General features: G+C 43.7%; 39 protein-coding genes and 1 pseudogene. 15 read left to right on the top strand and 25 right to left on the bottom strand.

Going from position 1 to position 55562, the window contains the following annotated elements:
- Positions 1-6291 (bottom strand): hypothetical protein (locus F6K64_RS03630; RefSeq protein ID WP_287247605.1); only part of this gene is annotated, 6291 nt, incomplete at its 3' end.
- A gap of 430 nt (positions 6292-6721) precedes the next feature.
- On the opposite strand from F6K64_RS03630, the gene F6K64_RS03625 reads away from it, so the two are divergent.
- Positions 6722-8011: a glucose-1-phosphate adenylyltransferase gene (locus F6K64_RS03625; protein ID WP_008186656.1), complete on the top strand. Its 1290-nt coding sequence runs from the start codon at positions 6722-6724 to the stop codon at positions 8009-8011.
- A 422-nt stretch (positions 8012-8433) separates the two neighbouring features.
- The gene (locus F6K64_RS03620; protein ID WP_008186657.1) at positions 8434-9459 is read left to right on the top strand and encodes a DnaJ C-terminal domain-containing protein; all 1026 of its coding nucleotides are present in this window, start codon (positions 8434-8436) and stop codon (positions 9457-9459) included.
- A 101-nt stretch (positions 9460-9560) separates the two neighbouring features.
- Here the strand turns inward: F6K64_RS03620 and F6K64_RS03615 are convergent, their stop codons facing one another.
- The 20 genes from F6K64_RS03615 to F6K64_RS03520 all read right to left on the bottom strand — a co-directional run bounded on the left by F6K64_RS03615 (position 9561) and on the right by F6K64_RS03520 (position 34470).
- Positions 9561-10106, bottom strand: a complete 546-nt coding sequence (locus F6K64_RS03615) for a peroxiredoxin family protein (RefSeq protein WP_008186659.1) — start codon at positions 10104-10106, stop codon at positions 9561-9563.
- A 485-nt stretch (positions 10107-10591) separates the two neighbouring features.
- Positions 10592-11548 carry an NAD-dependent epimerase/dehydratase family protein gene (locus tag F6K64_RS03610; RefSeq protein WP_008186661.1) on the bottom strand — a complete coding sequence of 319 codons (957 nt, stop codon included), beginning with the start codon at positions 11546-11548 and terminating at the stop codon, positions 10592-10594.
- A 142-nt stretch (positions 11549-11690) separates the two neighbouring features.
- Positions 11691-12635: a glycosyltransferase family 2 protein gene (locus F6K64_RS03605; RefSeq protein WP_008186663.1), complete on the bottom strand. Its 945-nt coding sequence runs from the start codon at positions 12633-12635 to the stop codon at positions 11691-11693.
- A gap of 74 nt (positions 12636-12709) precedes the next feature.
- A complete protein-coding gene (locus F6K64_RS03600) occupies positions 12710-13624 on the bottom strand; it encodes a glycosyltransferase family 2 protein (RefSeq protein WP_044493912.1) in 915 nt (304 codons plus the stop codon).
- Between the two features lie 2 nt (positions 13625-13626).
- Positions 13627-14661 (bottom strand): polysaccharide deacetylase family protein, encoded by a 1035-nt coding sequence (locus F6K64_RS03595; protein ID WP_008186668.1) that lies wholly within the window; start codon positions 14659-14661, stop codon positions 13627-13629.
- Positions 14658-15395, bottom strand: a complete 738-nt coding sequence (locus F6K64_RS03590) for a methyltransferase domain-containing protein (protein ID WP_131827040.1) — start codon at positions 15393-15395, stop codon at positions 14658-14660. The genes F6K64_RS03595 and F6K64_RS03590 overlap by 4 nt, the downstream gene beginning before the upstream one ends.
- Positions 15392-17035 carry a glycosyltransferase gene (locus tag F6K64_RS03585; protein ID WP_008186673.1) on the bottom strand — a complete coding sequence of 548 codons (1644 nt, stop codon included), beginning with the start codon at positions 17033-17035 and terminating at the stop codon, positions 15392-15394. The genes F6K64_RS03590 and F6K64_RS03585 overlap by 4 nt, the downstream gene beginning before the upstream one ends.
- Before the next feature lie 314 nt (positions 17036-17349).
- Positions 17350-19134: an ABC transporter ATP-binding protein gene (locus F6K64_RS03580; RefSeq protein ID WP_044493896.1), complete on the bottom strand. Its 1785-nt coding sequence runs from the start codon at positions 19132-19134 to the stop codon at positions 17350-17352.
- A 132-nt stretch (positions 19135-19266) separates the two neighbouring features.
- Positions 19267-20223, bottom strand: coding sequence for a glycosyltransferase family 2 protein (locus F6K64_RS03575; protein WP_008186679.1), 957 nt, complete (start codon positions 20221-20223; stop codon positions 19267-19269).
- 163 nt (positions 20224-20386) lie between these two features.
- Positions 20387-21571 carry a glycosyltransferase gene (locus F6K64_RS03570; protein WP_008186682.1) on the bottom strand — a complete coding sequence of 395 codons (1185 nt, stop codon included), beginning with the start codon at positions 21569-21571 and terminating at the stop codon, positions 20387-20389.
- Positions 21572-21633: 62 nt separating this feature from the next.
- The gene (locus tag F6K64_RS03565; RefSeq protein WP_287249832.1) at positions 21634-22701 is read right to left on the bottom strand and encodes an acyltransferase family protein; all 1068 of its coding nucleotides are present in this window, start codon (positions 22699-22701) and stop codon (positions 21634-21636) included.
- 253 nt (positions 22702-22954) lie between these two features.
- Positions 22955-24196 (bottom strand): lipopolysaccharide biosynthesis protein, encoded by a 1242-nt coding sequence (locus F6K64_RS03560; RefSeq protein ID WP_287249830.1) that lies wholly within the window; start codon positions 24194-24196, stop codon positions 22955-22957.
- Between the two features lie 153 nt (positions 24197-24349).
- A complete protein-coding gene (locus F6K64_RS03555; protein WP_287249828.1) occupies positions 24350-24790 on the bottom strand; it encodes a hypothetical protein in 441 nt (146 codons plus the stop codon).
- Positions 24783-25907: a hypothetical protein gene (locus F6K64_RS03550; RefSeq protein WP_287249827.1), complete on the bottom strand. Its 1125-nt coding sequence runs from the start codon at positions 25905-25907 to the stop codon at positions 24783-24785. Before F6K64_RS03550 ends, F6K64_RS03555 begins: the two co-directional genes overlap by 8 nt.
- 402 nt (positions 25908-26309) lie before the next feature.
- Positions 26310-26846 carry a serine acetyltransferase gene (locus F6K64_RS03545; RefSeq protein WP_008186691.1) on the bottom strand — a complete coding sequence of 179 codons (537 nt, stop codon included), beginning with the start codon at positions 26844-26846 and terminating at the stop codon, positions 26310-26312.
- A gap of 181 nt (positions 26847-27027) precedes the next feature.
- On the bottom strand, positions 27028-28023 hold the full coding sequence (locus F6K64_RS03540; protein ID WP_287249824.1) for a class I SAM-dependent methyltransferase: 996 nt from the start codon (positions 28021-28023) through the stop codon (positions 27028-27030).
- Positions 28024-28110: 87 nt separating this feature from the next.
- Positions 28111-29577, bottom strand: coding sequence for an O-antigen ligase family protein (locus F6K64_RS03535; protein WP_287249822.1), 1467 nt, complete (start codon positions 29575-29577; stop codon positions 28111-28113).
- Positions 29564-31759 (bottom strand): GumC family protein, encoded by a 2196-nt coding sequence (locus F6K64_RS03530; RefSeq protein ID WP_287264859.1) that lies wholly within the window; start codon positions 31757-31759, stop codon positions 29564-29566. Before F6K64_RS03530 ends, F6K64_RS03535 begins: the two co-directional genes overlap by 14 nt.
- Before the next feature lie 23 nt (positions 31760-31782).
- Positions 31783-32955 (bottom strand): glycosyltransferase family 4 protein, encoded by a 1173-nt coding sequence (locus F6K64_RS03525; protein WP_287264857.1) that lies wholly within the window; start codon positions 32953-32955, stop codon positions 31783-31785.
- A 312-nt stretch (positions 32956-33267) separates the two neighbouring features.
- Positions 33268-34470 carry a glycosyltransferase family 4 protein gene (locus tag F6K64_RS03520; RefSeq protein WP_287264856.1) on the bottom strand — a complete coding sequence of 401 codons (1203 nt, stop codon included), beginning with the start codon at positions 34468-34470 and terminating at the stop codon, positions 33268-33270.
- Positions 34471-36562: 2092 nt separating this feature from the next.
- Here F6K64_RS03520 and F6K64_RS03515 point away from each other — a divergent pair.
- The 5 genes from F6K64_RS03515 (at position 36563) to F6K64_RS03495 (ending at position 41775) form a co-directional block, all read left to right on the top strand.
- Entirely contained in the window at positions 36563-37846 is a 1284-nt protein-coding gene (locus tag F6K64_RS03515; RefSeq protein ID WP_287264855.1) for an AAA-like domain-containing protein, read from the top strand.
- A 107-nt stretch (positions 37847-37953) separates the two neighbouring features.
- Entirely contained in the window at positions 37954-38637 is a 684-nt protein-coding gene (gene tmk / locus F6K64_RS03510) for a dTMP kinase (RefSeq protein ID WP_287247664.1), read from the top strand.
- Positions 38607-39566 carry a DNA polymerase III subunit delta' gene (holB, locus tag F6K64_RS03505; RefSeq protein ID WP_287247662.1) on the top strand — a complete coding sequence of 320 codons (960 nt, stop codon included), beginning with the start codon at positions 38607-38609 and terminating at the stop codon, positions 39564-39566. Before tmk ends, holB begins: the two co-directional genes overlap by 31 nt.
- 445 nt (positions 39567-40011) lie before the next feature.
- Complete coding sequence (locus F6K64_RS03500; RefSeq protein WP_008186710.1) at positions 40012-40614, top strand: peroxiredoxin; 603 nt, start codon at positions 40012-40014, stop codon at positions 40612-40614.
- A gap of 396 nt (positions 40615-41010) precedes the next feature.
- On the top strand, positions 41011-41775 hold the full coding sequence (locus F6K64_RS03495) for a hypothetical protein (protein ID WP_071104782.1): 765 nt from the start codon (positions 41011-41013) through the stop codon (positions 41773-41775).
- Between the two features lie 107 nt (positions 41776-41882).
- On the opposite strand, the gene F6K64_RS03490 is transcribed toward F6K64_RS03495, so the two are convergent.
- Positions 41883-42998 carry a geranylgeranyl reductase family protein gene (locus F6K64_RS03490; RefSeq protein ID WP_008186716.1) on the bottom strand — a complete coding sequence of 372 codons (1116 nt, stop codon included), beginning with the start codon at positions 42996-42998 and terminating at the stop codon, positions 41883-41885.
- Positions 42999-44382: 1384 nt separating this feature from the next.
- Between F6K64_RS03490 and pipX the strand changes: the two genes are divergently transcribed.
- From pipX to rd, 8 genes are all read left to right on the top strand, one after another.
- On the top strand, positions 44383-44652 hold the full coding sequence (gene pipX / locus F6K64_RS03485) for a transcriptional coactivator PipX (protein ID WP_008186718.1): 270 nt from the start codon (positions 44383-44385) through the stop codon (positions 44650-44652).
- A gap of 437 nt (positions 44653-45089) precedes the next feature.
- On the top strand, positions 45090-45677 hold the full coding sequence (locus F6K64_RS03480; protein WP_287248583.1) for a cell division protein SepF: 588 nt from the start codon (positions 45090-45092) through the stop codon (positions 45675-45677).
- A 67-nt stretch (positions 45678-45744) separates the two neighbouring features.
- Positions 45745-46569 carry a pyrroline-5-carboxylate reductase gene (gene proC, locus F6K64_RS03475; RefSeq protein WP_071986918.1) on the top strand — a complete coding sequence of 275 codons (825 nt, stop codon included), beginning with the start codon at positions 45745-45747 and terminating at the stop codon, positions 46567-46569.
- A 551-nt stretch (positions 46570-47120) separates the two neighbouring features.
- Positions 47121-48500, top strand: a complete 1380-nt coding sequence (locus F6K64_RS03470) for an RNA-guided endonuclease InsQ/TnpB family protein (RefSeq protein WP_008187714.1) — start codon at positions 47121-47123, stop codon at positions 48498-48500.
- Positions 48501-48613: 113 nt separating this feature from the next.
- Positions 48614-50068: a GumC family protein gene (locus F6K64_RS03465; protein ID WP_008187713.1), complete on the top strand. Its 1455-nt coding sequence runs from the start codon at positions 48614-48616 to the stop codon at positions 50066-50068.
- 122 nt (positions 50069-50190) lie between these two features.
- Positions 50191-51537, top strand: coding sequence for a murein biosynthesis integral membrane protein MurJ (gene murJ, locus F6K64_RS03460; protein ID WP_287264853.1), 1347 nt, complete (start codon positions 50191-50193; stop codon positions 51535-51537).
- Between the two features lie 15 nt (positions 51538-51552).
- Entirely contained in the window at positions 51553-52497 is a 945-nt protein-coding gene (locus F6K64_RS03455) for a sulfotransferase domain-containing protein (RefSeq protein ID WP_008187711.1), read from the top strand.
- A 95-nt stretch (positions 52498-52592) separates the two neighbouring features.
- A complete protein-coding gene (gene rd, locus F6K64_RS03450; protein ID WP_008187710.1) occupies positions 52593-52754 on the top strand; it encodes a rubredoxin in 162 nt (53 codons plus the stop codon).
- Positions 52755-52953: 199 nt separating this feature from the next.
- Here rd and F6K64_RS03445 read toward each other — a convergent pair.
- The 3 genes and pseudogenes from F6K64_RS03445 to F6K64_RS03435 all read right to left on the bottom strand — a co-directional run.
- Positions 52954-53350 (bottom strand): annotated as a pseudogene (locus F6K64_RS03445) (IS701 family transposase); the annotation flags it as partial.
- A gap of 279 nt (positions 53351-53629) precedes the next feature.
- Positions 53630-54259 (bottom strand): class I SAM-dependent methyltransferase, encoded by a 630-nt coding sequence (locus F6K64_RS03440; protein ID WP_008187707.1) that lies wholly within the window; start codon positions 54257-54259, stop codon positions 53630-53632.
- Between the two features lie 49 nt (positions 54260-54308).
- Complete coding sequence (locus F6K64_RS03435; RefSeq protein WP_008187706.1) at positions 54309-55427, bottom strand: hypothetical protein; 1119 nt, start codon at positions 55425-55427, stop codon at positions 54309-54311.
- Between the last annotated feature and the right edge of the window lie 135 nt (positions 55428-55562).

Raw genomic sequence — 55562 nt, 5'->3', positions numbered from 1 at the left:
TGGGATAATCAGAGTATCAGGATATTTGACCTCATCCCCGGTGTTGGTAATGGCGTAGCTGATGGTAGTGTTATGGTCACCTTCCACACTCTCGTCATCCACCGCCTGTACCGTAATGGTTGTGGGGGTGGTATCCGTTAGGCTGACCACTACTTCGTTGTCGTAGCTCTCCCCATCGAGACTGATTTCACTGTTGTCATCGGCAGTAATAGTGATTTCTACTGCCCCAGCTGGAGCAGTATCAAGAGCAATGGTATAAGTGCCAGGCTCTCCTGCTTCTGCGATCGGGGAAATTTCCGTGATCAGGACTTGACCAGGAACAACTGCGTCATTATCAGTAATGGTGATCTCGGTGACTGGGATAATCAGAGTATCAGGATATTTGACCTCATCCCCGGTGTTGGTAATGGCGTAGCTGATGGTAGTGTTATGGTCACCTTCCACACTCTCGTCATCCACCGCCTGTACCGTAATGGTTGTGGGGGTGGTATCCGTTAGGCTGACCACTACTTCGTTGTCGTAGCTCTCCCCATCGAGACTGATTTCACTGTTGTCATCGGCAGTAATAGTGATTTCTACTGCCCCAGCTGGAGCAGTATCAAGAGCAATGGTATAAGTGCCAGGCTCTCCTGCTTCTGCGATCGGGGAAATTTCCGTGATCAGGACTTGACCAGGAACAACTGCGTCATTATCAGTAATGGTGATCTCGGTGACTGGGATAATCAGAGTATCAGGATATTTGACCTCATCCCCGGTGTTGGTAATGGCGTAGCTGATGGTGGTGTTATGGTCACCTTCTATACTCTGGTCATCCAGCGCCTGTACCGTAATGGTTTTGGCGCTGGTATCACTCAGACTCACCACTACTTCGTTGTCGTAGCTCTCCCCATCAACACTGATTTCACTGTCTTGATCCGCAGTAATGGTGATTTCTACTGGTCCAGCTGGAACAGTGTCCAGAGCAATGGTATACTCCTGTGCCTCTCCTCCTTCCGTCAGAGGGGAAATCTCGCTGATCAGTATTTGACCAGCAGCATCTGCGTCATTATCAGTAATGGTGATCTCGGTGGCTGGGATATCGAGAGTATCAGGATATTTGTCTGAATCCCCGGTGTTGGTAATGGCGTAGCTGATGGTGGTGTTATGGTCACCTTCGACAATCGTGTCATCCAGAGCCTGTACTGTAATGGTTGTGGGGGTGGTATCCGTTAGGCTCACTACCACTTCGTTGTCGAAAGTCTCCCCATCGAGACTTATTTCACTGTCTTGATCCGCAGTAATGGTGATTTCTACTGGTCCAGCTGGCTCAGTGTCAAGAGCAATGGTATAAGTGCCAGACTCTCCCGCTTCCGCGATCGGGGAAATCTCCGTGATCAGCACTTGACCAGGAACAACTGCCTCATTATCAGTAATGGTGATCTCGGTGGCTGGGATATCGAGAGTATCAGGATATTTGTCTGAATCCTCGGTGTTGGTAATGGCGTAGCTGATGGTAGTGTTATGCTCACCTTCGACACTCTCGTCATCTACTGCCTGTACCGTAATGGTTGTGGGGGTAGTATCCGTTAGGCTCACTACCACTTCATTATCGAAGCTCTGCCCATCGAGACTTATTTCACTGTTGTCATCCGCAGTAATGGTGATTTCTACTGCCCCAGCTGGAACAGTGTCCAGAGCAATGGTATACTCCTGTGCCTCTCCTCCTTCCGTCAGAGGGGAAATCTCGCTGATCAACACTTGACCAGGAGCAATATCATTATCAGTAATATTGGCAGTGAATTCTGCAACTAAGCCAACAGCATAGCTTGGATCATCGGAAACCGTAATTTCGTGCCTGATTTGACTGCTGTGCTCTTCTTCAACTTGCTCATCATCTACCGGCTGCACCGTGATTTCTTTTTCCAGAGTCTCAGCGTTGAGAGTAATGACTTGCTCTTTGGCAAACTCTTCATCATCTACCTTGATTACACTCTGGTCATCAGCAGTGAGCTTAACTGTTACATCCCCAGTGGGTCGGGTACTTAAGGCAACTGTGTAAATTCCCTCTTGACCCTCTTGGACAGATACAAGATCATCGATGAACACGATTCCAGGGTCATCGTCTGCAATATTGGCAGTATATGATGGGCCTTGTCCGATAGGATAGTTCTCAGAATCTTCTGTATCGCTAACTCTGTGAGTGATGGTGCTAGTGTGAACACCTTCTACCAGAGCATCCTGAACTGCTCGTACCCTAATGGTTTCTTCGAGTTTTTCTGGGTTGAGGTTAATGATTCGCTGAGAGCCAAAGTTGATGCCATCGAGACTAATTGTACTCTGGTTATCAGCTTGGATAGTAATTTGTACTGCTCCAGTGGGAGGAGTATTCAAAGAAACTGTGTAAGTGCCTGAACCATTGTTTTCAGTGATCGTGATGGCCTGGCTGAAGATCAGCCCAGAGTCATTATCAGCAATATCGACAGTGACTTCTTCTGGTAGCTCGCCCAGGTCATAGTCTAGGTCTTCGGAAGCAATTTCATGGCTAATTTTGCTAGTGTGATCACCTTCGACCTGATCATCATCTAATCCCTGTACTGTAATTTCTTTTTCCAGGGTTTCAGCGTTGAGGATAATCTCTTGCTCAGGGGCAAACTCTCCGTCACCCACTTTGATTAGACTCTGGTCATCGGCTGTGATAGTGACTGTTACGTCACTAGTAGGCACAGTGCTTAAGCCAATTGTGTAAGTATCTTCTTGAGCTTCCTCAACAGACAAGGTGGTCTTACTGAAAACAATCCCAGGGTCATTATCTGTAATTGTGGCACTGAAGGAGCCGCTAGTTCCTAGAGGATAGTTAGTGGTATCTCCGGTTTCAGTCACTTTGTGGCTGATAGTGCTGGTATGAATTCCTTCAACCAGATCGTCATCAGCGGCTTGTACACTAATGGTTTCTTGGAGTTTTTCTGGGTTGAGAGTAATGACTTGCTCAGAGGCAAACTCCCCTTCACTTACCTTGATTAAACTATCGTCATCAGCGCTTAGAGTAACAGTTACCTCTCCGGTAGGCACAGTATTTAAAGCAACTGTGTAAGTTCCTTCCTCACCGCCTTCGATAATTGCGATCGCACCACCAAAAATTAGTCCAGGGTCATTGTCAGTAATGTCGATAGTAACATCCTTGATCTCCTGGCCTAGAGGATAATTGGTAGTATCACTTGAACCAGTAATTTCATGGCTGATAGTGCTGCTGTGGTCGCCTTCCACAGCGGTGTCATCAACCACCTGGACTGTGATAGTTTGTCGTGTAGTTCCTTGGAGCTGGATCGGAAGGCTAGGAGCAAAGTTTGTACCATCTGTGCTGATTCTAGTCTGTGGATCAGCGGTGATAGTGACTTCTACTGAACCACCTCCCACAGGAGGAGTGTTTAAACCAATTTCGTAAGTCCCGATATCCCCTTCAGTGAGATCGAGATTACTGATGATAACTACTCCAGGCTCATCATCAGTAATCTCAGCTATAACATCTGGAATTTCCAGATCCAGGGGATAGTTTGTGATGTCTTGGGATTCAGTAATCTCGTGGCTGATGGTGCTGTCGCGAAGACTCCTAAATTCAGCATCATCCTTACCGCGCACGGTAATGGTTTTAAGGGTCAGGTCACTGAATGTAACATCTTGAGTGGAAGCAAAGCTAGTACCATTATCAATACTGATTTCAGTCTCATCATCAGCTGTGATAGTAACTTTGACATCTCCAGTAGGCTGAGTGCTTAAACCAATTTCGTAGGTATCAGTACTGCCTTCAGTGACCTGAGGAGTACCAATGATAACTATTCCGATATCATTATCAGTAATTGTGGCAGTGACATCCTCAATGGGTGTGTTCTGATCGGAATAGTTTGTATCCTCTGAAGCAATGCTGTGGGTAATGATGCTGCTGTGAATCCCTTCCGGCGGCTGATCATCTACCGCCTGCACCTTGATTTCTTTTTCCAGTGTGCTTTGGTTGAGGGTAATCACCTGCTGTGATGCAAACTCTTCACCATCCACACTGATCAGACCTTGCTCATCCGCTGTAATAGTAACCGTTACATCCTGGGTAGGCTCGGTGGTTAAACTGATGCTGTAAGTACCCTCTTGACCCTCTGAGAGGGACAAAGACTTATTGGAGATAATCATTCCAGGGGTACCATCCTTAATCTCGATATCAGTAGACCATGTTCCCTGTCTTTCAGGATATTGCGGATCCACAGAATCGGTAATTTGGTGAGTGAGGGTACTGGTGTGAAGACTTTCTACCTTGTCGTCTGTTGTACCTCGCACCGTGACAGTGGTTGGTGTAGTGTCACTAAGTTGGATATTTCGACTGGTGCCAAAGTTTAAGTTGTTCTGATCCAGAGCAAGTTCACTTTCCCCATCTGTGGTGATAGTAACTCTTACGGGGTCAGTGGGGGTGGTACTTAAGGCAACTTGATAGGTTGTCAAGTCTCCACCTTCCTCAGTGGGCTCGGTTGCTGGAGTGATGATTAGACCTGGGTCATTGTCAGTAATAGTGACAATGACATCTCCAACCTTACTATTTATTTTAAAATCTGAGCCATCCGGAGCCTCAGTAATGGTGTGGGTGATGGTGCTGGTGTGAGCTCCTTCGACGGTTGAGTCATCCTTAGGCTTGACGGTGATAGTTTTTGCCGATGTGTCACTGAATCTAACCACTTGGCTGTCGGCAAATGTGGTACCTCCTTCAATACTGATCAGACTCTGGTCATCAGCCTGAATAGTAACTCTTACATCTCCACCGGGATTCTGTAGTAATCGAAGTGTGTATTTCCCTTCATTACCCTCTTCAACACTATCTTCAACACCAGTTTGACCAAGTGGGGAAGTATCAAAAAAGAAAAGGTCAGAGCTATCATCAATAATCTCAATGGTAGCGTTATCTATTGTGGTTGTAGGATAGTTGTCGGTATCGTCTGTAGCACTGATTGTGTGGGTGATTGTACTTTCGTGAGGAGTCCCTTCTGATGGGTCGTTATCTTCAGTAGCCTGCACCTTAATGGTTTGGGGTGTAGTATCGCTAAGTGTGATAGTTCCCTGGTCTACAAACCCAGTCCCATCCGGCAATTTGATCTGACTATCGTCATCAGAATCAAGGGTGATTGTTACGTCCCCAGTAGGATTGGTGCTTAAAGCAATGGTGTATTCATTTTCGTCACCTTCTTGAATCTGACCAGTAGCTTGGGTGATGATTACCCCAGGATCATTGTCAGCAATAGTGACAGTGACGTCTCCAACCTTGCTCTCTTCAAAGTTTGAACTGTTTGAATTAGTAATTTCGTGGCTAATGCTGACTTTTTGAGGTCCGGTGACATCTGAGTCTTCAGTAGCCTGCACCGTGATAGTTTTTTCGGATGTGGTGCTATTGAGGTTGATGACTTGCTCGGAAGCAAATTCTTGGTCATCTTCTACCTTGATTAGACTCGACCCATTGGCTTTGATGGTGACTTTTATGTCTCCTGCATCAAGCCCGTCTGCTTTAATGGTGTACGTACCCTCTTGACCCTCTTCAATAGACAAAGTTTGGTTATCGAAGGTGAGCAGATCTGGGTTATTGTCAGTAATCCTGGGAAAGACCTGTCTAGTTTGACCTGGAGAATATTGTGCTTGTGTTGCCTCGGATTCAGTAATAGTGTGGGTGATGGTGCTGTTGTGCTCACCTTCTAAGGTGTTGTCCTGAATCCCCTGCACCGTGATTTCGGTGGTGAAGTCGGTTTCGTTAAAGGTTATCTCTCCGGAAGAGACAAAGGTGTTGCCCCCATCTAAACTAAATTGACTCTGACCATCACTAGTTTCGATTTCGACTGTTACGTCTCCATCGGGTGCGGTACTCAACCCAAATTCATAGGTACTATTTTCACCCCCTTCAATCGGTGTGGGGGTGCCTTGGATATATAGCCCTGGGTCATTATCGGTAATTTCAAGGGTGACACCAGTAAGTTCAGTATTTACGGGATAGTTGGTTTCGTCCTCTGTGGCTGTAACAGTGTGAGTGATGGTGCCGGGGTGAATACCTTCAGGAGTAGCATCATCTATAACCCGCACCGTAACAGTTTTTTCTGAGGTGTCACTGATTACGACGGTGTGTTGGGTTCTGAACCCCTGACCATCCACATTGATTTGACTCTGCCCATCAGTTCTGAGGGTAACAGTCACGTCTCCAGTTGGCGGGGTGTCTAAGGCAATAGTATATGACTGGTCAGCACTAGTTTCAGTAAGCTCGATAGTTGTCTGTGAGAGAATAAAGTCTGCCATAGTGATTCAAAATGTTTAGTTAGTTACCTATAGCAATAGCTAGTACCAATTGCTAATTAGGGATAGCTGCATCAGAATTGGCTTGGGGTTTGGGTCAATAGGAATTGGCTAAAGCGATTTCGGACACCCACTGGTATAGGTGTCGATCTGAGTTATCCATCCTCTGGCAATACAAATGCCCGACCGGGTTTCAATTTGTCTTAAAACCTTTCCCCAATTAATTTGACCCAGCGATTTTATTGTCTTCCCCTTGACCGATTTCTGTTCACCGGGAAAGTACCGAACTTACTGTGGGGCTAACTAGGGATTTTACATAGACTTCTCGAAAACTTTGCGTTTATAATAAATTACTGGCTTACCCCCCTTGAAAACTGCCCCACACCCATCAGAGACTGGAGTTGTTCAGGCATGAGCATTTCAGAGGTGTTTTGTGAAAAAAGTTTTAGGAATCATTCTCGGTGGTGGCGCAGGAAGCCGCTTATATCCACTAACCAAGCCCCGTGCTAAACCAGCAGTGTCATTGGCAGGTAAATACCGCTTGATCGATATTCCTGTCAGTAACTGCATTAATTCTGAGATTTACAAAATCTATGTCCTAACCCAATTTAACTCAGCATCTCTCAATCGCCACATTACCCGTGCCTATAATTTCTCTGGCTTCACAGAAGGGTTTGTTGAAATTCTACCAGCCCAAAAAACTGCGGAAAACCCAAGCTGGTTTCAGGGAACAGCAGATGCAGTTCGTCAGTATCTATGGTTATTTAATGGCTGGGATGTTGATGAATACCTAATTCTATCAGGAGACCACCTCTACCGGATGGACTATCGCTTATTTGTCCAACGTCACCGGGACACTGGAGCGGATATTACTCTCTCGGTTGTACCTATTGATGAGACACGGGCATCTAGCTTTGGCTTGATGCAAATTAATGATCGGGGCAAAGTGATTGACTTTCGGGAGAAACCCACAGGGGAATTGCTCAAACAAATGCAAGTGGATACTACTGTGCTTGGACTTACACCAGAAGAAGCCAGAAATAGTCCTTACATTGCTTCTATGGGAATTTATGTTTTTAGTAAAGCAGTGATGAAAGAAGTGCTCGAAGCTAATTCTGAACACACAGACTTTGGTAACGAAGTTATCCCAGCCTCGATGCCAAAGTATAACATTCAAGCTTATTTATTTAATGATTATTGGCAAGATATCGGCACTATTGAGGCATTCTACAATGCTAACTTATCCCTGACTCGTCAACCATCACCATCGTTTAGCTTTTATCAGGAAGATGCTCCGATTTACACCCGCGCCCGTTATCTACCGCCCTCAAAGCTTTTAGACTGTCGGGTAACAGAGTCAATAATTGGGGAAGGGTGTATTCTCAAAGACTGCCGCATTAATAACTCGGTATTGGGATTGCGATCGCGAGTGGAAGCTGGAACAGTTATCGAGGACACTTTAATTATGGGGGCTGACTACTATCAATCTTTAACAGAACGTCTCTCAGCCCAAGAACAAGGCCAAGTGACTTTAGGGATTGGTAAGGATACCGTTATTCGTCGTGCAATTATCGATAAAAATGCTTGTATCGGTAACAATGTCAAAATCTTTAACAAGGATCGTGTAGAAGAGGCCAACTGCGAAAGTGAGGGATTTTATATTCGTAATGGCATTGTTGTAGTGCTCAAAAATGCAGTAATTCCCCATGGAGCCGTGATTTAGTCCTATGGGATGGAAAGGGTAAGTTAATCCATATCAAAATTAGGCGCGCTGTAAGCATATGCGCTACGCGCACGCTACGCGAACAGCCCTTAGCGGTCAGCCGTCAGCCCTTACACGCTTACTTTAGACAGGCTTACCCTAAGGATTAGGGATTAGACACCCTTAGGCTAGGCATTAACTACTAAAACCATTCACCATTAACCATTAGCCATTAGCCTAAGACCTTGCTACCTAAGACCTTGCCCTAACCCTCAAAACACCCTTGACAGAGTATTACCATGTACGGAAATTGCGATCGCACCAGTGAGGAAGAACCGAACTAAGTTTACTTGAAACCTTTGTTACCCTGGCGTTGAGGTAGATAAACCATAATCGGCAATAACTGACCCCTTACGATCTTAGACGATTAGGAGACACTCTTGATGGCTGCGACCGACTTCAAAGACTATTACTCCATCCTAGGAGTCAGCAAAACTGCTAGTGCTGATCACATTAAAAAGTCCTTCCGGCGTTTGGCCCGGAAGTACCACCCAGACCTGAATCCTGGTGACAAACAAGCCGAGGCTCGCTTTAAGGAAGTCAATGAAGCCTACGAAGTGTTATCTGACTCGGACAAACGGAAGAAATACGATCAATTTGGTCAGTACTGGAAGCAAGCGGGACAAGGATGGTCTGGTGGTAGTGGAGTCGGTGTTGATGTTGGTGGCTTTGATTTTAGCCAGTACGGCAGCTTTGACGAGTTCATTAATGAATTGCTGGGTCGCTTTAGCACTGGTGCGCCCGGTGGTGCTGGCAGAAGTAGTCATAGCTACTCCTACAGTACAAGTACTTCTAGCTCTAATGGGTTTAATGATTTTGGTGGTTTTGGTGGCTATAGCAGCACGTCAGGCTTTAACAACACTACGGGAGCAAGTGCTGACCGGGAAGCAACCATTAGCCTCAGTTGGTCTGAAGCCTTTAATGGTGTCCAAAAACGTTTCAGCCTAGGTAATGAAACTATAACTGTCAGGATTCCCCCTGGTGCCAAACCCGGTAGTCGTATTCGGGTGCGAGGCAAGGGTCAGGTCAACCCCCTGAATGGGCAAAAGGGAGATTTGTATTTGAAAGTAGAACTCAAATCTCACTCTTTCTTTGAGTTCGATGGTGAGAATCTAGTTTGCGAAGTGCCAATCACACCAGATGAAGCGGTTTTGGGTGGGTCAATCGAAGTACCAACTCCAGATGGCTCTGTGAGTATGAATATTCCTGCTGGTATTCGTTCTGGTCAATCTCTGCGACTACGGGGTAAAGGCTGGTCTTTACCTAAGGGTGGACGTAGTGATCAGTTAGTGCGAATTACGATAGTAACTCCGAAAAACCTCACCAATCAGGAGCGGGAGTACTATGAAAAAATCCGTGAAAGTCGCCGCTTCAATCCCCGCAGTCATTTGTCCCAAGTTCGACTGTGATTATATCTAGCAGTGCTCAATTGGGTGATAGACTTTCCTGCTGGGTTAATGGGAGTAGGGAGTAGGCAGTAGGCAGTAGGGGTAAGACAATTGAAGGTACCTCATAAGAGGGTGTCGATGGCATTTAGGAGTGTTTCTACTTCGGCATTTGAATTTAGGAAAGAAAATAGATGTTGAAAGCGGAGTTTTCCTAGCTGATCTAAAAGAAATTGGCCAGGTAGGGGAGCACCAAGTGCTTGACCAAGGTTATAGGCGCGAAAGGTTCTACAGTTGGGGTCGCTCAGCAGTGGCATTTGTAAACTGAGATCGTTAACAACTTGTTGGCTTTGCTTGATATCTGTACTCGTAATCATTAACACCTCAACCCCTTTCTCAGTGAAACGTTGGTAGTTCTCATTGATGTTTTTGATGTGAGGGAAGCACAGGGGACAGTAATGCTTTTCTGTGAAAATGCGGGTGAATGCCAAGATGACCGGTTGTTTGCCCTGATAATCCGATAATTTGGTCTGACGGTTATTGGTAATATCTGGTAGCTCAAAATCAGGAGTCCTTGCTCCGAGTTGTAGCGCGTTAGTTGCTGGTACAGGCACAAAATTGTGGAAGAAGCGCTGATTGATTAAGCCACTAAAGTTAAGGTCTGTGAGCATCAGGGGTTCAATTCTCCTGGACAGGGTTAGTAAACAGCTAGAGAAAATGTCGCAGAGTCTACCAAAAACTTTTATTATTTGTTAGACTTAAATTAGGGTAACACCGACAGGGATTATTATGTAACTTAAATTAAAGCCGAAAACCAAGGGTTTAATAGTTGCGCTCTCGACCTACCGTGGAACGAACGTTTTGACATTTTTATGGCGCTCGCGGGATATTCCTGAGAGCTTTGGGAGATACCCCCTGGATGCGCAAGCATCTTGCATTGGCGGGCCAAGGTCTATCTTGGTAGACTTTGGTAGCTAAAAAGTATCGGAATAGTTTATAGTCACTGTTATAGTTTACCGATAGGCACCCTCAACTGTAGTTAGTTCAGGGAAAGCATGAATTAAGTGACTAATTTGATTACACAGACCGGAAAAGGGGAAAGAGGGGGAAGCGATGGAGATCAACGCTGGTCACCCCTTGAGAATAAGAAATCACATCAGTGATTAACCGGACTTAATTTTAATGATTCGATTAAACGCTGTAAACCTGACTCTACTGACCACTGAGCTGTAAAATCTAAACAGGAAGATGCGATTGAAATATCCGCTTGGGAATGTTTAATATCTCCAGGACGGGGAGGGGCAAATTTAGTTTCTGATTTCCACTGAGGAAAGCAAGTTTTTAGACTATCAACTAGCTGAAGTAAAGAAGTAGATTTTCCGGTGCCTAAGTTACAAATTAAGCATGAGCCTGATTCTAGGGGTGTTGTTAAAGCTTTGGCAAAAGCCCTGGCAACATCTTTGACATAGATAAAGTCTCGTGTTTGAGTCCCATCTCCGTAAATAGTTATCGGTAAACTGTGCTGCATGGCATTAACAAAGATAGAAATTACACCGGAGTATGGGGAGTTAGGTACTTGTCGAGGACCAAATACATTAAAAAATCGTAATCCCACAAATGAAAAATCTATTTGTTTGGCAAATAAACTGGCATATTGCTCGCTCACCAGTTTTTGTAAGCCATAGGGAGAAATAGGAGAAGTCTGTTGATTTTCTGAAATGGGTACTTGTGTGGGATTGCCATATACAGCGGCTGAGCTGGCAAAGACTAGTTTAGGAATGTTTAAGGTTTTACAAAGTTCAATAACAGCAATCGTTGCCGAAAGATTATTGTGATGAGCCTCTAGAGGTTGCAGCCATGATGCTGTAACGGAGGGGGTGGCTGCTAAATGGGCAATGCCATCAATTTTATTTGTAAATTTAGTTATAAAATCTTCTGGTTTACAAGTGGATATGTCTTTTTGCAGGAATTTGAGATTAGGATGCTTAGGTAGGTTTTGTAGACTACCAGTGGCAAGGTTATCAACTACTGTGATCTGATGACCTTCTGATAGAAGTTGTTCGGTAAGATGAGAGCCAATAAAACCGGCTCCGCCAGTGACAATGAAATGCATGATTTTTTATTTTTTACTAAGTAATGGTTAACGATGTAATCGGTTACTAATTAAAGATTAAATAAGTTATTTTTATTTGCCTAATTAGTGTAGAATTTACTAATCAAAATGAGCTCCAATAAGTACTCTTGATCACCTTGTCTTAAATCTGAAACCAATGGCGAACTGTTACAGGTAATGTCCGCTGTGCTATTAATCTCACCAGAAGCTTAGGTCGTGAAAGATAGTATAAGATAGGATGCTTATAAGACCAGAGTCTCTTTTGGAGAGCATCCCAGAGTTCAGTATCTTTGACCCCTTGTTGAGATAAATATTTTGATAGCCAGTTCAAGAAGGTCAGATGTGCTGGATTCAGATGACCAGGAGTGTATTTTCCTGCTTGCTCTGCCATAGAACAGCAGTTATTAGAATGCTGTCTATACCAATCCCAACAGTCACTAGTGACAAATACAGCGGCTTTGAGATATACCTTCGCGAAAAAGGCTTGATCTTCGTACATTCCCTGGAAGCTTTCTTCAAACCCACCTGTAATATCAAATAGTGTTCGCCGGATCAAAACGCTACAAGTGGCGGGGGTTCTAGCTTGACTCTCCAGCAAGAGGGTGAGCAGCCTGGGGGAGTCAAACAAAGTATCGTAGTCAGGAGCAATTTCTCGCATCAAGTCCCGATCAATATCCTGAGGCTTCTCGGTCCAGCTATACCAAAATTTAGTTAGACCACAAACTACATCTGCTTCTGGTTGTGAACTAAAAATTGCTAGTTGCTTTTCCAGTTTCTGTGGTAACCAAATATCGTCAGCATCTAAGAAGGCAATGTAGTCCCCTTTGGCATTGTGGATGCCTAGATTGCGTGTGGCACTCATGCCGCGATTCTGGTGACCCTTGTGTTCTAGATAGCTTACCTTTTCCGGGTATTGTTGGGCATACCGTTGGGCAATTGCTGTGCTGTTGTCGGTGGAGCCATCGTCTACCAGCAGCAATTCCCAGTTGTTATAGGTCTGGGCAAATACGCTCTGAATGGCTTCTTCAATGAACTTCTCAGCATTTAAGAAGATCATAATACCAGAAACCAGTGGTTTGTGACTCATTTGATCTTACTTATATTCAAGTTTATTTACTTTCCGTTAATGGACAAGATTGATGACCTGAGTTCCAAAAATTTTTAAACCGTTTTCAATATACTGAATAGTCTTTGTTTGAGCTTCCACCCGAAATACCTCCTAGACTTGGACGACAAAGAATACACAGTGGGATTCATAGCTAGTAATAGTTCCTTGATGAATACGCACCAGACTTTGATATCTTTGATTTTATGTTCAGATAAGTACTGTCCTACCCAATTCAAATAAAATAGACGTGCAACATACTCTTTGCCGGTTTTTTCTGCAATAGAACAGCAGTTGTTCGGGTGCTGTCGATACTTGTACCAACAATTGGTAACTGGAAAAACCGGTGCATGGAGACAGATCTTGCTGCAAAAGACCTGATCTTCATAAAGACCTCGGAAGTTTTCCTCAAAACCACCAACATCTTCTACAATCTGACGTCGCAACAACATCCCCGATATGCTAATCCGGCGTTTTAATAAAAGACGAAACAGCCTTGGTGGATTGATCAGGGTATCGGTCGGCACACGAACCTTTTCCACGTGATCCCGTTCTTGGTCTTCAGGATTTCCAGTCCAGCTATACCACCATTGAATTGGTCCGTAGACCATGGCAGCGTCGGGATGAGCATTCAAGAGAACAACTTGCTCTGCCAAGGTATTTGGTAACCAAATGTCATCAGCATCTAAAAAAGCAATATATTCACCTTTGGCATGGCGGATACCCAGATTGCGGGTGGCACTCATGCCGCGATTTTGGTGACCCTCGTGTTCCAGATAGCGCACCTTTTCCGGATATTTCCGAGCATACTGCAAGGCTATTTCTGTACTACCATCAGTGGAACCATCATCGACCAGGAGTAGTTCCCAGTTGTCGTAAGTTTGAGCAAAAACACTCTCAATGGTTTCTTGAATAAATGGTTCAGGGTTTAAGAAAATGATGATAGTGGAAACTAGTGGTTTGTTACTCATAATTAAAGCCATCTTGACAACCAACGATCAAAGGTTTTCCCGTCCCAATCCTGAACCTCAACACGAGGCAACAGAAAAGAGTTGCTATGTTCCTGAACCCGGTCAACAACACTACAACAGGCGCAGGTAAATCCAGCTTCTTGGATAATGGAGATAGTGTCAGCAGTGTAATCCCCATGGGGATAGGAAAAACTGGTAACTGGATGCCCTAGGATTTCCTCAATATAGTGTTTGCTTTGTTCGATTTCATCCTGCTGCAAAGCTACTGGAAGTTTAGAAAGAAATGGGTGGGTTACTGTGTGAGCCCCGACTTCAATCAGTCCCCCTTCTTCGAGATCCAACAGTTCCTCACGAGACATAGAGCGATGGGTCGAGCGACCAATTGGTTCAGCATTAGCCCACACCCTGATTGCCTCTAGCACCTTTTCTCGCTTGTGGCTAGATAAAGGATATAGCAGTTCATAAAGGGAGCGATAGAGGGTATGGCGAAGGCTGGGATCTTCTATACCTGAAGCACTCCAATGGCGATAAAAGTGATAATCAGCCTGACTGTAATAGGCGGCTTCGCCTAATTCCCATGTGTAGGTACTGCCGTTGATATTTAACTGAAGTATTTCCGGTAATATACCAGGTTGTAGTAATAGTCTATCTAGTTCATCCCACCAGAATTCACGCCTATGGCCAATTCCTCCAGTTGTTACAAAAACTGTTGCGGGAATGTCATAGCGTTTCAACAATGGTTTAGCATTGTAAAAATTATCAGCATAGCCGTCGTCAAAAGTGATAACAACTGACCGCTTTATAGTCTGGTGATCGCGAATTGTTTGTGTCAATTGCTGTAGACTCAGAGGGTAGTGATGTTTTCGTAAAACCTCTAGATGTTCAGCAAAATGCTCTGGGGTTACACATAGAGACCAAGGGTCTGAATCTACTTCAGCCACACGGTGGTACATTAAGATCAGCACACCTGGCAAAATTTTATTTTTGAGCCGCCAGGCTGTCTGTTCCAATTTCCTACTGACCTTGCCTATGCTCATGGTTTCAGCTCCTTGACGACTCTAGCCGTAATTAAGACCTGGTAGTTAGGGTCGTGATAGTTGAGTTGTGCCTGGGGCAATTCCTCAGTTACCAAGCCGTGCAGAAATGCGATCGCACTCAATACATTGCCTTGGGCTTCAACTTGCACTGGGGTTTCTCCAAAGGCTTCTTTAAAAAGCCGCTGAGTTGAGAGAGTAGTGAAACTCCAGTATTGACCCCAGCGATTCATATCATCACAGCTGATTTGGGTGATGCCTGGAACCGTGGCCAGTAGGACACCGCTGGGTTTGAGAATGCGGTGGAGGGTTTTGAGGGCGGCTGGCACATCGTAGATGAATGGGAGGGTTTGAGTTAGGATAATGCAGTCGAAGGTGTCGGATGGTAGATGGTCAGCCTTGGTTAAATCTGCCACAATCGTGGCTTGGGGATTACCCTCTTCCACATGAAGCACGTCACTCTGGGTGACGCGATCGCCACCGAATTTGTGAGTGTAGAGAGGTTCCTTAATCTCTAGTACGTGTCCTTTAATATCCTGAGCATGACGGCCAAGAAAATGCTCAATATAATATCGGTCCATAGGTAAACCCCGGTCTAGACCGAAGTCAGAGCTGATCGGCTTGACTCGTCCGAGGCTACCAAGGTTTACCCATCCTACTGGTGGGCGACCGTGGCATATTTCTCGTAGCCAGCGGTATAGAGAAATAGGCCATCTGCCAAGCTCCCTTATAGTCATGATGTCACCTCCCCTTTCACTGCCCTGACTGTAATTAAGACTTGATACTCGCGGTCTCGGTAATCAAGTTCTTTCTGGCTCAACTCCTCCATGGCTAGTCCCTGCAAAAATGCGATCGCTGCCAGTACATTGCCATGGGCTTCAACTTGAACGTTTGTTTTCGGAAATAGTTCTTCAAATAGCAAGCCTGCTGATTGAGAGGTCAAGGCCCAACACCAGTCATCACCCCAATCGCATTTAACGATTTGGCTAATTCCCGGAAAAGTGACCAGCAAAACTCCACCAGGCTTAAGGATTCGGTGGAGTGTGCCTAAAGCTGTCCGCATGTCGTAGATTAGGTGTAGGGTTTGTGTCAGGATGACGCAGTCGAAAGCCTCTGACGGGATGTGATCAGCGTTGGTTAAGTCTCCCACAAAGGTGGCTTGGGGATTGCCTTCCACGACGTGCAGTACATCGCTTTTTGTGACCTGGTCTCCTCCGAAACGACAGGTGTAGGTGTTTTCTCCAATTTCTAATACTCGTCCTTGGATGTCCTTACTGCGGTGACCAAGGAAATTTTCTATGTAGTAGCGATCTATGGGGAGACCACGGTCATAGCCAAACTCCCGACTGATAGGTGTAACCCGCCGCAGGCTGCCAAAATTTACCGATCCTACTGGTAGACGACCATGGAATATATCGTATAACCAACGGTATGTAGCGGCAGGCAATGTTAGCTTTGCTATTGGTTGCAATTGTGCTTTCAACTGTTTTTTCATAGGTTTTAAAGAATATCGAATACGATTTGTCAAATACTGCAAGGTTGGATGATTATATCCCCATAGCTCCTTTTGTAGAGCAGACCAAAGTTGAGGGTTTTTGAGGCTTCCTTTAGACAGATATTCCTTTAACCAATTCAAGAAAGTCTTACGAGCCGTATATTCTTTTTTTGTGTCTTGGGAGGTATAACAAATAGAATGTTTATGCTGACGATACTTTTCCCAACATCCACTTTCCACAAACACAGGGGTTTTCAGGAATATTTTGGATAAAAAGACCTGATCTTCATAAAGACCTCGGAATGTCTCTTCAAAGCCACCAACCTCTTCGACAATCTGCCGTTTTACCAGAAAGCTACAGATACAGGGGGCAGCGCCTCCACCTTGTATCAAGAATTTAAGTAGGGTTGGTGGCTGAATCAGAGTATTGAGTTGAACTCCCAGTTCTGGCATGTAGTCCCGCTGACTGTCTTCAGAATGGCCAGTCCAGCTGTGCCAATACAAAGTATTTCCATAAACCATAGCAGCCTCTGGATGAGACTCCAAAATTCCTATCTGTTTTTGCAGTTTCTGGGGTAGCCAGATATCATCAGCATCAAGGAAAGCAATGTACTTACCTTTAGCATTACGAATACCCAAATTACGGGAGGCACTCATGCCGCGATTTTCGTGATATTGGTGTTCTAGATAACGTATCTGGTCAGGATATTTTTCCACATACCGTTGGGCAATGGCAGTGCTGTTATCGGTGGACCCGTCGTCTACCAGCAGCAGTTCCCAATGGTCATAGGTTTGCGCAAGTACACTTTCTATGGCTTCTTCAATGAACTTTTCAGCGTTTAAGAAGATCGTAATTCCAGAAACTAATGGTTTGCTATTCATCTCATTAATTTATAAAATATTTATCGATTAATATAATATTTTTTACTAAAAAAACTCATTAATTCAGGACAGATATTATTCTTATCCATCTTAGTTTTATCCCAATCAAGTCAATGTCCCATTAATGATCTATAGCGGTGTTCACTTTGGTGAGGTACAGAGTACCTGGTTTTAGGGAACAGCGGATATGGGAACAGGGAACAGATAAGATGGAAGATGGAAGAGGGAATAGGAAACAGTGAACAGGGAAAAAAACTTGTGTACCTCATTAGGCTAGAAACCGCTATAGGAAATAGAGAGCTGACTTAGTTTTATCAAATGTGGACATGGCGATTTTGCAAGCGATAGAGTTCAGCAAAGAATCCATTGAGCTTCAATAAATCCTGAAACTTCCCATGTTCGATGACTTGTCCCTGCTTCAACACCAAGATCTGATCAGCTTGTTCAATGGTGGATAGGCGATGGGCAATAACAATCACCGTTCGATTTTGACTAAGATTATTTAGCGCCTCTTGGATTAAGTTCTCGGAAACACTATCGAGAGCATTAGTTGCCTCATCGAGAATCAGAATTTCTGGGTCGCGGACGATAGCACGAGCCAAGGCGATACGCTGTCGCTGACCTCCTGAGAGTCGAATTCCTCGGTCTCCTACCTTGGTATCATAACCTTCAGGTAATTCACTGATAAATTCATGGGCATGGGCAAGTTTGGCTGCTGTTCTAATTTCGTCTTCTGTAGCATCCAACCGACCATAGGCAATGTTTTCCCGTACTGTTGTACTAAACATATGAATCTCCTGACTAACCAGGGCAATTCGGCTGCGCCAGTCAGCTAGATTCAGCTGTTGCAAGGGATAACCATCTATATAAATCTCTCCCTCTGTAGGGTCATAAAAACGGTAAATTAAGCCAATAATTGTCGATTTACCCGCACCTGAAGAACCTACTAAGGCAATGGTTTTACCTTGTGGGATAGCAATTGAAATATTCTTAAGTGCAGGTTTTTCCGAGGGGTTGTAGTGAAAGGTAACAGATTGAAAAGAGATTTCTTGTCTGAGACCTTTAAAAGGAGTGTTACCAGAGTGAATATAAGGTTTATCAGAGGGATCCAAAAGATACATGACGTCCTCTACAGCACTTGTCAACGCAGCAAGTTCCACACGGGCACTATCTAACTGCTTCACGTGGGGTTGTAGACGATAGAGCATAAATAGAAACGTTAGTAAGCTCGGTAGGGTAGCTTGGTTCTGAAGCAGTGCAATAACTAGAATGCATAGAAGTAGAATTGTAGAGAGGACTTCAGAAAGGGGATTCACAACTTTAGCGAAAAGCTGAATCTTTAGCAAAGTATTACTTAAGTGCTTTGATGCCAGATCAAAACGCTTCTGCTCATAGGATTCATGGCCAAAAGCCCGAATCACCTTCATTCCAGAAAACCCTTCCAACATCAGGCAAGCAAGGGCAGAATTAGCCTGTAAAACTTGTTTACCTCTGTCATTTACCGAGCGTGTCACAAACTTTATACTCAGGGAAATGAGTACCAATCCAGCAGCAACTAAAAGGGTGAGTTGCCACGATATTAACAGTAACAGAATTACAAATACAGAAATGCTGCAAACATTAATTATCAGGTTAAAAAAGTGCGATAGAGCCTCACAACTCCGCCAGGTTTGATCACTAAGTGTGTCAAGTAACTTTCCCGATTGATTCCTTTCTAAAAAAGAATAGCTGACTTTCAGAAGCTGGTTAAAAACACTGGAACGCAACCGATGGTTAATCCTGAGGTAAAGCCAAGACACTAAACTACTATTTATATAAACAATGGAGTTCTTTATAAAAAGTATTATGAAGATAGAAAAAGCAATAAAAAAAATCCGAGCTTGGCTTGGAAAATTAATAACGAGTTGCTCAATATTATTTAAAATCAAGCTATTTTGGAAGGCTTGAGATCCTAGATTGCCAGAACTTTCCAGAAGAGGAATAAATAAACTAATACTAAATCCTTCTGCCAAAGAAGAGAATACGCCTAAGGTAATAATTAATGGAAAAACCCAAGGATAAAATTTAAGCAATGGCGATAATATTCTGATTTGATTCATGCTTTCTTGTTAATCCTAAGCGCTGTGCGCAGGGAATAGGGAATAGAGAATAGGGAATAGGGAACAGGGAATAATTTAGCGTGTTATTGTCTTATCAAGGTTTTAGCAATTCGTCTTCGATTACAGAAAAGATTAAGTTGAAATACCCAACGCTAGTTGACGCAGGGCTTGGGTAAGCGATCGCACGCCGTCGTAGCCATGAGGTCCAAACCAGCGGATTAACATAATTGCTAAACTCAGGCGGATATAGCTCTGTGAATAGCGCATTTGTGGATAGTGCAAAAAAGCTTGTCTACGGAAATGCATTGCTTCTTTGTAGTTTCCCTGATCTACTGAATTCCAAGCCTGGTAGAGATTTAAGTAGCTATAACTCCGGTTACGCAAGTACAACAAATCAGAGGGAACAGATTGGAAATTTTTTTCTATGGCCTGACGTGAATCCTGGATCATTTTCTCACGCCTTTTAGACATGCTACTGGCATGCTGTCGCCAAAGAGTTAAGGGTTCTTTGACCACCGCAAATAGATACTGAGCTGCAATCCGAATCCACATATCTCGATCAGCAGCGCTGGATAAGTTGGGGTCGAACATTCCGACAGTGTCAAAGCAACTCCGACGAACCATAGCTGAGCTGCCATTGCCAATCATGTTAACCACCAGAATTTGCTCCCAGACATTTCCTTGTTGATGGAAAGCTATAATGCTGTTTGTGGGTTTACCTTGTTGATCAACTAGAGCGGTCCAGGTATAGACTAGACCTGCCTCTGGATATTCTTCTAAACAGCTTACCTGTTTTTCAAGTTTAGTTGGCTTCCATAAATCATCTGCATCTAAGAAGGCTATATATTTTCCTTGAGCCTGGGCGATGCCTGTATTTCGTGCTACAGACACCCCCTGATTTTCCTGGGAAATCAGTTTGACTCGGGGGTCTGCTATTTGAGATGCCCATTCAACAATGTGGTCTGAACTACCATCGTTGATAATCAGTAACTCAAAGTCAGCAAGGGTTTGCGCTAAAACACTCTCCACTGTTTTCGGGAGGTATTCCATCCCATTATATGCTGGAATAACAACAGTAACTTTTGGCATAGTCAAGTTCATTAATCAAGTTATTTAATCAAACTATTTTGCTAAAGTTAATATTAACTCGAAACAATAATAGGACAGATTAATTGTGGTTAAATGCAACATTAAACTGGAAAATTATGCTCATAATATTTTGGAAAAAGTAGCAAATATTTAACTATTTAATCTAGTCAAGACTAGACTGACTAATCATTTGCATAATTAAATCACGATAGCGTAGAGCAACCATGTCCCAGCTAAAACGCATCCCATTCTTTCTAGCCTTAGTTTTCCAATCTTTGCTCAAAGCCTGTGCGATCGCTCCAGCATAAACATCTGGATTGGTGACATCACACACAATACCAGCATCGCCAATCATATAGCGACGAATCTCATCATCAGTAGTAACAACTCCTAAGCCGCTAGACATTGCTTGTAGGTAAGCATTGGCAAATGGTTCATCGATAGAAGGGAGGGTAAATAGATTCCCATACCGATAAACCTCAGGCATTTGATTGAAGGGAAAGGTCTGTATGGCAAAGCGATTAGCTCCCAACAATTCCTCACCTAATGCTTGAAAATATTCACGGTCAGGTCCATCGCCACAAATCAGAAGACTCCCATAGGGAAGCTTTGCGATCGCTCGAATTGTCAGTTCAACCCGTTTGTGATCGTTATGATTTAAAGAAGCAACACACAACACAATCGGCTTGTTCAAACCTAGGTCGATCTGATTTCCCTCTGGCTTGAATCGATCCATATCTACGCCGTTGGGAATAATTGTGACAGGCTGATTAGGACGCTGTTTATCAACAAAGTCAGCCATGGTCTCAGAGAAAACCACCAGATGATTGGGACAAAATCGCAGGCTTCGCGCCAGTGATTGTCCACCGCCAGTCAAACCAGTGTGTGCTTTAAACAGAATGGGTGTGCCAATCAGTGCTCTTACAAAAGCTGCCATGGCCAAACCGCCATAGTCATTGCAAGGAAAGATTAAGTCGGCTGGCTTCCTTAGCAGTCGCATTGCACAGGGAATAAAACTACTCAAGTGTTCAATGACCATATCAGGGTGAGTAGAGACGCTCCTGAACACTGAGTTAACCAGAGGATTACGTAAGATCTGACGAGCTTTTGTACGAGGGATGCCACCAGCAGGATAGTAAAAAGGACTACAGGGAGCCCCTGCTAACAATTCCACCTCGAAATACGGGCTTAGATGGTGAGTAAGCTCGATCGCAAAGTTTTCGGTGCCACCACTCCAGTTGACTCCTGCACTGGGATGGACTATGGCAACTTTGTAGGAGCGTTTAGTTTTCGTGGGCATTTGAGGCTCTAAAGGAGACCCAAATCGCTTTGGAGGCATAGTTTCCATAAAGTAAGGATAAAAACAGTTGATGTGGTCAAAATCAACCTCTTTAAAATTGGATAGTTTATTTAATTCTTCACTAGGAGTGGTCTCAACCTTGAAATAATGGGCTTTTCAATATAAAAATATACAATACACCCTACTGCTACAGCTATAACTGCATTAAAAATAGCAAATATACTTAAGGTTATTGAATTGGCAAGGAATATCTTTAGTCCAAGATTATTTACTAATATTTTCGTTGAATTATTCATGACAAAACCGTGTATTAAATAAATAGAATAAGATGCGTCTCCTAAAATCATAAGAAGGGGATTAACGTCAATATTTTTGCTTAATTCTAGAGATACTGAGCCAATTATAAGTATTGTTGAAGGTATACCGAAGGCAATAACATCTGAAACGCTCACAAGACCGTAATTGGTATTGATGGCAGATATAGTATATAAGAAACACCCTAAACAAATCAAGTATAAACCATGATTAATTTTATGTCTAGATAAAATATAAGCAGCTAAGCAGCCCAGAATAAATTCCAAATTAAGTTCATTAAAAACAAGCTGGATAGTAGCCTGATCTTCAGGAAAGCTTATGAAGCCAAAAAATGTTAATAATGTTGCTAATATCCAAACGGTAATTGATGGCACCAATAGTTTGGGTTTAACCCATATCAAAAAACTAAATAAAATATAAAAAAATACTTCAAAAGTTAATGTCCAACTAACTCCAATAAAACTTGAAGAAAGTATTTCCCTGTCTTGAGGAAAAAGAATAAAGGCTTTTATTATTTCACCAAAACTACCTTGATGCGTACTCGAATAATCAAACATAAATGATGCTATTAATTTGCCTGTTAATACTACCCAGTAAATTGGGTATATCCTAACAAGTCTTTTCAGAACAAAAGATTTAAGCCTGGAAGGGTTTTGAATATCTTTTTTATGAATATAAAAGATAATAAATCCACTCAAAACGAAAAAAAAATCTACTCCAGAACCCCCAAAAGCAAATATATCAAATAAAAAATCTCGATTTAGATTTTGATTAAATATGAGATCGCCATGAACAAGTACTACGAGTAATGCAGCTATTCCACGAAAAACTTGTATAAGCTTTAATTGTTTAGATTTTGACATTATAAAATTTTCCCTGAATTATTACTGGTTATCAATTGTGAATATGGTAAGTATTTTGATAGGCTATTATAGGATATTTGAAATATATAAATTAACGCTATATATAGCACTAAGCCTTCAAGTTATGACATTCATAAACTCCGAAACTTAATCATAGCTTACTTCTGACTTGCGCGTAGCGCTATATAACCTTAGTGGAGCTTCAACCTCTACCGGAGCAATATTTCAGATTAATCTTTAAGTTATATAGTTTTTATTTAAAGACATATCTAATAGCCCAAATAGTGAAAATAGGCGTCAGCAATTGACAAATGAGTACTGCACGAGCCACCCAAACAATTCCCCAGTTAACAGCTAGGAGTAAGCAACTAGAAAAGATTACAGTATAAATCAAATTCCAATAAAGATTTAGCTTAGTTTTACCGACAGCATTGAGGAGCTCAGTTGTAGTATTAGTAAGAGCAAGGGGCAGAGCCGAAAGACAAATAAGTATCAAAATTGGAATTGCCACTACCCACTTCTGTCCAAAAACAATTGGTACGTAGAGGGGAGCTAGACTTGCCTGGAGCAGAATGAGGGGCAATACAATGATAGCAGTGGTTTTCAGACTACTAAAATACCGATTCTTAAGTTGGGTTAAATTTTCTCTGACTGCACAAAGATAAGGAAATACAGAGGAAGTAAATAATTTGATGACATTTTGGCTAATTCCCAAGCCAGCATTGAAGGCAAAGAAATATAGTCCCAGTGCCTCAACACCTAGAAAGCCACCAACGAGTAAGTAGTCGAGATTTGACCTAAGCTTTTCGAGTAACTCAACCCCAAGAATTTTGCAGCTGAAACTAAGGACTGACTGCCAATTATGAAGCTTTAAGGATGTAGGTGCTCGCCAAGGATGATGTCGGTAATTAATCAAAATATGCACCGGAGTCGATAAAACCATTGCCCAAACTGCAGCCCATACTCCCATGCCTAATATAGCTAATATTACAGTTATGATATTGCCGATTATCGCCTGGCAGGCATTAGCAAAAGCTGTAACTTTTAGTCGATTATCTCGCCTAATCATTGCAGATTGAACTATAAACAATGGCATCATTAGGTAGATCAATGCGATAGTGATTATGGGCAAAATTATTTGGTTATTGCCATAAAATTTAGCAATGGGAAAGGCAGCAATACATTGGATAACAAACATCAAACCACCAAAAATCCAATTAAGCCAGTAGGATGTATTGCATACAGCTTCTAGCTCTTGTTCACTAGCCTGAATAATTTTGGATTCTGTACCAGCTCTGAGGATTAGAACATTGCCAAATTCAAAGGTGGTATAAATAGCAGATACCAGTCCGTAATCTTGAGGAGTAAACATACGAGCTAAAGTAACTGTTGTAGCTAGACGGGAGAGACGATTGACTAGCTCTGCTATTCCCATCCAACCAGCATTGCGAATAAATTCGCCCGATGATAGTTGCTTGAACTTATTAATTAGCATTGGGTGGTCTGTACTGTAAGTTTTATCTAGTCAAGGATAGTTTTATTCAAGATGGCAAAATTGACTTACTGGTCTAATCACTTCTTTGACCAAATATATCCAACTCCCTCTCAGGTAATTTAGAGCATCAAAGTAGCAGCCAAATCGGTCAGATCAGCTTACTTGAGCCTGGGATATGGCGCGGCAATACTCACTAAATATTTTCCATCTTGGAAACATAATCTTTTCTTGGTTTGCCGGGTACCACCATTGAGGGTACTCATAGTCATCATTCTCACCATTCTTGCTGTACACCTGCACTGATTGTTTCGGATGTCTGCTGTAAAACAACAGGTATTCAGGAATGTCATAGAACCGTCCCAACAGAGCTAGTATTGCTAGTAAAACTTCATCGGCATGACCGTAGTTGCCTAAAGACAAAGTCTTCTTTAGGAGACTGCTATGAATTAATCTGAAAACTGGGTAGCACCGACTCATATTGCAAACTAAACTACGGAAACGCACCCGTGGTTGGTGTGAGTCAGCATGGAACTTACCATCGCCTAAGATGGAAATCAATAGGCGTCTAACCGTACTAGCTAGTTTTTTAGTCACTGTTTGAGTCTGCGGTTTTAGCTAAGGTTGGAGCTAAAGGTTCTCTAAGTTGACCACCTCCCCCGACAGTGTCTGGTCCATTGTTAGTAACAATATGTAAGGCTTGAACAAGCTTCATAAAGTCTTGGTAAAAGGGATTATTAGTGGGCGCTCTAGCCGTTAAACCGTAACCGTAGGTGGCTTTAAATTCTTCTTCAACCCCCTGTTCTGCTGCTAAAGCATAAGCGTCTCTACCTGTGACATCTACTTGATAAGCACCGTAGTCTTGGAGAGCATGAAACAGCTTTTTCCCTGCTGGGGTAGTTAGACCTAGGCTCTTTTCACTTACCTCCGGCGGAATTGCTAACAGAGAACCCATTACCAGTTGAGGGTCTTCACCTTTATATATCTTTGGAGCAGCTGAATCTGCCCTATCTGCAGGCCAACGGTATCCTGGTGTAGAACTTTGGGGATTGTAATAGATATATTTTTCCCAAAGCTCTAGTTTTAAAACATGACGAATCGGTTCGCTACCAATTAATTCTCCCTTGCGTATTGCTCCTCCTAAAGAGGACAATCCAGAACCAAGATGACCTCCGGCAATACCTTGACTGTATAGATCCAAATCTTTTTTCGGCCAGTGATAGCCATATACCGGACCACCGTTTTGACAGCGAGCCATTGGTTCTAGCTGGATGATAGTACGACCGTCAGGCTGTAGCAAGGCGGCAGCATTATTGGGAGTGGAATACCTAACGAGAGTGTTAATGGCATCAGGAACAATTAAATCATCAGGAATGGGGATAGATAAGTTTTCATAGGTTGTAGTTCCGCTACAACGCTTAGTCCAACTATCAGGGTCATACAACGGTCGCAGTGGACTACTAGCAGGAATAATAAATAAAAGATCGACATCTATAGTGGAGCGAGCCGATCGCGGCAAATTAGCTGGTTTATACTCAGCATTACTGCCGATGGGCATGTTCCAGATTGAGTCCTGAGAAAAAGGCCATAACCAGGGGTCACGAGTGGTAGGAGTGTTGGCATTAGCGGCAGAAGTAGTGGTATTAGCAGTAATAGATTGCTTCGGTTTAAAATAGTTAGCTAAACCGATACTGATAGTTATCGTTACCAGCACCAGAACTATTACTACATACCATCTGAATTTCCGACTGAATTTCCTAGATTTGAATAGCATAATCAGGAGCAGGAGAAAGGGGAGATGGGTAGCTATCGAGCAACACTTGATAGACGCCGACGCAGACTGTAATCTACCTCTAGCAATCTGCTGTAGCTCTGAGATCGGAAGAACTGCCTCAGTGCGATCGCAAAACTCAAACGGATAAAGTCTAGAGAGAAGCGCAGCTTAGGATAGTGTAGAAGGGCTTGCTGACGATAATGATTTGTCTGTCGGTAATCACTATTAACCTTCTGCAGAGATTTCCAAGCTAAGTTGAGCTTGGCATAACCATAGCTATGGCTCTAGATATTATGCTTAAAAATTAGCGATACTTTAGTTATTTAATACTGATACTATTTTTTATAAATTAACTTTTTTTTTACAAAGTTTACGAATAACTCTTGCCGGGTTTCCTACAACTACAGAACTCTCAGGAACATCCTTTACAACTACAGAACCAGCACCAATTACAGCATTATCTCCAATGGTAATCGCACCAATAATCACCACATTGGAGCCGATATCTACATTATTGCCAATTTTTGGGCAACCGCTATAGGAACCATCTGGTAATTGTTTATTTCCAATAGTGGTTGAGTGTCTTAAGGTACAATTTGCGCCAATAACAGTTTCATGATTTACCACCAAACCTATGCCATGCAAAAGCTTAGTATTAGCTCCAATCTGAGTATCCCAAGGCAATTCAATTCCTAATATACATTCTACTAATACTTGGTAAAGTAAACGATAAAAAATCGATAAAAATGAAAAAGGTGCAGGTAATTTACCAAGCAAATGTGTTGAACGAAACATCAATAAAATGAACCGAGCCTTCAAGTTAGACTCATAGTAATTAACTTGCCAATCTTGTAGTAAATAATTACTGATATTATTCATTATTTTTGGCATTATAAAATAATATTTAAATCCTAGTATATTTCACTAATTTATAAAATTAAAACTTTGAAATGCACCCAAATACTATTGCATAGCTACAAAAAAAATAACCAGTATCCATCAGGAAAACTATTGGATATTAACTAACTTCATACTTCAAACTTCCGCGTAGCGAAGCTAGTTAGAAAGAACTGGCTTGTGTTCCTCTGTAGAGAGTTATTAGTTCTGTGTCGTCAAGAATTTTTTCACTCTTTTTGCCCATAAAGTAAAAACCTGATGCCGAATCAAATGTCCCCGATTTATCAATTAGATAGTAGTCGAAATATTTCAACCAAAAAGATGTCAGTCTGGCAATAACCTTAATCAAACTTCTTGCCATAGGTGTCTTAACAAAACTTAAAAGAAAGTATTGATATGACCAGGCTAATGCCATTCCTGGTCCACAGACAGCACCACTACAAATTTCTTCAAATTTGCGGAATAAACGACGATGTCCTAAGTGAGTGAAGCGAGTAAAATCATATCTTCCTAGGTGTACTTGTTGCATAAACGGAGTTTCTGAATAAACTAAACCATCTTTTTTGAGCACTCGATGAATTTCTTCAACACAACGGGATGGATCTACAACATGTTCAAGGACAGCTTGGATTATGACTCCATCAAATGAATTGTCTTTAAAAGGAATATTGTGGGAGTCAAAAATTACTGCTATACGGGAATCATAAGCAACATCACTTTCGATAATTTCAATGGCAGGTACTGATAACAGCTCTTCCATACCTTGACCAATCACACTACCTCCAATTATCAGTACTTTAGGACTATCAGTCTGCTTGAGCACAAGTTCTGTGAATTTTTTGTAATTCCTCTTACCTTTCAAATTCAGGATAATGCTAGGAATCAAATTGATGGCAATTCTTTCTAATTTTGGTTTTGGGTTAAGATCAGCATTTTCGGGATTTAGAAAGTTTTTAATCTTAAATATACTAGATGATTCATTGATCAAAATTGGTTTATCCTGAACAACAGGATAATTTTTTTGGCATTGATAATTTGTACATCTCAACTGATTTTTTATTGATTCTAAACTAGACAAGCAACAGGGACAGCAAAGCAAGTCTTGAGTACTTGATGATAAGTTAATTTCAGCATTATTTATGATGTTTTGATTAGTCATGGTGTTGTATTGCTATTGGTTAAAGTCTCAACTATTTCGTGAGTGAAATAATTCGCGTCACTCCTATAAAAGCTAGAGTTACCCTGATCAAAAAGGTGTAAGCCGTGCAGGAGGACTAACCGGTGTGTGATTTTCTGAAGGCGGCAGATCATCCCAATTCCAACCCACCACTGCCAACAAGGTATACCAGTAGAAAAAGAGAGTGGTATGACTCCAGATATTTTCGGTAATCATCCCCACAGGTACAGCCAGAAGAACCGCCAACATGGCTAAACACAGATTTCGTTGTCCACTGCCAGGAGATGCCTGTCGAAATAATTGAACAAGACGCCCAACCTGAACTCCGAGGAAGACCAACCAAGTTACCAGTCCTAGGATTCCTCCTTCTACCAGGGCTCGAATGTAATCATTGTGGGGATACAGCCCATTGGTACTAACATCAGCACTAATTCCGAGACCGTAACCGAGGATAGGAAAATGTTGCCATTGCTGTAGTAGGTAATGCCACTGAGCAATTCGCCAGTTGAAACTGTTGTGGTCTCCCTTGGAGAGGAGGATGGCACGCCAAATATCGATGTCTGGATTGCCTAAGGGTGTTTCAGTGATTGAGCCGAGACGTTCTTGACCAAACTCCGTACTACCAAACAAAACTATAATTCCGACAAATAGGACTATGCCACCGATTAGGTTCACTATGCTCAATCTAGGGGCGATTAAAACCACAATAAAGGTACCAAGCATCATCAAACCAAATAGAGCCTTAGTACTCACATACACAAGGCTAAGTAAACCCAGCAATAGCATCCAGATCCAGCGTGGCTTTGACTGGGTTAGCCTCCAATAGGTCAGACCCATGAACAGCAATAACCAGGTTACAAAGCCATTAGGGTGACCAATAGTCCCTTTGATTCGAGATACTTCATCTAGTGTTTCGGAATAACCTCCATCAGCAGCAAACATGGGAGGTAAAACCGAAGGTACAAACATCTGGAGCAACGCTACTGTAACTGGTAAGAGCAGAGCCCAAAACAGCCCATAGACAACTTGCTTAGGTGGAAGCCTGTCCTTGAGTTGCATTACCAGCAAGTAGACCATCAGCCAAGAAAATAGACGTATCCACTCACGGATGCTTTCTAGCAAAAACGAAGCATCTAGCCCCAGCCCTCCCAGAGGCAAAAGTATCACCCACAAGCCTTGTAGCATCACCCAACCAGCAAAGAACCACCAAAACTTATCAGTGCGTACAGTTTGCCCCCTCAGTAACATCACTGTCACATAAAGCAAAGTCAAGCCGTCGAGTCCGATAGCAAAAGCTGCTGGTACCTGTTGATCAGAAAACGGATCGAGACAGCTACGCAAGATCAATAGTCCCAGTACCGCTTGCTCAAACCGGGCAAAGAAGTAGACCACCACCGCTACTGCAACCAACCCTAAACCAAGCAAAATCGGCTGAGTACCTGCGAGTAAGCCAACAGCTAGACCAATCGGCACACCTGCCAGTCCTAGCCAAAAGGTCAGAGCAGAGGAACGATGCCAGGGGTTATGAATCTGCATGATCAACCCCCTTGGATACAACAGCACAATTGTTACTGGCTTCCTTGCCATGGGTCTGCCTGAATTCGGCTTGAGGCTGGTAACTATCGAAGGAATCGAAATAGTACTGTTGAGTCCGATCGCTTATGCCATTGGCAACAAACCCCAGTATGGGAGTGCTACTATCTTTCAATTCCGATACTGTCTGTAGTAGGATATCTTTCTGGGTAAAGTTGGGACGTGTGACTATCACCAACCCATCACTATACCGACTCAAGATATGGGCATCAGCAAAACTACTAACTGGTGGCGTGTCTACAATCACTAGGTCATAATGATCTGCGGCTGCTGCCAAAATAGACTTGATCATCTGTGACTGTAGGAAGGTAGCCGAACCAGAGGGCTGGTCACTACAGGTCAAAATCGAAAGGTTTGCGATGGCTGTGGGTTGCACCGCCGACCGCCAGGTTTGATTGCTGTCAATTACATCTGTAACCTTTGGCTTAGGGGGTAAGCCAAACAAATTGTGCTGCATTGGGTGACGCCAGTCGGCATCAATAATCAATGTCCGCCGGGAAAATCTTACTGAAACCGCACCCAAGTGGGAAGCTACCACTGACTTACCTTCTCCGGAAACAGCACTGCTGACCACAATCAGCTGTAAGGTCTTCTGAGCACGCAACTCCATGGTTGTCAGGAGCAGGCGGTAAGGCTCCATTAACCTCATATCTTCCAAGAATCGGTTCGGTTGCTCAAGACTGAGTGCCTGAGCAGGTATCTTCGGTAATACCCCCAGCCTAGGCAGCTTCAGGAGTGCCTCCGCTTCCGAGGCATCGTGTAGGGTATTATCCATTACCTCCAGCAGCAGCACCATACCGACAGCTAGGGCAATTCCAGCAGCAGTAGCTATCACCAGCACCACTTTTGGATTGGGTTCCTGGGGTGATGAAGGAAGTTTTGCCCGCTCAATAATTTGAATATTGCTAACTAGTTGGGCTTCTGCAATCCGTGCTTCTTCCAGTTTGTTTTGGAGGAGTTTAAGAGAGGCAATTGCTTCTTCTTGTCGGCGAACTAAGCTAGCAAAGGGTTGCCGTAGAACTGGTATTTGACCAAGACGATTCTGGAGTTTAATGCGCTCAGTCTGCACCAGGTAGAGCTTTTGTTCCAGTGCCGACCGTTCTGTTTGAGCTAAAATAAATCTAGAGGTAAAGTCCTGGCTCAACTGATCAGAGGCCACATCACCAGGGGCAATAATTTGATTATTGGACTGATTAGTCGGTAACAGACGAGAAAGTTTTTGATTGTAGAGGGTAAGGAGTTCATACCGCTCCTGAACCAGTGATATCATCGCTGGATTTTGATCAGTTAGACGCGATCGCATTTTGGCTAACTCCCGATCCAACTCTACTAGCTGAGCTCGTAAGGCTTGGAGTTCTTGATCTTGACCAATGCGTCCAGCGATGTAAGCATTCTGAGTATTATTCAGACTGGTTATGGTCTGGAGTTCTTGGCTACGGGTTTTAGCATCTTGGAGTTGAATAGACACAGCACGTTCTTGGTCTTCTAAAGTAGCTAAACTCCTGACTAAGAGTTGTGTTTGTTCCTCCGGAGAAACTAAACCAGTGGTCTGTTTAAATTTGTTTAACGCTGCTTCTGCTGCTGCTACCTCCAAACGCCGTAATGGTACTTCTTTCTCCAAAAATTCCCGCACAGCTCTAGCTTCTGAACGAATCCCTTCAGCACTTTCAGTAACCATTGCGTTGGCGACAGCATTGAGCACCGTGGTTACCAATTCTGGATTTTGACCCTGATAGCTCAGCTCAAGAATATTGGTAGCAGGCACAATTTTTACCTTTAAATCCTCACGGAGTGTGTCTATGGTCAGTCCTTCTTGTGAACTGCCGAGTAGAGCAATCTCGTCAAGTGCTCCCTGAAGAAGCCGTTCTGACCCCACTAGTTCTGCTTGAGTTGCGATTGGGTCAGCTCCACCGGGTGTATTAGCAGGGACTTGGCTGAGGTTGTCACCCAACTCAGATACACTCACCTTTTTATTGTCCAGCATCAGCCGTGCTTTCACTTGGTACACTGGTGGGGTAACAACCAAATAGGCAATCGCTCCACCAATTACGGATGTAAAGGTAACAAGGGCTGGCAAAAGCCGCCGCTTTAAGGCTAATGGTAGTGATGAAAGGCTGGTGTCCATAACGTTGACGAAACTCTGTGGTTTTACTGGTTCTTGAAAAAGGGGAGCGTGACACTGAATTTGGGATCAGAGGACGCACAGAGTTTTTGATACAGTCTTAAGTTATCAGCAGTAATTTTGTCCCAGTTATAGTAAGTGGCTACATGGTCTTGTGCCTTCTTGGCCATGTCCGCTAACTCTTGAGGTTGGCGGATCGCCCTCTCTAGAGCTTGGACACAAGAGTCTACGTTTCCTGCTTGGAACAGTAGACCTCGTTGTTCACCAATCAATTGCTGATGGGGAGGGATATCACTAGCGAGCACTGGAATCCCTTCCTGCATTGCCTCTAGCATCACCAGCGGTAATCCTTCTAAATCCGAAGGCAGAACAAACAACCCTGCGCCCCGAACAATCTCGGCTAAGCGACTTCCATAGAGTTCACCAACGAATAACACGTCTTGATTTGTGCCTGCCAAGTCATGTAGGTTGGCGATGTAGTTATGAGTGTCACTATCACCACCAGCAATCACCAGTTTCCAACCGTTAGATTTGAGCCGTTGGAAAGCTTTGATCAGTAGATCAGGTCGTTTTTCCGGTACAAGCCTGCCCAAGAACAGAATGTAACGCCCCGGGTTTAGACCTAGGAATTTACCATAGGAAAATTTGGGGTCTGACTCTGGGTAAATCCCTGGAGCATTGGGAATATTGACTGTATTCTTGCTATAGGTGTTGAGAAAGTAATTTTGGAGTGCTTGTGACACTACCACTAACTCATGGGCAGAGTAGACCGCGTTCCTCTCCCCCAAACGAATTAACCCACTCGACCATTTCCCCCACTTGGCTCGTTGCCAGTCCAATCCCTGACAGGTAACCACAATTTTTGCAGAAGAGGCAATTCTGGAGAGCCAGGAGAACACAGCTGGACCTAGGGCATGGAAATGAATGATGTCGTAGCGTTTGCCACTGGAGATAATCGCTGCCAGGGCAGCATTAGCCAAAGCATCTATTCCTCTGAATTGTATCGAGGGTAGAGAGATTACTCGAACACCTTTGTAGTCAGAGGATGAAAAACCGGTAGACTCGGTGTAGGACGACCGTGCAAATAGATCTACCGAATGACCCTGGGCAACGATTCTGGGATAGAGTTCTGTGCAGTAACGTTCAATGCCACCTTGCTTAACAGGTACTCCTTTGGCTCCAATTACAGCAATTTTCATGAGTTCTAGTTTTCTCTTTTACAATACTCTTCGGCAGACTAATGAAGTGGTGATGACACCCTGAGTATGTAAGGTAAGCATTCAGCCGTCAGCCGTCAGCCGTCAGCTTATTTTATTCAAAAGCTGTTCGGTGTAGCGTGCGCTATGGGCATAAACTGTTCAGTGTAGCGTGGCCACAGGCCTTTGGCTGATACGCGACACGCTAATAGCTGATAGCTGATAGCACCTCAAGTAGCACCATCTGTAGCGCATATGCTTACTATGTAAGTTTGACTGCTCTATCTTGATTAAAGGCAGCGGATTAGACAGAGATTAGGCAGACCGTTGGTGAGCACGGTTGAGCATTTGCTCATAAACACTGCTGACAACTGTGCGAGCACTATAGGGTTGAGCCGTGCGCACACAGGAGGAGGCTGAATAATTCTCTGGATGGTGCAAGACCTTACCCAAAGCATCTGCGATCGCAACGGCAGTACGCTCTTTGCAAACAATCCCACTGTCAGCACCGAGAAATTTGGGGGTTTCACCACAATTCGTAGTCACTACAGGTGTCCCACAGGCGAGAGCCTCAAGGACAGTCAAGGGCAGTCCTTCGTAAACGCTAGTCAAAACAAAGACACTACAGACACGGTATAAGTCTGCTAGTTTTTCCTGACCTACTGCTCCAAGCATAGTCACTCGGTTAGACAACCCAAGAAAGGAAATTTCACCACGGAGTTCATCCTTTAACTCCCCATCCCCAGCAATCAGTAAGTGAACATTGGCAATATATAAAGTTGCCATCGCCCGTATCAGTAACATCGGGTCTTTCTGAGGATGCAGACGACCGGCGAAAAGGATAAAACGGGTCTGTTCAGACAAATTATGCTCCTGTGCCAGAGCTTTGCGTCCCTGTGCTCGTTGCTTTGGGTCTAGGGGATAGAACACCTCGTCATCAACAGTGTTTTTCAGGTAAGCAACACGATTTGCGATCGCTGGATAACGCTGTTGATAAAACTTAGCTGATTCAGTATTGCAGGAAAAAATTTGGCTAAATTGCTTCACCAGTAAGCCTTCGAGGGCAAAATAGCTTGCGGAAAAACGCTGCCAAAGAATGCCATTATTAGCCGTTGCAGGATTCATCTGCTTGGCAATGTCATTGTGTACAAACAGCGTCTTCTCTCCAGACCAATTGAGAGCTGCTAAGCTGGGTTCGATGCGATGAAAATGCATAAAATCCGATGCCAAGCAACGACCGAACAGGGCAGTCGTATACTTCACCGTCGTCGGTATCAAGCCCCTAACATTGTCATCTTCCAAAGGAAACAGGGGCATAAATTGAATGGCTCGACCCGCTACTTCTCCTTCTTGCCAGACACCGGAAGCTGAAGCCAGGTCTCCTGTTCCGACCAACCGCACCTCGAACTCACTGGGAGCATATTTGATAAAGGAGCGGATGACGGTCTGAATCCCACCAATGCTGCTATGCCAAGGATTAAACTGATAGAAAATAGTTAAAATTAGTTTCTTGGTCACTTTAATTAATAAGAAGTAAAACTGTTTGAGAGTCAGTGATTTATGGGTTATAGTTTATAGATTTTATCAATTGCTTTAGGTACTTTAGTCCTGGGTTTTAGGGAGTCGGGAGTCGGGAGTCGGGAGTCGGGACTCGGGACTCGGGAGTCGGGACTCGGGAGTCGGGACTCGGGACTCGGGACTCGGGATTAGGGAGTAGCGACTAGGGATAATAAAATTGACTGTACTTCATAAGTATGCTCAACGCTATATAGCATTTATCAAATAGGTGAGGTACACATTTTTTTGATTTTATGGAACATAAAAAAATGCTCTTAGGTATCTGGTATGCTTAACTTGTATTAATTTTAATTAATTCAAATTAATACTGTTTATAGCTCTGATATTTTGATAATTATTTTTTTAATATCAATCGATTATCAATGCCTAAAATGATTGCTAAGCAATATTTTTAATCATTGCTTCTGACAAATTAGCATAGTCATTACGTAATTACCTATATTTTTAGGAATAGTGTGTTTACCAACTAACTAGTATTCTTGGATTCGTTACCCTTGATTCCCTATAGATATTACGTCGATGGCATTAATTAAATCCCCTAACCTAGGGTAGAAATATATTTTTTTTTCCAAAGTAATTATTGGATTGTTTGAAATCATCAAAACTTGGTAATTTTTAGTTTAATAACTAATTATTAACTACACCTTCAAGACTCTAAATCCGGATATTTAGTAAAAATTGATCAGTTACTGGATTTATAAAGTTCTAACAATAGTTAGTGAATACTTTGTGAATACTCTCAACTTAAAAAAGCTTAAAATTATTTCCAGACAAATTTTCCCGAAAAAACTGAACACTTAAGACATATTTCTGTTCCCTGTTCCCTGTTCCCTGTTCCCTGCGCGCAGCGCTATCAGTTATTAATTTTGGACTCTGATAGTCTTGGTAAAAAAACCCAGCACAATATGGATCGGAACCATAATTCCAATCAAGATGGTAGTGCTAACTAGTAGATAGGGATTGTTTGGTATCCCACATTCCGCACTTCAAAGTGTAGTTTGGAAGCTACTGCGTCCCGCTACGGCAACACAAACACTGAGAACAGGTTAATTTATAACACCTTAAGTATTCCTAATCAACAATATCGCCAGCATTACCAGAGTATAGATACTAGAGTCTACATACAACACCGAATATTACAAACTGACGTGGGGACTCTCGGTTCACAGTCTATCGCCCTGAATTTTATCCCTGACTCCCAGAGCAACTGCATCTAGACTGTGATACACCCATAATTCTATATCCCAAAGGAATCATTACAAATGTGACCTTGCACTGTCAATAAAAACCCAATAAAAAGCTGTAGCCAATGTCTTATAAGATTTGGCTACATCGTGGCGGCTATCTGCTGGGCATTTAGCCCACTAATCTACCGCTTTATTGAGACTATTATCAATTAACCCGAAATTTGACGGAAAAATTTGCCCAAAAATTATTTTAATTGTATATTAAAACTTAATTTAGTTAATTTGTCAAGTGTTCAATGTAACTAATTGACTATCGTGGAACCTAACTATCCATTCCGTGCCATACTGGAATCAAGCTACCTGATCTGATCAGCTTACTGATCCCTAAAAGCCTGTGTGACACTTAACTAGAGAATTTCCATTGGAGTTGTAAACCTAATTGCTTAGGGAAAGGCAAGAGGAATCCCCCCTAACCCCCCTTAGTAAGGGGGGCGGGCAAGAGGCAAGAGCTAATCAAGTATATAAAGATTTTTGGGAATCGAAAAAACTGTAATACTTGTTTACAATTCATTGGGAAATTCTATAGCAGTTTTCAATTGGGTGAGGTACTTTCGTCCTGGGTTTTAGGGAGTAGGGAGTAGGCAGTAGGGAGTAGGAATCCCCGCGCGCAAGGGGGTAATAAAATTGAATGTACCTCATCGGTATGATCAACACTCTATATTCCTTATAATTATTCAAACAATTGATCTTCCTTGGTTTTGGTCATCTCTGACTCAAGACCATCAGCAAAAGGTGCACAGAGTAAGGCGATGACAGTAGATCAGCTCATAGATGTACTCACAGTTATGGGGTACACTAAATTGACTTCCCTTCAGGAATGGATTCTGTACCAAGCCTGGGAAGAAAAAACCTATGCCGAGATGGCGGAGGAGATACACTACGGTAGTGAATATCTCAGGAGAATCGCTTCTAAGTTATGGCTATTGCTCAGCAAGATTTTTGGCAAACCAATCACCAAGGGCAACTTCAAACCAGTTTTAGCTAGCATTCCTCTGAGTCCCTTACAGCAAGAGCTAATCGAGCAATATTACCAATCCTTGAGCCAATGCCCAACCTTTCCCATTGGAGTAGTCCCCCTATCATCAGCGTTTTACATTAAACGTCCCGTTGTCGAAGAAATGGCTTACCAAGCCATTGAACAACTCGGAAGTCTAATCCTGATTAGATCCCCGAAAGAGACCGGTAAAACCTCTTTGATGCTGCGGATAGTAGACCGGGCAAAATCCCTAGGTTACGGAACAGTATGGATTAATTTTGCCCAAGCAGAAAGAGCGATTTTAAGTAATTTAGATCGGTTATTACGTTGGTTGTGTGCTAATCTATGTAATCAACTGGTGCTTGCCAAGCAATTGGATGAGTATTGGCATGAGGACATCGGCAGCAAAGCAAGCTGTAGCTCTTTTTTTCAAGGACATATCTTAGAGTCCCTTGAACAGCCCCTAGTTTTGGCGATGGATGAAGTGAATTTGCTCCTTGAGCATAGGCAAACAGCTCTTGACTTTTTTATTCTGTTGCGATCTTGGTCTGAGGCTGCCAAACACGTCACACCTTGGCAAAAGCTGCGGCTTGTGCTTGCTTACTCCACAGAAGTTGATATTCCTGTTAAAATAGCTGACTATTTATCGAATTTAGGATTGCCCATTGAATTACCCCAGTTTAACCTTCAACAAATTCAGCAGTTAGCCCAGCTTTATGGACTCGATTGGTTTAGAGGTCAAGCTAGGGAGAAATTAATGGCTATGGTGGGGGGACATCCGAAATTAGTGCAGCTTGCTCTCTATCACTTGGCTTGTCAAAACCTTAGCCTAGAACAACTTCTTGATCAAGCACCTACCCGAGAGGGAATTTATAGGGATCATCTGCTGCTAAAATTAACTAGACTTAGGCAAAATCCTGAGTTAGCCACTTTCTTCAACAAGGTGATTCAAACCGATAGAGGTGTTGAGTTAGATTCAATCTTAATCAATAGATTAAAGAATCTAGGTTTGATCATCTTTGACGGAAATCACGTCATGCCAAGTTGTGATTTATATCGTCAGTATTTATTAGCACAGCTTAAGGAGGCGTGATTGATCGCCAAGCTAATTGGAACCGCTGAATGCCTGAGCTTGTTCAAGCCATTGTTTAAGCTGTAGGCTATCAAACATTAGCGCCATGAGTAGTAAAGGAGGTAGGCTTGAGCGGTAAGCTAATTGTTTTCGAGGGAGTGGAAGGCGGTGGTAAAACTACCCAACTGCAGCGATGCTCAAATTGGCTTCGAGCTGGTGGCTTACAAGACTGTCTAGGTACTTTGGATCAAACCATGCCCGTTGTAGTCACAAGAGAACCGGGGGGAACATTATTAGGCGCTAAGGTTCGCCAACTGCTACTAGATAGAGATTCCTCACCTATTCACCCTCGGGCTGAACTTTTACTCTATGCTGCTGATCGGGCTGAACATGTTGAAGAGTTGATTAAGCCACAGTTGGTCAACGGAGCAATTATTTTATGCGATCGCTACACGGATTCCACAATTGCCTACCAGGGTTATGGCCGAGGTATTGACTTGAAATTGATCGAGGAGCTTAATCAAATTGCTACCGGTGGACTGGAAAGTGACCTCACCCTGTGGCTAGATATTGATGTCGAAATTGGTCTGGAACGGGCGCGACAGCGGGGAACCGTTGACCGCATGGAGCAAGCTGACTTAGCATTTCACCGACGAGTGCAGCAGGGATTTCAGGAGTTGTATCAACAAAATCCCGATCGGATTGTTCGGGTAGATGCTAGCTACAGTGAGGAGGAGGTGCATAATGCCATTCAGAAGATTTTGGGTGAACGGTTGAGAACATGGTTCCAGGAGCGTTCGATTTTATCCTAGGGCAAGACCAAGCGATCGCATTATTGCACGGAGCAATTACAACTAACCGCATTGCCCCTGCCTACCTGTTTGCTGGTCCATCTGGGGTGGGGCGGAGTCTGGTAGCACGGGCTTTTATTGAACAGTTGTTTTGTCAAGGTATCCCCGCTGATGGGCAAGTCTCAATTAAAAAACGACTTATTCAGGGCAATCACCCGGATGTATTGTGGCTAGAGCCAACCTATCTCCACAATGGTACACTGGTGTCTGCTACAGAGGCTGTCCAAAAAGGAATTCAGCGTCAGGCACCCCCCCAAATTCGGTTGGAACAAATTCGGGAAATTGCTCGGTTTCTGAGTAATTCTCCTCTAGAAGCATCACGCAAGGTAGTGGTACTAGAGCAGGCAGAAACTATGGCAGAGCCAGCAGCCAATGGTTTGCTGAAGACTCTCGAAGAACCGGGAAACGCTACGTTGATAGTGATCGCACCTAACACTGAATCTTTGTTGCCGACCCTAGTGTCTCGCTGTCAGCGGATTCCATTTTCTCGGCTGGGGCCCGAAACTATGACAACAGTGCTGCGGCAAACCGGTCATGAACAAATTTTACAGGAACCATCAGTACTCGCCATTGCCCAGGGAAGTCCGGGGGAAGCGATCGCTGCTTTTGAGCAACTCAAAGCCATGCCCCCAAACTTACTCACCCAACTTACCCAGTTACCCCACACATCCCGTCAAGCATTAGCACTGGCAAAGGAAATTGACAACAACCTGGATACCCACACTCAGCTTTGGTTAGTGAAGTATTTACAACACTGCTACTGGCAATCACACACTCAACCAGAGATGATTAAAAAGCTAGAGCAAGCTCGGCGATACCTGCTCAGTTATGCTCAGCCGCGATTGGTTTGGGAGGTAACCCTGTTGGAATTGAGTATTCTTGAAGCATGAAGGGTTAGGAGTAAATTATAAAGCATGAAGAATAAAGTGTAAAAGAGTAATTGGGAAGGATCAACGATAAAGCTCCATCAAATATTTCCTAATACTGGATACTTATATGCGCTCTTACCATTAAGAATTAAATTCGCCACGGGTCGCACCTGAAGGAAAGCCTACTAATCAAAATCGTTATGACTATGATCTAATTGTAAAGGTTCGTAAATAATCAATTAGATTTGATACCATTTGTGTGGTAGGTTACAGATCATGTCATGGTCTCGGCATGGACATGGGATATTGGTTAGATCATTTTCTTATCCATGAACTCCCTCTCAAGATGTATCTTTTTAGCCAGCACTTTGAGAAATAGTATGGGTAGCAAGGTTTGAGGTGACCACCACTTGATCAGCAATCTGTAGCCAACTGACACCCTAGACACTATAAGGAGAATAACGACATGACTACGACAGAAGGATGTCTCCGGGTAGGCCAACTGGCTCCCGACTTCACGGCCACTGCTGTATTCGAGCAAGAGTTCAAGACAATTAAACTGTCTGACTATCGTGGTAAATACGTCGTTCTGTTTTTCTATCCCCTAGACTTCACATTTGTTTGCCCTACTGAAATTACTGCATTTAGCGATCGCTTTGAAGAATTCAAAGAACTAGGCACCGAAGTCCTTGGCGTCTCTGTTGACAGTGAATTCTCTCACCTGGCTTGGATTCAGACTGACCGCAAGGATGGAGGTGTAGGCGATCTAGCTTATCCTCTGGTTTCTGATATCAAAAAAGACATCAGCACAGATTACAACGTTCTTGACCCGGAAGCTGGTATTGCCTTACGTGGTTTATTCATCATGGACAAGGAGGGCATAATCCAGCATGCTACTGTCAATAACCTCTCCTTTGGTCGTAGCGTTGACGAAACCCTGCGTACCTTGAAAGCGATTCAATACGTTCAAGCTCATCCCGATGAAGTTTGCCCAGCAGGCTGGCAACCAGGTGACAAAACTATGAACCCTGACCCTGTTAAATCAAAGGTTTACTTTGCTGCGGTATAACGGAATCACGAATATCTCCGCCCTCCTACCTTGAAGACTGAGCTTTGATACTGGGAAATTGAGTGGGTATAATACCTGTTCAATTTCCCATTAACATTATGAGGGTAGTGATAAATAGGTAGTGATAGAACATTGCATTTCTGGTAAGCAAGTTGACCATTGCTCGATTAGGAAATCTTATCTAAATTCCTAATAGGCTAGAGGATATAGCACGGCAGTAAAGGAAAACAACAGTTGCTGTCCCCCCGCACTACCCCAGTCAAGAATGCTCGTTCTTTGTGGGAAAATGGTCAAGAAGTCTGTGTCAGTACCTACACATGTTGGTCCGCATATAGTGAGTAGGGAGGAGTGTCAATCGATTGAATCAAAAAATGGCGCTGCCTGGGAGGAAGTACAATGTCAGAAGAGCAAAAACAGCAGCCAGAAGCGGCAAATGATCAACCAATGCAAACGCCGCCGACACCATCAGTGACAGATAAATCCAAAGACAGCTTGGAAACAACAAGTCAATCGCCTCAGACCACTGGCAAGGGAAAGTTATCGTCTTCTCAGCCTAAGTCTGGATTAATGAATCGCTTGCTGCCGATTCTTAGTACTCTTGGCCGGTTGTGGGATGGCACCTTAAAAAAAGTCCGCTCCTTGCTACCGGCAGCTTGGAATGAAAAACTGTCTGATTGGATGTTGACTGGTGCGATCGCAAGCGTAGTAGTAGTCATTCTATGGACAACACTAGCGCTTCTACCAAAGACACCAGCACAGGTGGCACAAGTTCCTGCTGATACCATTAATTCTCCACAAAATTTGGAAGTTCCTCAGGAATCAAAATTTGTGGAATCGGAACCCATACCCACACCAGAGTTAACTCCTGAACAAAGCCTGATTGTCGCAATTCAAAATCAAATTGCGGCTATTACCGCTCAGTACGGTAATGACCTGATTCAAGCAATTGAGGCGAACTTTCTCAGAAGTATGCTCTTGGTCAAGGTCAGTGATGAGTGGTACCAACTCAACGATGCTCAGCAGAATACCTTAGCTCAAAGGATGCTGAGTCAGTCTCAACAATTAGACTTTAACAAGTTGGAAATTACTGACTTAGAGGGAACGTTACTTGCCCGTAGTCCTGTGGTGGGGTCAAGTATGGTCATTTTTACCCGACATTAATGGTATTATCTGTTGAGGGTTGAGGGTTGACAGTCAAGTGTCCACCCTCAACAACCCCAACTATTTATGTGATAAGATACCAGACAAAATTAATTATCCTATCACCATTATCCCCCGCTTAATGGGTTCAAGCGCTTCATGGCACGATTTACTACTTCGGAGTAGCGTAATTGCCCACACAGAATGTTGAGCATGATTTGAGTAGCAACGGGTTTTTTAACGCCGACTTTGTACCCAATTCCGGGAAAGCTGTAGAACGCACCAGCGAGCTTAGCAGCCCAACTCATATCAGTTCCCCGTTCTTGCTGCATCACCTGGGTATAGTTTTCTAAGGCATCGGCTTGACCTGCCAAAGCTTGTTGAATGGCCTCAGCTGCTTTCATGCCACTGAACATGGAGGGTCGAATTCCCTCAGCAGTCATGGGATCCACCACACAAGCAGCTTCCCCAGCTAATACAGCATTTTGTGTATGCAGCTTCTCCTCACGTTCCCAGACGCAGATGGCACCTTCGTGCTGTTTACAGCTACTCAGGTCTAAGCCGGATTTCTCCGCATAACCTTTGACTATCTTTTCGATGTCTTTCAGGTCACCACCCCGTAAGGAGCCAAGACCAATGGAGTAGCCTTCGGCTTTAGGAATATTCCAGATAAAGCCATTTTTGACCTGACCAAAGTCAAAATGGATCTCGGTACTATTGGTTTCCGATTTGGGCACCTCTAGGGCTAATGCCAGACGTGACTTACGTTCTTTGAATCCCAACCATTTTGCCATCGGTCCAGTAGCACCGTCAGCTGCAATCACGTAGCGACCTTCAACAGTCCCATTGACAGTGTTGACCTGCCAGTGGTCTCCCTTAAACTCCACCCCTGTAACTGCTGTATTATCTCGAATTTCAGCACCTTGTTTTTGGGCTTGTTGGATGAGATAGTGATCGAAAACATCCCGTTGCACCATCCAAACCGGTTCTTGAGTGTCCAGTTTCACTTCTACTGGGTCATCCATTTTCCAGGTGTAGCGTACACTCTCAGCTTTCAGAGATATGGCAGGTGTAAAGTCGAAATCAAACCACTGTTGCACTTGTGGGGAAACCGCCCCACTACAAGCCTTGTACCGGGGTAAGGATTCTTTTTCTAGAACCACCACAGACTTTCCACCTTTAGCCAGGTGATAAGCAGCAGTTCCACCAGCCGGTCCCGCACCAACGATTATGCAGTCAAACATGATGTTTCTACTTTACTCCTCAAAGATTTATCGATTGAAGTTCACAGACTAACAGCCCAGTGTGTCAGCCTACTATCCAAATTGAGTGACCAAATTGAGTGACCAATTTACCAGGACTTACTCACTAAGATGCCCAGCAATTAAGACAAACTAACGGGCATTGTAAAATCACTATCAATTCATAATAATGACCCTACAAACATTGCAGGGTCGAGATTAGGCTATTAGGAAAATGCTTACCCTTAATCAATAACATCCTGAAAACGCCTAATCATTTATTATCTGGATGCACCTCTACTGATAGTTTTTGTCTCTTGTTCACTCCAGTTTTCAGTCATTAGACTCGTTAATCCGGATAGTTTAGTCTGCTAATTACTAGGGAAATCATTAGCTTATAGAACCATTATCGACCTAGAATTTTTGAAACATGTGGACTTCTGAGCAATCTTTATTAAAATTTCACGAAGTCACAGCCAAAACTATTGCCAAAACTATTAGTGTATTTTTTTTGCTCCCCATCCTCTTCCCCTATGGGCTTCTTCTAAATCCTCAGTCGATCTCCAATCGGTTGGTATCGGTATTGAGGAGTTCAACCAAGGTAGGGGAGATTTGGATTGTGGAGATTTGGGTAGACTTGGTAAGTAAGATCCGATTAGGATTATCTTGCAATTCTAATGCCGTCAGAAACAATATGACCCAATCCCCTAATTGTTCTCCCTGGCGAACTATAATCCACCAATCAAGCTATTATCTCTATAACTTGGTTAAAGTCTTTAGGAATTGTTAGGGTCTTGCTGACTCCTAGTCTTACCTAGATTAACTAACGAACCAAACCCCTGGGTAAGCATTCAGCCGTCAGCTATCAGCTATCAGCTAATGCGCTACGCCCACGCTACTTGAGGTGCTATTAGCTAATGCGCTACGCCTACGCTGTCTTGATGCAAAGCGCGAGTGGGGGAAACCACGGCAGTTGCTCATCGGGAGGGGCTGCGTGGGTCACCTGCGTCCGCACCTTGAAAGCCCCGTGGTAACCCCCTTTGGCGGCACTGCCTCCCCGTGAGGCCACTGCATCGCTACTAGAGGTGCTAGCAGGCGCTTTAACTGCACGGGGTCGGATCAGTAAAACGAGCAGGGATTTTAAACCAGCCGTACCAGCACCCCCGATGCTGGTTTACTACCGACCGTTGATTAGCTGACGGCACCTCAAGTAGCGTGAGCAATACGCGATGCGTGGCCATAGGCCAAGGCTCAAGACTGATAGCTGAATGCTTACACCCCTGGCACAATATCACTAACCTGACTAAGGGAAAGTAAGTCATGGAAATGACTTATTTGACCATTACCAGATAGTTCGGTGCTCAAGTCCCGCCTAATATGGATTTTGATGAGTTCTGAAAACTACCTCAATCACCCCAATTTTGGTCTACTGTTTCGAGTTTGCATTGTTGAAGAACAACAAGAGTTGTTCACTACGATCTATGCCCACAGACTTTTCTTTTTGGTGAAAAGTACCACCAATGGTATTGCCTTTGAGCCAATCAGTCGTTCTGAGGCTCGGCTGTTGGTAGAAAATCGCCTTCGCTTACTTAGGCGCAGTGGTTCATCGGCTGACTATGAGCAGCTTCGGATTATCCATCAGCAAACCTTCCAATAAGTTCCATTAGGAAACCCGTTCGGGTTAATTGGGAGACTCCTTGGAGCCGGACAAGGTGAATGGGCTGATATTACCGCCAGAAGTAGGTATAAACGATGATTGTGAGGGTTTTCTGAAATTAGGTTATGGCTAGAGCCTTGTAATGGGGTAGTATATACCCAACCACATCCATCATCAATATTGCCCTCTTATATATAATGGCATAACCTTTTGCTAAGTGTTGGTTTCGACAACTACACCCCGAGCAGAAGGCAGATATATATTCTATATTGATAACCTTGTGGTGTTCTCAAGGGTGAAAATTATTAAGTAAGCTTATGGGGTAAGTTAGACTGTTTACGTTCTAGTCTAAGCATCTACTCAAGACTGCTGCCCTAGAGAAGGTCGATTATCGGTTTTGCAGAAGCTTACACTAAAGTTGTGATGGAGAGTTGACTATGAGCGGTATTTTTAATAAGCTGCGCGATTTCGTCGGTCTGAATGAGCCAGTGGAATACGAATACGAATATGAAGACATGGAGGGGGATGCCTACCCAACTCCCTACCCACAAGAGCAACCGGTGCAACCGCCATCAGAGGAGGAACGTCCAACCAGACGTCGTTCTCGGGAGCGGACAACGGTATCAGAAGCAGGCGTAGGGCCATCTCCCATCAATAATGTGATTGGCATGCCTGGAGCAGTCAATGGCATTTCAGAAGTGGCAGTGATTGAACCTCGTTCCTTTGAAGAAATGCCCCAAGTGATTCAGGCACTGCGGGAACGGAAGTCGGTGGTCTTAAACCTGACCATCATGGATCCAGACCAAGCACAACGAGCGGTGGACTTTGTGGCTGGTGGGACTTACGCTATTGATGGTCATCAAGAGCGTATTGGTGAAAGTATTTTCTTGTTCACACCAAGCTGTGTTCAGGTAAGTACTCAGTCTGGTGTGATTCATGAGATACCTACTCCCCAGGCCCCTCCTTCCCGTCAGACAGCTCCGTCACCAGCCTGGGGTTCTGAGCCAGATCAGATGGCTCAGTAAGAGTCAGGACTTGACAAGTGTCTAGTGTTCAAGAATAACATTAATATTTGAAAAGAGAGGTGTTGGGTTGCCTATAAAACTTGGCATAATTGGTGGCGGTGTCATGGGAGAAGCCCTCCTATCCCGTCTACTTGCCCAACAACTTTACCAGCCTGATCAGGTCTTGGTGAGTGAGCTGCTGGAGCAGCGCCGTGATGGTTTGGCGCAAAAATACGGGATAAGGGTCACTGCCAATAACCAAGCGGCAGCGGCAGCATCAGAGGTTTTGTTACTGGCAATTAAACCTCAGGTATTTGAAGCGGTAGCGGCAGAACTGGCAATGGGTAGAGGTGACAACGGTCACAGCTTAGGAACGTTGCCAATGGTGATTTCAATTCTAGCTGGAGTGCCTCTGGAACGACTGGAAACCGCTTTTCCATCCCAGTCAGTGATCCGGGCAATGCCTAATACTCCTGCAACAGTTGGGGCGGGAATCACAGCACTAGCTGCTGGAAAATGGGTTTCGCCTGATCAAATGGAGCGAGCAAAGACAATTTTTAGGGCTGTTGGTGAAGTAGTCGAGATTCCGGAACACCTGATGGATGCGGTGACCGGTTTATCTGGGTCAGGCCCAGCTTATGTGGCGATTTTGGTGGAAGCCCTAGCAGATGGGGGCGTGGCAGCTGGATTACCCAGAGCGATCGCATTGCAGTTGGCACAGTCTACAGTATTGGGGACAGCCCAGCTGTTAAAGGAAACTCAAATACATCCAGCTCAATTGAAGGATCAGGTTACTAGTCCTGGGGGAACGACAATTGCTGCGATCGCTAAGTTGGAGAAGGCTGGTTTTCGCTCGGCTTTGATTGAAGCGGTTTTGGGGTCTTATCAGCGTTCTCGGGAGTTGCGGGGTTGAAGGTTTAAAGTTTGAGGTTGGAGGTTGGAGGTTGGGGGTTAAAGGTTGAAGTTTAAAGGTTAAAGGTTGAAGGTTGAAGGTTGAAGGTTGAAGGTTGAAGGTTGTGGGTTGTTCGCCCTTAGCGTTCCCATAGGGTAGGTTGTTAAGGCTTGGCGTCCCTTGTAGGGTAGGTTGAAAATTGATCAAAACTGATTGAGATTGTCAATCTTAAGCTCAATTAGGCTACGCCGTTGTTAGTTGGTCTTGGCTAACCCCATCTGGATCTGTAGTCCTATGGGGGTGTTATTTTAATTAATGGGCAAAAAACTATTGTGTGCGTCATCTAGTTCTGTCATCTAGTTCTATAATAAATGGCAGCTAAAGGATTTATGCCATTGGTCGCCATCGTTTAAAAGCATGGGATCTGAACTACCAAAAATACTGGGAACGTGAGAGCCTCCCTTTTCAAAAGGGTTTACGGTTTCGTCTCCGGGATGAAACTCCCGGGACGGGGTTTACCCCGCCGTATCTATTCCAATAGGTTATAATAAAGAGAGGGAGGTGATAGTAAGATGTACAAAACAATTCCAGTAAAAGCAACGTTTTCAGACGAAGAAAATGCTTTCTGGCTATTTCAGTGTGAGCAAGCGAATAGCTTGATAAATTGTGCAGTCTATTACTCCAAACAGAAGCATTATAGTTGGTTGAAACAGCAACCAGAGGCATTTACAACTTACTGGCGGGGGGATGAACTGCGCTATGGTTGGAAGACTTACAAGTGCGCCCTCAAGTATGCTGAGCTATGCAACAGCTTGAAAGACAACCCTCATTACAAGGCAATGGCGGCTCAGTCAGCACAACAAACTCTTAAAACTGTAGCCGAGTCAATCACTAGCTATAACCAATTAGTCAGCCTTTACTACAAAGGCCAAGTCGATAGACCAAAACTGCTTAGGTACCGCAAGAAAGGCGGGCTAGCTGCCGTCACTTTTCCCAGACAAGCGCTCAACTATAAGAACGGTTTGTTTTACCCGTCGATCAGCAAGGAAAGTAGACCTGAACTGCTTACTGAGATCGCCTTAGAACCTCCAGGGTTCATAGATCCAGATTGGGTCAAACAGGTTACTATTCGCCCGTATCTAGGCCAATTATGGATCGATTGGGTAATTGATGATGGAAAACAACCGGTGGAAAATAATCCCAATCTAGACTATTTCCAAGCATGGAGTTTTGATCACGGCGGGGACAACTGGTTAACCGGAGTTTCAACCCATGGGAGAAGCCTGATTATTGATGGCAGAAAGCTCAAGTCTCTGAATCAGGCTTATGCCAGGTTGGTTGCCAAATATAAAGCTGGAAAGCCTGAATTATACTGGGATTCAAACTTAGATCGTGTCCAACGCAGAAGAAACAATCAAATCAGGGATGCGATCAACAAAGCCGCCCGTTTTATTATTAATCGGTGCCTGAGCGATTGCGTTGGAAACCTCGTCATTGGTTGGAACGAAGGACAGAAAGATTCCTCAAGCATGGGGAAACGGGGTAATCAGAATTTTGTGGTCATTCCAACAAAAAGACTGATTGAACGACTGAAACAGCTTTGTCCTGAGTATGGAATTAAGCTAACAATTACCGAGGAAGCGTACACCAGCAAAGCGTCTTATCTTGACTCCGACAGCCTCCCAAGACACGGCGAAAAACCCAAAGGATGGAAACCGTCGGGCAAACGAGTTAGGCGTGGTCTGTACAAAACTTCTAATGGTTGGCTAATTAATGCCGATTGTAACGGTGCTGCAAATATAGCTAGAAAAGTAGCCACACAGTTAGGTCTTGACCTGACCAAGGTGGGTAGGGGAGCATTGACACTACCGCACCGGTATGATCTTTTCAACTCTATGAAAAGATCATATAGGACGAGAAGCTACAAGGCACGGTTTCAACCTGCCTTGTAGGAACCTTGTAGAATCCCCTGTGCTTCAGCCGGGGGAGATGTCAAAATCACAAAATATTCATAATTTAGTCTGAATGTAAATTTGTGGACTGCATCTATTTTGATGACAGACAGATGACAGAATCTTCAATTCCGATTCGAGCCCTACCAGAAGCACGCCAACGTTCTCGACCCAATGGGTTGAAATGGTTTTCCTACATAAGTTTGGGGATTTTGAGCAATGCTGCTATTTTGGGTTTAGCTTTTTTTGTGCTCGAGCAAATCCCTCCAACTTACACCAGTAAGGCAGCAGCAATTATACCTGGTGTGGGTTCTCAAGGATCTGTTCAACTCCCTGGAGTCGGTCAAGCTTCCTCCAATCCAGGTGAGAAATCTCCTTACGGATATCTTTTAAAGGTAGATCCACGACAAAACTACCAGTATATCGCCATGAGTGACGTCGTATTAACTGAAGCTGCTGCTGCTGTTAATACCTCAGTCAAAGATTTTGAAGAGTTTGCCAAGCCAAGGGTTTATTTGGATAGAGGTACCACTATCATAGAGTTTGAAGCGGATGGCAAAAGCCCATCGGACGCTCAGCGAAATACTCAGGCTTTTTATCAAGCTTTAGTCAAGCGGATTGATTACTTAAGAGCAGAAGAATCAGCTCGTCAGGATAACAAGACGTTGCTAGCTTTAGACTCTGCTAATAGTAACTTAAAAAACGCCCAAACAAAGCTGTCTCAATTCAAAAAGAAGTCACTGCTCAAAATTTCTGAACAAATCAATAACCTTTCAGAAGAAGTAGAAAGGTTGCGAGTGCAGCGTGCTAATTTATTGGCTCAGCAGCAAGCGGCTACCTCTGGATTAAGGCAGCTAGAAGCTAACCTAAGGTTGTCAACTGACCAAGCAGCCGATGCTCTGATGCTTCAGGATGATGAAGTGTTTAAAAAACTTTGGCAAAACTATAGCGATATTAGTGCTAAGCTAACGATACTAAATTCTCAATGGACACCAAACAGCCCTCAGGTGATTAATCTCAAAGCTAAGAAGCAAGCGGCGCTTGAGGCATTACTTGCTCGTAGCCAACAGCTATTGGGCAAGGGGATGGATGTTCAACGTTTGGATAATCTCAATTTAGGCTTAGATGCCCAGACAGGTCGAGCAAATCTGGCACAAGTGTTAATCAACCAGAGAGCTCAACAGCAGGGACTAACCGGTCAAGTGAACACCTTGGCAGAACAAATTGCTCAGCTAGAGTCCAGACTTCAGACATTGATTCAGGAGCAGTTAACCCTGACTGAGCTTGAGCGAGAGGTGCAAATCTCTGAAGCTATATTTACGGCGAAGTCGGCTCAATTAAACCTGAATAAATCGGATCATGCTACTGCTTATCCAACCCTGCAATTGTTAGTAGAGCCGAACTTACCGAAAGAACCTGTTGGTAATACCAAAAAAACGGTAATGTTGGGAGCTGTGGCGCTTTCCCTGTTAATGACAACTGGCCTGGTTATCCTGGCCTGGGAAAAACCAAGTTCTAAGACAGACGCTCCTAAAGATTCCCCTCCGGTACTTCAACCTGAGTCTTAAACCAGTGAATTTAAACGTAGCAACAATTTGGATCTAATTGTTGGAAACTACTAGCACGGAAAACTAACAGAGAAAGACCCCAAGTCTGCTACCTTAATCAGGTGTTGGCAGTAAGTAATCTGATGAACCTATCCAACCGTATAATCAAAGGGTGGAAATCTCCCACGCTGCGAGTGATGTCTCTGACCTTCTTCGGTATGCTACTGGCGTGGGTTGCGGACATTTTGATGGCGGCGAAACTGGGGACTAGTCAAACCACAGATGCCTTGATTGTTGCCCTCAGCTTACCGCGACTAATTGATACCGTGAGCCGGGAGGGAACCAGACAAAGCTTGGTTCCAATGTTCATGGAGCGTCGAGATGCTCTGAATCACAGGGAATATCATCGCTTGGTCAGTGGCATTGTCAACTTAGCTTTAGTACTCGGTGTTAGTCTAACTGTTCTGTTGGAAATTATAGCGCCATTGATTATAACTGGGTTAGCCCCAGGATTTTCTCCAGAGGGTAGAGCACAAGCAACGTTTTTATTTCGGATCTGTGCGCCAATGGTTTTGTTTGCTCCTGGGATTGCGGTCTTTAGTGTGATCCTCAACAGCCAAAGGCGCTTTAGTGCGGTAGCTCTGCGGAATGCGATCGCACCAGGTTTCGTAGTGGCTGCCATTGGGTTGGCATGGCAACAGTCTAGTATTGCTCTGTGGATAGCGATCGCTTATACCTTGGGATTTGGTGGATTCTTTGTGCTGGTATTTCTAGATGCTTTTAAAGCGGGACACCAACATCAATGGTTGGCGTGGGCTGGCAAAGATGACCTCCTGCGTCTGTGGCAAGCAGGTTCTTTACCCACTATTGGTTTTGTTATTAAGCTCGCATCTAATCTAGTCAAGAGCCAGATGCTGCCTTCCTTAGTAGCAGTTGGCGGGGTGTCCACATTCTACTTTGCAATTCGGATCGTCTCCGCTGCTCAAACGATTATTGGTGTCAGTATTGCTACCACCAGCTTGCCTGCCATGACAGAGCATGACTTAGCTGGGCATAAATCCCGGTTGGGATCGGCTTTGCGCAAAAACTTGACCAAAACTCTATTAGTAAGCTTACCTGCAGTACTTTTTATTGTGGTATCCCATGGAGAAATCATTCGTTTGCTATACGGACATGGTTCTTTTGAAGCTACCTCTATTGAGCAGACGTCTCAAGTATTCTTTTGGTTAGGGCTGTCCTTGGCATTTATTTCTCTAATCCCCGTGCTTGAAGCTGGTTTATATGCTCAGAGAGCTTATGGTTTGGTTGTCTGGAGTATGGTGACCATGGCATTTGTAGGGGTTGCTCTGAGTTGGTTATTTTGGCAAGTTTGGGAATTAATTGGTATTGCTATGAGTTGGCCTGTTATGGCTATTATCTATGTGATACTCATCATCTATCTACTCCATCGAAAGGGTGTTTCTCTGCTGCAAAAACATCACAGTGAATGAGGGGTAATAAAATCTATGAATAGTTCAAGTTTTAAACAGCACTCTTACTTGATTATTGGAGGCACGACAAAAGCGGCAACCACATCACTATTTTATTATCTAGCTGATCATCCTGAAGTTTGTACCTCTAACCTCAAAGAAATTCGCTTCTTTTTGGATCAAGATTATCCAGAAGCTTCAAACTATCGATATGAAGATGGTCTAGAAAAATATGATGATATTTTTCGTTATGCTCAGTGCTCCAATGTCGAAAAAATTCGGATGGAGGCAACACCAGACTATCTTTACTCATCAGGTACACCCCATAAAATAAAACAATCTCTACCAAATGTTAAACTTATATTTATCCTACGGGAACCGGTTTCTCGCTTAATCTCTTGGTATAAATTTGCTAAACAGAAAGAGTATCTTCCTCAAAATATCAGCTTTGATAACTATGTTGACCAGCAATTAATTAAAGATAATTTTGAGCACGAAAATACCTATACCTATATGCGTTCCCTTGAGCAAGGGCGTTATTATGTCTACTTAAAACCTTACTTTGAGTTATTCGGATCCGATAGAATTTATGTGGCTTTTTATGAAGAATTATCCCGTAATCCCAAATATGTGCTTGAAAAAATTTGTCGATTTGCAGGAATTGATTCCAGCTTCTATGGGGATTATCTCTTTAAAGTATATAATCCCAGCAAGGCAGTAAAAAATTGGTGGTTTCACCGGAATTATGAGCAGTTTTTAAAGTGTATGCGTCAATATACCCAAAACAAACCCATTCACAAAGTTTTGAGGAAAATTCGACGAGCCTTGGATCCGATCTATTTACGCCTTAATGTGCAGCCTCAGGAAAAGGTGTCGATTTCACCAGCTATCAAAAATGCTCTTACTATGTATTATAAACAGGAAGTTACAGCATTGGAAGAACTACTTGGTCGCTCAGTGCCATGGGAGTCATGGAATTAATTTATAAAAAAACAATAACAAAGAACACTAACGAAACAACGGGACACGATATGATCAGAATCATGAGAGAAGAACACTAATTTAGGAGAATATCCATGAAGAAATATGTCTGTACCGCTTGCGGCTATGTATATGACCCAGAGGTAGGGGATCCAGATAGTGGCATTGCACCGGGCACACCCTTTGAAGACATTCCAGATGACTGGGTATGCCCGGTCTGTGGGGTCGGTAAGGAAGATTTTGAACCGGAAGAATAGTAACATCCTTATTGTCGTAATCGGTGGCACTGCCACCGTGTCTTGATGCAATAGCGAGTGGGGGAAACCACGGCAGCGCGGTCATGGGGGAGACCCCCAAGACCGCGCTGCCTCCCCAAGACCGCGCTGCATCGCTTTTTTTGATCAAAAATCGTGAGAGGCCAGAAAAACTGGTCTTTTAGTGGGACTTAAACAAAAATCAAGCCCAAATGAAGCCTAAACTGGCTTTATAAGCAGCAAACACCTCCTGATTGTGAGTTAGTTAGCCAATTAAAGAAACGAAAAGACATAGCTGTACGGAAAGCCTCCAAGGCTTCTGTAAAAGTATTCATTCGCGTAGCGTGGCCAAGGTTTGGAACGCCCATCGCCAAAGTAATCCCCCGGTTAACTTATGCCAAAGAATAAAAATATAGGCACAAAATACTAGAATAAAATGGTGAATTAGACTTCTTTTATCCCTGACTTGGTATTCTTTCAACCCTAGCCAACCCTTGGCTTCCCAAGAAAATACTTCCACCCAATTTCTTTGGGAATAGGTCATTACTATCCACTGTTTTGTTACTTTTTTTTGCCTCAACATTGGTGATCAAATAATCACGGTGCGCGCCTCCTAGGGCGAGTAAATCGCCCTTTCGACGTGAAAGGTTGATCCATCATAGATTATACCATAATTTTGCTCTTTTTATCGTTTAAGTCCCGATAGTTGCTGTCCCCAATGATTGTAAACTTCTCCTGATTAGATTTTAGAGATCTATTGTCGAAATCCTTGACTAAAAGACATTTGATCGATTTACCCATAGTATGGAACCAGTCTCCAAGAGTCCCTAAGTGTTAATGCAATATTTGAGACCTCAAGAATAGAGAAGATGGTAGGGTCATTTCTTAATGATGGGAGCTCCGATTGTTTTGTAGTCCCAATACTGAGAAGGTAGGGGTGGATTTACATCAACAACCTCAAAATCGATCTTGGAAAAGCCAGCTTCTTGCAATAGTTTTTGATGTGCTTCTGGTATTTCAGTGGCAACCCGTGAAAAATAAGTAAATGTTCCATTTTTTTTGAGTAACCGACCCGCTTCCTTAAAAAAATCGTGTTGGTGGAAACTTCCTGCATCCTCTGGAGTTAGTGGGACAGTATCAAACAGAATCCCATCAAAACTCTCATCATCAAAACGTGAACTAACCTCTTGCCAAAAACCTGGGACAATTTCCATCCTACCTATCCTCAAGGCTTCAGGGAATTTTTGTTGCGCGAATTCGCGTACATCTGGGTGGGCTTCAAGGATCGTATGTTTCTCAATGTCGGGGGAGTCTTGAATAAAACCTGCTGATAATCCAAGTCCAAAGCCTAATTCTAGTACTTGTCCGCCATTTGAAGTTGCGATTGAAGCCAACTTCTTCATATACGGAATTTCCCAGTCCTGCATTACTTCGACACCATTAACGCTCAATTGATCGGGAGTATAAATGGCTTTTTTTTGTATCCAATTTTGTTGCTTGGTATCCAATTTTGTTCCTTAACTAGCTATGCTCGCTGCATATTGAAACTACCCAAATTTAAAAGTAGGATTTCAACATACCACGCCTGCGTACATCACAAGTTGCACAATGTAACCCACCTCCAAAAACATAATGGTCTTTAAAGTCCACTAAAATTGGCTTTAAGCCTATCTCTTTAAAAAACTTAATCGTTGGTTCCTCACTCTTCTCCACAACCACTCGCTCCTGATCAATCATCAGAATATTCATAGAAAGCCAGCGGCTGGACATATGAAATTCGGCGTTTGCTACGCCCCTGGGAGGATAAAGAATTTCCCATCCTCCCTGCTTAAACATCTCTAGGATATCCGGTGAGATGCACGGACGGTCAGGGCAAGACAAGACACGCCCTTCGCCGATGGGAACCCAAGTTGCATCCATATGTATGGGAGCTGGATCACGGAACTTGACTGTGTGGACTCGGTACTCCGAGCCAAGATGCCTCTGCATCCACTGAATTCCCAAGTCGTTGGTGACGTGGCTCCTCTGTGCCAAGATGTCTCTGCCGAAGCGAGTGAAATCAGCTGCATCGAAGCAAGGTTCTGACTCGGTAGTAATGAAGCGCCCATTCAAAGGACCAACGCTATCTGGTACACCAGATTCCCCCCGGAAAAAGGCCATATCTTCTTCAGGATAGTCCCAATCGTAGAGGGCATCAGACATTTTGGGCTTGGGAGCCGCTGTCCAGCCTGCTCCCTGCTGGAAATATTCCTGAATCAGGGGACGATAGCGCAAGAACTCGAAATAGCGGCATCTTTGAGACATAGGCGCTTCGATGATTTCCTCGCCCACAACAAGCAAGACATCCCTCACATCAGCATTAAAGAATCCCGCTGATGTAAAATAAGGTGTTTTAAAAATATGATGGGCATAATCAACAGCTTCTGGTCGTCGTACAATGACACCTTCTCCTTCAAGCACTTCTTGAAGGTTATCTAGAGCTTTGGCGGCTTTCTTCACCAATTCTGTGGGGTAGGGTTTCCCCCCATGCTCTCGATAGAAGCTCCAATAGTCCTTTCGTATGAAGGTTTTTATGTCATGGGTTAAAACAGGGGCTGTAACCCCGTCAATAGTTCCCACAATTATTTCTTCGAGAGGGTCCCATTCGTTATAGCTACAAATCGAGGGAATGTTCATCTTAAATCATCATCTATGGGCGTATATAGGCGAAACTTAGAGATTATACCAAATCCGGTTCGCATATGTACCTTTTCTCAAATAGCAGGGGGACAGGGAGCAGGGGGCATGGGGGAAAAATTAGCGACAATCATA

This window comes from Moorena sp. SIO3A2 (assembly GCF_010672265.1).
In the GTDB taxonomy this organism is placed as follows: Bacteria; Cyanobacteriota; Cyanobacteriia; order Cyanobacteriales; family Coleofasciculaceae; genus Moorena; species Moorena producens.
The sequence above is the reverse complement of the archived record's forward strand: the minus strand, read 5'-3'. Positions and strand labels throughout refer to the sequence as shown.

Bases quoted from the DNA above. Each gene is read 5' to 3' on its own strand.
- F6K64_RS03620 (WP_008186657.1), top strand. From the start codon at position 8,434: ATGGCTGCGACCGACTTCAAAGACTATTACTCCATCCTAGGAGTCAGC.
- F6K64_RS03615 (WP_008186659.1), bottom strand. From the start codon at position 10,106: ATGCTCACAGACCTTAACTTTAGTGGCTTAATCAATCAGCGCTTCTTC.
- F6K64_RS03610 (WP_008186661.1), bottom strand. From the start codon at position 11,548: ATGCATTTCATTGTCACTGGCGGAGCCGGTTTTATTGGCTCTCATCTT.
- F6K64_RS03605 (WP_008186663.1), bottom strand. From the start codon at position 12,635: ATGAGTCACAAACCACTGGTTTCTGGTATTATGATCTTCTTAAATGCT.
- F6K64_RS03600 (WP_044493912.1), bottom strand. From the start codon at position 13,624: ATGAGTAACAAACCACTAGTTTCCACTATCATCATTTTCTTAAACCCT.
- F6K64_RS03595 (WP_008186668.1), bottom strand. From the start codon at position 14,661: ATGAGCATAGGCAAGGTCAGTAGGAAATTGGAACAGACAGCCTGGCGG.
- F6K64_RS03590 (WP_131827040.1), bottom strand. From the start codon at position 15,395: ATGACTATAAGGGAGCTTGGCAGATGGCCTATTTCTCTATACCGCTGG.
- F6K64_RS03585 (WP_008186673.1), bottom strand. From the start codon at position 17,035: ATGAATAGCAAACCATTAGTTTCTGGAATTACGATCTTCTTAAACGCT.
- F6K64_RS03580 (WP_044493896.1), bottom strand. From the start codon at position 19,134: ATGAATCAAATCAGAATATTATCGCCATTGCTTAAATTTTATCCTTGG.
- F6K64_RS03575 (WP_008186679.1), bottom strand. From the start codon at position 20,223: ATGCCAAAAGTTACTGTTGTTATTCCAGCATATAATGGGATGGAATAC.
- F6K64_RS03570 (WP_008186682.1), bottom strand. From the start codon at position 21,571: ATGGAAACTATGCCTCCAAAGCGATTTGGGTCTCCTTTAGAGCCTCAA.
- F6K64_RS03565 (WP_287249832.1), bottom strand. From the start codon at position 22,701: ATGTCAAAATCTAAACAATTAAAGCTTATACAAGTTTTTCGTGGAATA.
- F6K64_RS03560 (WP_287249830.1), bottom strand. From the start codon at position 24,196: ATGCTAATTAATAAGTTCAAGCAACTATCATCGGGCGAATTTATTCGC.
- F6K64_RS03545 (WP_008186691.1), bottom strand. From the start codon at position 26,846: ATGAATAATATCAGTAATTATTTACTACAAGATTGGCAAGTTAATTAC.
- F6K64_RS03540 (WP_287249824.1), bottom strand. From the start codon at position 28,023: ATGACTAATCAAAACATCATAAATAATGCTGAAATTAACTTATCATCA.
- F6K64_RS03535 (WP_287249822.1), bottom strand. From the start codon at position 29,577: ATGCAGATTCATAACCCCTGGCATCGTTCCTCTGCTCTGACCTTTTGG.
- F6K64_RS03530 (WP_287264859.1), bottom strand. From the start codon at position 31,759: ATGGACACCAGCCTTTCATCACTACCATTAGCCTTAAAGCGGCGGCTT.
- F6K64_RS03525 (WP_287264857.1), bottom strand. From the start codon at position 32,955: ATGAAAATTGCTGTAATTGGAGCCAAAGGAGTACCTGTTAAGCAAGGT.
- F6K64_RS03515 (WP_287264855.1), top strand. From the start codon at position 36,563: ATGGGGTACACTAAATTGACTTCCCTTCAGGAATGGATTCTGTACCAA.
- holB (WP_287247662.1), top strand. From the start codon at position 38,607: ATGGTTCCAGGAGCGTTCGATTTTATCCTAGGGCAAGACCAAGCGATC.
- F6K64_RS03500 (WP_008186710.1), top strand. From the start codon at position 40,012: ATGACTACGACAGAAGGATGTCTCCGGGTAGGCCAACTGGCTCCCGAC.
- F6K64_RS03495 (WP_071104782.1), top strand. From the start codon at position 41,011: ATGTCAGAAGAGCAAAAACAGCAGCCAGAAGCGGCAAATGATCAACCA.
- F6K64_RS03490 (WP_008186716.1), bottom strand. From the start codon at position 42,998: ATGTTTGACTGCATAATCGTTGGTGCGGGACCGGCTGGTGGAACTGCT.
- pipX (WP_008186718.1), top strand. From the start codon at position 44,383: ATGAGTTCTGAAAACTACCTCAATCACCCCAATTTTGGTCTACTGTTT.
- F6K64_RS03480 (WP_287248583.1), top strand. From the start codon at position 45,090: ATGAGCGGTATTTTTAATAAGCTGCGCGATTTCGTCGGTCTGAATGAG.
- F6K64_RS03470 (WP_008187714.1), top strand. From the start codon at position 47,121: ATGTACAAAACAATTCCAGTAAAAGCAACGTTTTCAGACGAAGAAAAT.
- F6K64_RS03465 (WP_008187713.1), top strand. From the start codon at position 48,614: ATGACAGAATCTTCAATTCCGATTCGAGCCCTACCAGAAGCACGCCAA.
- murJ (WP_287264853.1), top strand. From the start codon at position 50,191: ATGAACCTATCCAACCGTATAATCAAAGGGTGGAAATCTCCCACGCTG.
- F6K64_RS03455 (WP_008187711.1), top strand. From the start codon at position 51,553: ATGAATAGTTCAAGTTTTAAACAGCACTCTTACTTGATTATTGGAGGC.
- rd (WP_008187710.1), top strand. From the start codon at position 52,593: ATGAAGAAATATGTCTGTACCGCTTGCGGCTATGTATATGACCCAGAG.
- F6K64_RS03435 (WP_008187706.1), bottom strand. From the start codon at position 55,427: ATGAACATTCCCTCGATTTGTAGCTATAACGAATGGGACCCTCTCGAA.